Below are 57,671 nucleotides of genomic sequence, written 5' to 3'. Positions count from 1 at the left end.
CTACCCCATGGCCCAGAACGGCCAGGCCGGAAAAGCACTTGCTATTTCTGCCATTTCGTCCTTTGCCGGCGGTACGGTGAGTGTCGTACTGCTGATGCTCTTCGCTCCGCTTCTGGCAAGCGTTGCAATTGTGTTCGGTCCGCCCGAATACTTTGCACTGATGCTGCTTGGGTTAACCGCGATAGCCAGTCTGTCCGACGGCTCGACGATTAAGGCACTTATTTCGGCAGTACTCGGTCTCATGTTTGTTACCATCGGCATGGACAGCCAGACTGGAACGACACGGTTCACCTTCAATAATCCGAACCTGCTCGAAGGCATTGATTTTCTCGTAATCGCTCTCGGCCTGTTTGCCATTGCTGAAATCTGCAATCTGATTGTAAACCGCAAAAAGAAAATTAAAAACCAGGGCAATATTGGAAGCCTGAAGCTTTCCAAACAGGACTTCAAGGATATGAGCGGCCCAATGACCCGCCAGTCCTTCCTGGGCTTTATTCTCGGGGTGCTCCCGGGTGCCGGCGCCACGATCGCTTCATTTATCGGCTATATTACGGAAAAAAAGATTGCCAAACATCCGGAAGAATTCGGAAAAGGCGCGGTAAAAGGAATTTCTGCCCCGGAAACGGCCAACAACGCCGCTACGAGTGGCGCCTTTGTACCTCTGCTCAGCCTCGGTATTCCCGGTTCCGGAACGACGGCCGTGCTGCTCGGTGCCCTGCTCGTGCTGAACGTACCTCCGGGGCCGCTTTTAATCGAAGAGCAGCCTGACCTGTTCTGGGGTGTTATCATCAGTATGTATATCGGCAACGTGTTTTTGTTAATTTTGAACCTGCCGCTTATTCCCTACATTGCTAAAGTGCTGCTGATTCCGCGCCCACTGCTGATTTCGCTTGTGATTATGTTCAGTATGATCGGGGTGTACTCTATCAGCTTCAGCACGTTTGATCTTTATTTACTGCTAGCTTTTGGCGTAATCGGCTATTTGATGAAGCTGTACAATTTCCCGGCAGCTCCACTGATCCTGGCATTTATTCTCGGCGGAATGATGGAGGAATCCTTCCGTCAGGCCATGACCATCGCCAATGACGATTTAACGGTCTTTTTCACCCGACCAATTGCTCTCAGTATGCTGATTGTTGCTCTTCTTTCCTTCCTCGTGCCCATCATCCGCCAAAAAAAAACAACTTCAGCATAAAAAACCCGGGCTTTCCGGGTTTTTTCTTTTTTATACCGTTTTAACAAATTGCCTCTTCTTTCGTAAACCATTTTAAAAATAAAGTTGACAAAAAGCTGATTTCTTTCTATCCTTAGAAATCAGTGAGGTGAACATAGATGCGTATACAAAAAATTATTTATACCGCTTTATTTGCAGCAATTATCGCAGCTTTAGGCATTGTGCCGCCCATTCCGCTTCCTTTCAGTCCCGTCCCAATTACCCTGCAGACCCTCGGTGTCATGCTGGCGGGCTCTCTGCTCGGAGCGAGGTACGGGGGACTCAGCATGCTTTTGTTTGTTGTACTTGTGATGATAGGACTGCCGCTGCTCTCCGGTGGACGCGGCGGCGCCGGGGTATTGTTTGGTGCGAGTGGCGGCTACATTCTGAGCTGGCCGGTCGGAGCATTTATCATTGGCTGGATCGCCCATTCTTTTAAGAAACCATCGTTTCCAAAGTATTTGTTTGCAAATATTACCGGCGGCATTCTCGTCATTTATGCCGGCGGGGTTACCTATTTATCATTTTTAATAAACATACCGTGGACCACTGCCGCCATTCAGGCACTTGCTTTTCTACCGGGGGATATTTTTAAAGCAGTCGTTGCCGGCTTTGTAGCAGTCCGGCTGAATAAGCAGCACAAAATCAGGCTTTAACACCGGAAGGGGGGATTTGCATGATCAGCCAGGCCATCGCCCGGTACGCTGCTTCTGATCCTGCCCGGATAGCGGTCGAATACTCGGAACGTTCGATCTGCTGGCGGGAATTGCATGAGACAATTAACCGCCGCCGGCATCAGCTGCACGCAGCTATCGGCCCTTTTTTTCAAAAACAGATTGCCTTTGCGCTCCGAAACCCTCTGGAGCAGCTGTATATGTTTTATGCAGTCGTGTCCGGAGGCGGCATTGCTGTCCCAGTGGATGAAACGCTGGACCGCGACGCGAAAGCTTCTTTTCTTTCTTCTTCCAAACCCAGCCTTTTTATCACAGATGCTGAAAGGGACGGATTTCCGGTGCCTTCCCTGGCACTTGCAGACGTTACCGGCGCGGAGCCCCGTCTGTCTGCACCCACTGCGTTCTGCAAAGATACCGATTTGTTTTACGGCGCCTGCACGTCAGGTTCCTCCGGAACACCAAAGGTATGTCTGCGGAGTCACCGTTCCTGGCTGAAAAGCTTCGAGGCGGATGAGCAGCTTTTTCCGTTTCAGAAGGATGAACGCGTCCTGATCACCGGAAAGCTCTCCCACTCCCTCTTTTTATACGGGGCCGTCCGTATGCTCGAATACGGCCACACTGTCGTTCTGCCTGTAACTCACTCGCCACGGGGGATTGCCCGGATAGTGGATAAACTGCAGATCACCGTATTGTACGCGGTGCCTACAATGCTCCGCTGGCTTCTCAGCTACTCCTTTCCTCCCTCTCCGTCGGTCAGACTGATCATTACGGGTGGAGAAAAATGGTCCCCCGCTGATAACCAAAAAATATTCGCCCGCTTTCCCTCGGCTGAGCTGTATGAATTCTACGGCAGTGCAGAAACCAGCTTTATCAGCGCTCTGAACCACCGCGCAGAACAGGCCAGCTCCTCCTGCACCGGCCGCCTGTTTCCCATGGTCGAAGCCGGACCTGCCCGGGAAGCCGGGGAATTAATCATATCAAGTCCATTTTTATTCAGCGGCTATGCTGGAGAGGAGTTCTTACCCTATCCAGGTTCGGTTGCTACCGGAGATATTGGCTTTGTCGATGAGGAAGGCTTCCTTTATATTACAGGCCGCCGGAGCGGAAAAATTGTCAGCCGGGGCCGCAATATTTATGCCGAGGAAATTGAACAGGTACTCTTAAGCCATCCGGATGTTGCCCGGGCAGTTGTTTTCGGTGTACCGGATGCTTTCGAAGGGGAAAAAATCGCTGCGCTTTATACTGGAAGCGTTACTGCTCACAATTTGCATGTACACTGCCGCGGGCGGCTGCCCGCTTATAAACTGCCGGCATGCCTGCAGACAGACTGCCTGCCGCTGCTTGGCAGCGGAAAAATTGACCGGCTGCGAGCCCGGAAGTATTACGAAGCCCCGGTAAAGGAGTACATTAATGATGACTGAGCCTGTATATATTATTGATGCCAAACGAAGTCCCGTCCATCATGTGAACGGGGCGTTTTCAAAGCTGGAGCCGGAGCAGCTGACAGCGCCGCTGTACAATCATTTTCAGCTCCATCACGGGATCAACGACCGGGTGCCGACTGACGAAGTATTTATGGGAAATGCAGTTGGGCCGGGCGGTAATCTTGCCCGCCTCAGCCTGCTTGAAGCCGGATATGACAGGTCAGTGCCCGGTGTGACGGTGGATCGCCAGTGCGGTTCCGGCCTTGAAGCTGTACACCAGGGATTCCGGCACCTGCAGGCCGGCGCTGCGGGTACCGTTCTTGCCGGCGGCGTCGAAAGCACAAGCCGGGCCCCGCAACGCTCCTTTTTCGCCTCGGAAGCCTATCCGGTTTCCTCCACGCAGGAAAGAGCCCGCTTTTCTCCCAGGTCTATTGGCGATCCCGATATGGGAGAAGCTGCGGAAACGGTGGCGAAAGCCTACAGCATATCCCGCGCAGAGCAGGACACCTTTGCCGAACGCAGCTACAGGCTTTCGTGGGAGGAAGCAGCAAAGACGGATATTTCCCGGGAAATTATTCCGGTGGGCACCGTCCAGGCAGACGCTGAAATTCGTTCTCCAGATAAAATGAATAAAATTATCCGCCGGGCGCCCGCTGTTTTCCAGGAACACGGCACAGTCACCGCCGCCAACTCCTCCCGGATCAGTGACGGGGCGGCGCTCACGCTGATAGCCAGCCGCTCCTCCTGCCGGCGGCACGGGTTCAAGCCCGTTCTTGAAATCGTCGATGCCACTGCAGTTGGCGTTGATCCGACAATGCCGGGCATTGGGCCGGTGCCTGCTGCACGCCGGCTGCTTGCACGGAACCGCTTGTCTGTCCGGGACATTTCCGTATGGGAATGCAATGAAGCATTTGCCTCGCAGGTGCTCGCCTCCGCCCTTCAGCTCGGCGTTCCGCCTGAGCGGCTGAATACAGCCGGAGGCGCCATCGCCCAGGGCCATCCGTACGGGGCTTCGGGAGCGATTCTCGTGGCAAGGCTCATGCGGCTGATGCAAAACGACGATCTTCCGCTCGGCGTAGCCATGATTGGCATCGGGGGCGGGCTTGGGCTCGCCAGTCTGTACCGGCTCCTGTAATACAAACAGCCTGCACTCATGAAGGAATGAATGCAGGCTGTTCTTTACTGCAGCAAAGAACGAAGCAGCGTATAAAGATTGTTTTTCGCTTCAAAGCCGATACCAGGCACCTCCGGCAGCTGTACATAACCATTTTCCACCGGATAGTCATCGGCAAAACCGCCGAATGGCTCAAAGACGCCGGGATAGGATTCATTGCCGCCAAGGCCGAGTCCGGCTGCAATATTGAGTGACATCTGGTGGCCGCCGTGCGGAATGCACCTTCTCGACGACCAGCCGCTTACTTCCAGCATATCGAGCGTGCGCATATATTCCACCAGGCCGTAGCTGAGGGCACAGTCAAACTGCAAATAGTCCCGATCCGGCCGCATGCCGCCGTAGCTGATTAAATTTCGTGCATCCTGCATGGAAAACAGGTTCTCGCCAGTAGCCATTGGATGGGAATAGTAGCGGCTCAATGTATTTTGCAGAGCGTAATCAAGCGGGTCGCCCGCTTCCTCGTACCAGAACAGTCCGTAAGGTTCGAGCGCTTTCGCATAGGCAATCGCTTGATCCAAATCAAATCGTCCGTTCGCATCCACCGCAAGCTTCCCCGGATCACCGGTCACCTCCACCACTGCTTCGATGCGCTCAATATCCTCTTCAAGCGATGAGCCTCCTATTTTCATCTTCACCACCGAATAGCCGGACTCCAAATACGTACGCATCTCCTGCTGAAGTGCATCGAGTCCTTTTCCGGGCTGGTAATAGCCGCCGGCAGCATATACAAATACACTGCTGTCTGCACTTCCCTCTCTGTACCTCTCGGCAAGCAGCTGATACAGCGGCTTTTCCTCAATTTTTGCCACCGCGTCCCATACCGCCATATCAATGACCCCGACAGCCACAGAACGCTCTCCGTGGCCGCCTGGCTTCTCGCCGGTCATCAATATGTCCCAAATTTTAAAGGGATCCAGATTTGCCCCCTCATCACTTGTAATCTCCTGTTCAGAGGCTTCCAGCAGGCGCGGAATAAACCGCTCGTGCAAAAGTCCGCTCGGAGCATACCGGCCGTTGGAGTTAAACCCGTAGCCCACCACCGGTTTGCCGTTTTTTATGACATCGGTTTTGATCGCGACGACTGAGACGTTCATTTTACTAAAATCAATAAACGCGTTACGGATATCCGATTTGATCGGCACCGCCTGTTCTTCTATCTGCACAATTTTCATGACGGCGCCTCCTTAGTTATTACGGAACGAATCAGGTACGGTCGTCAAGTCGATGCCCCAAAGCGCTGGAAGAACCAGATAGACGAGAACCGTAATTAATAAAATCGCAAATATATTCAGGAAGAAGCCGTTTTTTACCATGTCGATGATCCGTATTTTCCCACTCCCGAAGATGATAGCGTTTGGCGGTGTACCAACCGGCAGCATAAACGCACAGTTTGCAGCCATCGCACAAGGCACCATCAGTGCAAACGGGTGAACCTGAATCGCAATCGCGAGGGAAGCAACCAGTGGAATAATCATGGTGCCTGTCGCTGTGTTGGATGTGATCTCTGTCAGGAATAACACGAGCGTGGCGGATACAAGGATAACGAGAATAATGTTTACCCCTTCAAGAAGAGTTAAGCTGTTACCGATCCACTCGGCAAGGTCGGTATTACTAAAGCCGGCAGCAATCGCCAGTCCGCCCCCGAACAATAGCAGGATGCCCCATGGAATCTCTCTGGAATCCTTCCAGACGAGCACCCGCGGATCCTCCTGTTGCTTGGTGGCAGGCACCAGAAACAACAGCACCGTCGCAACCATGGCAATACCGCCGTCACTGAGGCCGGTTACTCCGACGATTTCCTGCCAGAAAAAGGAACGTGTAATCCACATGACAGCGGCAAATACGAATACTGCCATGACAATCTTTTCTTCGTATTTCATTCCGCCGAGTTTTGTTCTTTCCGCCTGAATCATGTCACGGCCGCCCGGAATGGTCGAAAAGCCGATATTATAGACAAAGCGTGTCAGGTAGAACCAGACGATCAATAAGAAGACAGCTACAATCGGCGCACCAAACATAATCCATTGCGCGAAGGAAATCTGCTGTCCGAACAGCTCCTCCGACTGGGCAGCCAGAATGCTGAGCGGCGGCGTCCCGATTAGTGTACCGAGTCCGCCGACCGTGCCCGCGTAACCAACACCGAAAATAAGCGCTTTTTCGAATTTTTTCACTTCTTTTTCGGAATCCTTCTCTTCCTTAAGGGCTTCCGACACCTGGTACGTAATCGCAAGCGCAATTGGGAGCATCATCATCGTTGATGCTGTGTTGGACACCCACATGGATAAAAAGCCTGTGGCAACCATAAAACCAAGAATAATCCGATTGGTGCTTGTACCAATCACCGCGATGATGAACAGCGCGATTCTCTTATGTAGGTTCCATTTTTCCATTGCATAGGCAATAAAGAAACCACCTAAGAACAAGAAGATAATGTCGTTACCGTAAGCAGAAACGACAGTATCTCCGTCGAGCGCTCCGGTAATCGGCAGAAGGACAATCGGCAAAAGCGAGGTCGCCGGAATCGGGATCGCTTCTGTAATCCACCAGGTGGCGATCCAAAGCGTAGTGGCAAGTACTGCTTTTCCTTCATAGCTGAGCCCCGAGGGATCCAGAAACAACATGGTAATGAGAAATAATAATGGTCCTAAAATAAGTCCAACGAGCTGCGGACGTTTGTAGGAAGGGCCCTGCCCTCCACTGTCTCCTCCGTCGTTTCCTCCCCCGCCATCGCCGTCGCGGTTTTTGTTACGGCCAGCGGTAGAAGGATCCTGTATTTCTTCTTCCTTGTGACGTGTTGGTGACCGGTCCGTCTGAAAAACATTCAGAAGTTTTTTCGTCTGCCGGTGGGAATGCCATAATGATTTCCAGCCGGAAGCAACCGTATTCTTCATCCTTCTCACCTCTTATTTTTCAGATTATTGAAAGCGCTTGCTGACTAATATAATAAAGTTTTGATTCTTTGTATACATTTTGTAAGTAAGCACATACTTTTGTAAACAAAATAACCAAAACTGCCAGCCTTTTTCCTTACTTTTCCATCCAGTCTTTAAGTATTTCCACCTGTTCCGGAGGCATCGTGTACTGCTGCAGCGGCCTGCCGCTTCCCGCATAGTTCATCGTGATTTTAAGCACTCCTTCTCCCTCCAGAAAAGCGAGGTACTTCCTTACGGACACTCTCGATATGCCCGTACTTTCTGCGAGCCCCTGCGTCGTAAAGGTACTGCCGGCATGCTGCAGAATCTCGTCGCCGACAATCCGGAAGGTTTCTGTCGTCAGGCCCTTGGGCAGCTCGTGCTCCTCCTGCGTGCCCTTATTGGCTAAAAACAGCTGGTCCACATCCTCCTGTCCCCATTCCTTTGTCGTTCCCGACGCTTTCTGCCATTCCTTTACATTGATTAATGCTTCCCGGAAGCGTTCAAAATGAAACGGTTTAATCAGGTAATCCGTACAGCCAAGCCGTTTAGCCCGCTGCAGGGACGAGGTATCATTGGCCGATGTAATGGCAATCACGTCCACCGGGATTTGTTCTTTTCGCAGCTCCTCCAAAAGATCAAGACCGTTTTCTTTATTTAAATACACGTCCAAAAGCACAATATCAATCGCTTCTGAATGAAGCATTTCTTTTGCCTTCGCCAGGTTTTCCGCATGCCCCGCTACGTCAAACCCGGGAACCCGTTCGACATACATGCGGTTAAATTTAGCTACCATCGGGTCATCTTCAACCATTAATACTCTCATTTCAGTTCTCCCTCTCTATTGGTATCTGTACATCAAAGGCTGTCCCTTCTCCCGGGTGGGAATCGATAAACACTTCTGCTTCCAGCGTATCAAGGGAACGCTTCGTATTGTACATGCCAAAGCCCCGGCCTTCACCTTTCGTTGAGTACCCCCGTTCAAACAGCTCTGCCTGGGTCTTTTCATCCATTCCCCGTCCGTTATCCTCGATCTGAAAGCCGAGACAGCTGTTCTCTTCGTAAATATGCATAAACAAATGTGGGGACGGCGTATGCTTCATCGCGTCACGGGCATTGTCGATCAGATTGCCGATAATCGTGATCATATGGTCGGTCCATTCAGGATCAGCCATGGCCGGCCACATACCGCTTCCTGACAGCTCCACTTCGATACCGTTTTCCTGCAGATTGGATATTTTATTCATTAAATATCCGGCAAGCACCGGGTCCTTTACATACGCGGTTACCCATCCGACCTCCTGGCGGTAGTTGCTCGAAATACTCATTACATAGTCGTCGAGCTCTTCATACGATTCCGTCTGGATCATGGCCGAAATGACGTGAAGCTTGTTCATAAACTCATGGGACTGGGCCCTGAGCGTCTCTGCATAGGTTCTGGCCCCGGACAGCTGCTCGACGAGCCGTGTCAGTTCATCTTTGTTGCGAAAAGTTGCCACCGCTCCAAGCAGGGTGGCATCCGAAACCACCGGCATGCAGCTCACAATAATTTCTACGTCTTTCAGCTGCTGGACCTGGTCAAGCTCCTGCTCTTTAGTCTGCAGGACCCTTTTCAGCAGGGAATCCGCAAAGAAACGGGATATATCTTTTCCGATCGGGTCTTCTTCGGCGCCAGCTTCCGCGAACAGCTCCCTGGCCGCATCGTTGGCCAGAATCACCGTGCCGCTGCTGTTGACAGCAAGTACGCCTTCCCGCACCGAGGACATAATTGCCTCGCGCTGTTCAAGCACCTGCGATATTTCAAGCGGCTCGAGGCCGTGCATCGTTTTTTTGATCCGGCGTGCCAGCCAGAAGGCGCCAATGACACCGGCGGCAAGACCAATACCGCTTCCCAGAACGAGCGTCTGCTGGTCTGCCCAGATGTCTTCCTGAATACTGTCAGTCAGAATGCCCACGGAGGTGACACCAATCTGTTCGCCCCCGTCCATCACCGGTACAAATGCCCGCATGGAAACGCCGAGCGTCCCCTCGGCCGTCGACACGTACGTTCTCCCGTTTAAAGCATCTGTCTCATCTCCCCCGGCAAATTCCTCACCGATCCGGTCCTCGCGCCGATGCGTATAACGCACACTGTTCATATCCATGACGACAATATATTCCATGTTTGTTGCTTCCTGAACTTCTTTTGTATATTCCTGGAGACTTCCGCCCCGTTCACCGGCCTGCAGTGCTTCAGCTGCTTCCGGCGAACGGCTGACGGCCTCGGCAATGTTCAATGCTTTTTCTGCCTGCTGATCCCGGACGTCGTCAGCAGTATCGACGGCAACGATGATACCGGTAATGCAAAGCGCAATCAGCATCACTGCAGAAATCAACAACGTAATCCATGTCACGAGCTTTAACGGCTTAGTTCGCTTATCCCCCACCATATCCCCCATCGCTGCTGTAAATACTTATGTTTAGTAACATGTTTATTATGCAGGGAGCAGTTCGTTTTTTCAAATGAAGGTGATGGAGCTCCCGTCGTTTATTTTTGCTGGCAGGTCGGACAGTAATAGCAGCGTCTCGAACCGGCAGTGAAACGGATGATTTCTGTGCCGTCCACCCGGCACGGCCGCCCGCCGCGGTTGAACACCCAGTGCCGGTACTCGCTGTATGTTTTTCCTTCTGCCTTTGCCCGTGCAACGACTGACTCATCCGTTGTTATTCCTTTATGTTTATAGGAACGCTCTATTAATACCAGCAGCTCTTCAGCCAGATTCCGGACCTGCCTATCACTTAAATCGGCGGGCCGCTGGTCCGGATAAACGCCGGCTGCAAACAGTATTTCGCTGCGCAAATAATTACCGATGCCCCCGACAAAATGCTGATCAAGCAAAAGGGAGGTCAGACGCCGGTTCCGAAACTTTTTATCCAGGGTACGCTCCACAATCATATCCGCTGTTACTTTCTCACTGAGCGGGTCCGGTCCGACCTTTGAGACAAACGGATGGTCCCAGATTTCTTCTGTCAGCATAATTTCCACATCCGATGCGCTGTACAATAGGGCAGACTGCTTTTCATTGTGCAGGGCGAGCCGGAGCTGCCGGTTTGTTTTCGGGTACGTATAACTGTTTTTAACATACCATCTTCCGTACAGCTGATTGTGCGAATAGATGGTATAGCCGCTGCTCAGGTGAATGAGCATCGCTTTTCCTTTTGTCGCCACCTCGTTGACCTCTGATCCTGAAAGCAGATCTTCGTAAGTTTTTAATCGTTCAAACGCCGTGTACATCTCGATGATCGGTCCCTTTTGCAGGGCTTTTTCCACTTTATCGGCTTCCCGCCGTATCTCTGGTCCTTCAGGCATGTGGTTGTCCGCTCCTTATTCTTTTTTATCTTTTCGGCCCATTCGTGACATCGTCTGTCCCCGGGAGACCGCTTCGGCTTCCAGCTCTTCTTCGACGGCCTGCTCCGGCTTTTTTGCATTTGAATGCAAAGCCGCAATCTGCCGAAGACCAGCCTGAATCATCGTCAAAATCAAATACCAGGCCACTGCAATCAAAATCAGCTGTACAAAACGGCTGTCAGGGAACAAGGCAATAGGCATATCCCATACTGCATGCAGAAGCACCGGAATAATAAAAATTTTCAAAAACTGCCGGTCCGCCACGTGCTTTCTCTGGAGCGGCTCGTCCCGCTTCACGAGCAGCAGGGCAGCACCGATAATGGCACCCCATACGACATGCCCGCCAATCGACAGCCAGCCGCGTTCGAAAATAACATCGATCATGACACCGGTCCCGTACTGCAGGCCGAAATTAAGCGCATAGCCGGCGGATTCAAAGGCAGCGAAGCCTGCCCCGACAGCAGCTCCGATTAAGAGCCCATTCAGAATATACTTTACCTGCGTTTTCCTTATTAAGTATGCGATAATAATCAGCTTTCCCACTTCTTCGACCACACCGATAACGATAGCGCTGAAGAACCCAATTTCACCGATGGGGATAAAGGAATACAAAATCAGCGTGACAAAAATCGACGCCACCCCGCCGACGAAAAACATCTGCAGCAGCCGGAGCATACTGATATTTCTCGGCGCATTCAGTTCATAAAAAAACACAACGAGCGCAAACGGTGCAGCAAATGAACCGATGGCGATCATGCCGGGAATTGTCAAAACGTTGCCGAAAAACAGCGTGCATCCATATAAAATCAAATATGTGATCACAAGCACCAGAAGTACACGCGAAAACAGCCACGGCTTTGGCCACGAAAGTGGAATCTCCTGCTCGTTGGGCGTTGTCAGAGAAGTGCCGGAAATAAACACCAGCTCTGCTTCTTCCCTTGAGTGCCGCTTAAACACGTTGGAGAACAGATTTTTCAGATGAAAATCTGCAGAGCCTTCTTCTCCGACATATTGATTAATTCGGGTCGAAGCCCGGATAAAAGCGCTTCTCGCCTGATCTCCCGGATGCTCTTCATCCTCCACCAGTGCTTCAACGAGAACCGTACGGCTGAGCGGAAGCCACCGCCCACCGGTGGCTTCTGACCACACCAGGGTTTTGGCACCGATTTGTTTTTCATCAATTAACGCCCGCATCTGCACACTCGACAGCGGCCCGTGCTCTTCGTCATGCTGTGTGTAGTACCAGTAATCCATAGACCTTCCCTCCTGCCTGACTTTCTTCAATTACTCTCATTTTACCCGAATGCCATGAATCATAAGCTATCCATAAAGAACATAACACCAGGGTCCTGCAGATTGGAACAAAAAAACCAGCCTGTTTTTATGCAGACTGACTTCTTTCTAAACATCTCCCTCTGAGAGCGACTCAGGCAGCGCGTACCGGTACATATACACCGGGTCCCCATGACGATCCAGAACGTCCAGGAGCTCTGCCGGCGGAGCCGCGTATATTCCTGGGTAGTCCCGCTCGTCCTTGGTCTCCTCCACGTTAAAGGCCAGCTGCTCTTTATCGGTAAAAAATTGTGCATCAATACCGGGTTTATTGCCCCTTGCATCCAGCCGCACCCATCTTTCTTCCTCGTTAAGATAGACGGCATTTAACGCATGAATACAGTAGCCGTCTGCCGGTTCATCAAAGAGTCTTAGCCGCTGATAGCAGAAGCCGCAGGGTATCCCTTCCGAGCGGAGAAGTGCCGCCAGCAGATGCGACTTGGACCAGCAGATCCCCTCCCCATATTTCAGAACCTCCGAGGCTCTCCGGGTAACTGTTTCACCCTGAATGTCCCACGAATGGCTGACTTCATCACGCACAAATAAGTAGGCAGCTTCTATTTTTTCCTTTTCATTCATTTCCGGAAAAAACAATTCCGCCGCTTTCTGCTGGATATCTTCCGCCGCATAATCGATGTCATAGGTTTCCTGTAAAAGTTCTATAAGATGTACCATCGCCCTGCCTCCCTTTTTGTATAATTATACTAAAAAAAGAATTTAAATACAAAAAGAACAGGCAGCGGCCTGTTCTTCTTATTATTGTTTTATCCATTGCGGAGCCGGTTTTTCGTTCACTGACTCTTCTTCACTGAAGCTTTGATTCATACCCTCCTGAACATACGGTTCATGCCCTGCAATCCAGTATTTCATCAATATAGTGTAGAGAAGCAGCGCCGGCAGTCCGCCGATAAACCAGGATCCATCGATATTGATAAAGGAAACGGCAGTACCAACAACAATAGATATAATAGCTGCAGGATTCCACCCTTTAAAAGTCTGAAACAGCTTGCTCTGTTCGTACAGCGCTGCTACATTATAATTCCTTTTATGCACGAAAAAGAAGTCTGCAAGCATCACACCGAATACCGGCCCCAAAAAGGCGGAGACGATAGCAATGAATGTTGTAAAATATGCAGCATTCATCAGCCACCACGGGCATGTGAACGTAGCAAGTATACCAATAATGATGCATGACTTCGCCCAGGAAATTTTAAAAAGGTCCATCGCCACGAGCGCCGGCGGCATAATGTTGGCCATTAAGTTTGTCGTCACCTGGGCTATCGCAATAAAAACCAGTACGATAATGCTTGCGACGGTGGAAGGAATATATTCGGAAATAACATCAATCGGGTTCCAAATTCCAACCGCAGCCGCTCCGAGCATTCCGATAAATGGAAGCAGAATGCTCGGCGGCACCATGCCAACCAGATGAGCGTTAATATAGGTGGATGTTTTTGTCTTTTTCGGCACGTATCTTGTGTAGTCCGACACGTTGATCAAAAGAGCTGCAAACTGTCCCACCAATACGGTCATCGCCAGCCAGAGCGGAATGCCCCAGGAGCCGTCCACGTTCGCAGCTGCCTGCACCTCAAATCCAAACGTCGTTAAAAACAGGAAAATTAAGTAGATGATACCGCCCATAATGATGACAGAACCTATGATTTCCACCCATTTGATGGATTCAATGCCTTTAGCGGAAAGAAAAATCTGCAGGGCCTGAAAGCCGAAAAACCACACCCATACATTTTCAAAGCCTATAAAGCTCGAGGCAATCTGGTTCAACGCCTGCGCCCCGAGCCAAGTCTGTATGCCGAACCAGAACAAAGCCGGAATACTCCGTAAGAGGGCGGGAATTCTGGAGCCAACCGGCCCAAAGGACGAACGAAGCTGAACAACCATCGGAATACCGTGCTTCCATCCTACATATCCATTTAATGAAAACAACAGAGCGGCCATAATATTTGCCAAAAGCAGTGCAGCCCCTGCCTGATAAAGGTTCAGGTCGCCAAACGGCGGAATCAGACTCGAACCGAGCATGAATGTGCCGATCATAATGGTATCTCCCCACCACATTGCCACATAAGCTTTCGGCCCAAGGATTCTTTCTTTCTCGCTAGTAATTGGTCTCAGATCCTGCCGTACCTGCATGATATTTACCTCCTAAATAAAAAACGAACAATTCATGTTTAATTGGTTCATCCATTCGTTTAATGATTAATTTTATTTTATCGGAGAAATATGCAACGGATCATTGTTTATCATCACACAAATTTATTATTTTCTCTGTGCATTATTTCTAAAAACAGCTGATATTTTCCATTTGAAATGTACATTTTCTTACATTGTAAAAATCTAATTGTTTAATTTGATTTTTGGAAACGTTTTCAATATAATATAGGTATATCTTCTTACTTTATTACCGAACGTATTTTAATACTATTAGGAGGGTTTCGATGCTGGATGGGAAAACAGCTTTAATTACAGGCGGCGCCGGCGGGATTGGCAAAGAAACAGCCCAGCTGTTTCTCGATAATGGAGCGGACGTTGTTCTTGTAGATGTTAATGAAGAAGCCTTAACAAACGCTAAAAACAATTTAACGGGCGGAGAACAGACAGTCACTGTTATCCAGGCCGATGTAACAAAGGAAGAGGACGTCGAAAACTATGTCAGGCAGCAGAAGCCTTCGGGAAAATAGACATTTTCTTTAATAATGCAGGCATTAATGGTCCGGTCGCACCAATTAAAGATCTGGAGAAGAACCAGTTTGACTTGATCATGAATATAAACACGACCGGTATTTTCCTTGGGCTGAAGCATATGATACGACAAATGGAAAAACAGAAATATGGCGTAATCATCAACACCGCTTCCAACGCCGCCTATATTGGTTCAGCAGGCATGGCCGGGTACATTGCCTCCAAGCATGCCGTAGCCGGTTTGACGAAAACCGCCGCTCTGGAAGCAGCTCCGGCGAACATCCGGGTGAATGCTGTGGCACCAGCGGCTATCGACACACAGATGCTCACCAGTATTCAACAAAATCTAACGCCGGATGATCCGGAGCAGGCAGCGGCTGCGATTCGTCAAGGAATACCCGCCGAACGCTTCGGCACGCCAAAGGAAGTAGCAGAAGTCGTACTTTTTCTTGCTTCCGACCGGGCGTCCTTCGTTACCGGATCTTTGTATAACGTCGACGGGGGATGCAGGCCGATTAATATGTCCAGCCTCTCCCAGGCGCCTCTTTCATGCGCGTTCGCTCTCACTCATGATACAATCAAACGAGCGAACAAGGTCTTCCTACGGCCTTCATGAAGGAGGTTCTTTTTTTGAAAATTATTATTGGCATTACCGGCGCAACGGGCGCCATTTTCGGCATCCGTCTGCTCGAAATACTAAAATCCACCGACATTGAAACCCATCTGATTTTATCCTCCTGGGCAAAGGCTACTATTCCGCTTGAAACAGCGTACACAGCGTCCCAGGTAGAAGCGCTGGCAGACGTTTCGTATTCCTCGAAGGATCAGGCCGCCCGCATATCGAGCGGCTCCTTTCGAACCGAAGGCATGATTATCGCTCCGTGCAGCATGAAAACGACTGCCTCCATCCGTCACGGCTTTGCGGATAACCTTATCGCCCGCGCAGCCGACGTGGTTTTAAAAGAACGCAAGCACCTGCTGTTGATGACGCGGGAAACGCCGCTTAACACTATTCATCTGGAAAACATGCTCGCCCTTTCCAAACTCGGCGTAACCATCGCTCCGCCGATGCCTGCCTTTTATAATCAGCCGGCAGATATCAATGAACTGGTCGACCATATTGCCTACCGCACGCTCGACCAGTTCGGCATTCATATGGAGGAAGCTGATCGCTGGGAAGGCATGCCTTCGTCAAAACATAAATAGAAGCGGGCGCCTGTTAATGCCGGGCGCCCACTTCTATTTTACAGATAAGATTCCTTTCACGCTTTATCAGGCGAGCCACTCGCCCTTCATGACGGTCACTGCCCGCCCGCCGATGTGACAGCGGCTGCGGTGCATTTCCACCTCTACAATGCCTTCCCGCTTACTGAGCTGTTTGGCCGTGAAGCTCTGCTTTGCCATACGCTTTGCCCAGTACGGACCGAGGGCACAATGCGCCGAACCCGTTACCGGATCCTCCTCTACACCAATAGCCGGAAAGAAGCAGCGTGACGCAAAATCGATCCCCTCTTCTTCCGACAGGGAAGTAACTAAACACCCCCGCGTCGTATGCTGGGCCAATGCTTTCATATCCGGCACGAGGTCCCGGAGCGTCTGTTCGGAATCGACTTCTACAATAACGTCCATCCGGTTCTGCTCCACCACAGGCGCCTCCACCCCAAGAGCCTGGAGCAGTTCCTCATTTAAAGGCGCAGGCTCCGGCGGCTCCGACGGAAAATCAAGCCAGATGGCTCCTTCCTTTTGAAAAGCAGCCAAGGGCCCGCTCGCGCTTTGAAACGTAATCGCCTGCGTTTCCGGAACCTTTTCTTCTTCCCACAGTACGTGCGCGGAGGCAAGTGTCGCATGACCGCACAAATCCACTTCAGCGGACGGGGTAAACCAGCGTATTCCGTATTCGCCCTCTCCCTTTTTAACCAAAAACGCGGTCTCCGAAAGGTTCATTTCTGCAGCTGTCTGCTGCATCCATGTCTCAGACTTCTGGTCCGTTTCCTCCAGCAGGCATACGCCTGCCGGATTCCCGTAAAAAGCCTCGTTCGTAAAAGCATCCACCGTACATATTTTCATTCTTTTTCTCCTTATCACTATCATTCTGCCTGCATTGTAGCACAGGTTGAAAAAAAGGGCATCGAACTCTTCTGAGTCCTTGCCCTTTAAATGAATTATGCCTGCTTTGCTTTATTATTTTTTACTGCGGTCAAAATGAAAGGAACGCTGATCGATAAAATGATCATAATAATCAGCACGATACTGATTGGCGAAGAAAAGAACACCGAAGGACTGCCGTCGGACACAATTAAACTCTTGCGGAAATTCTGCTCCATATCATGTCCCACAATCAACGCCAGAATTAAAGGAGCGATCGGGAAACGCAGCAGTTTAAATGCTAAACCGAGCACGCCAAAAGCTAATAAAATATAGAAGTCTATGGTACTATAGCTGAGCGTGTATGCACCGATAAACCCAAGCATCAGTATTAATGGATAAAGAATATGCGATGGCGTATCAAGTACTTTAATTAAAAGTCCAACCAATAGAATGTTAATTACTACTAAAAACAGGTTTCCAATAAACATGCTGTTAATCAATGTCCAAATGGTTGTTGGTTCACTTTCGAACAACAATGGACCGGGCTGTATACCAATCATCACCAAAGCACCTAATAAGACAGCTGTTGTTCCCGAACCCGGTATTCCCATACTTAACAATGGAATCAAGGCACCTACAGAAGCACTATTATTTGCTGACTCTGGAGCTGCCACCCCCTCAGCCGTTCCCTGGCCGAATCTTTCTGGAGTCTTTGATAACTGCCGCTCAGTAGTATAGCCAAGCATCGAAGCGATAGATCCGCCTGCGCCAGGCAGCACCCCGATTAAAAAACCAAGCGGAGCACTTCGAACGATTGGCATTCTTGAAGCCTTCCATTGTTCCTTGGTAAACCACAGGCTTTCCACCTTGTTTTTCTTTTCCGGTGGCCGATTAATGGCGATAAAATTATACAATACTTCACCGACAGCATAAATGCCGATGATAACTATAAGAAAATCAATGCCCTCGGTCAGCTGTGGCAGTCCCATTGTGAAACGATAAACACTGCTTTGAGCATCTACCCCAATAGTACTCAGCACTAATCCAAATAACATAGAAATAAACCCCTTCAGCATATCTCCGCGGGAGAGGGATACAATAGCTGAAAGTGTAAAAAGCATCAACAGAAAATATTCGGCCGGTCCAAAGCGTATGGCAAAATCAGCCAACGGCCCTGCAAGAAAAGTAAAGCCTACGACCGCTACTGTTCCTCCGATCAGGGAAGCTATCGTAGCTATAGCCAACGCCTGCCCGGCCTGACCTTTTTTTGCCATTGGGTAACCGTCAAACGACGCTGCAATCGCTGATGCATCCCCAGGTGTATTTAAAAGAATAGAGCTTCTCGAGCCTCCATACATAGCTCCGTAGTAAATGGCAATTAATAAAATCATCGCACTGATCGGTTCCATGCCGAAGGTAACCGGTATCAATACCGCTACGCCTGTAGCCGGGCCCAGCCCGGGGAGCATCCCCACAATCGTACCCAAAAGCCCTCCTAAAAAAACAAAAAGTAAATTAAGGGGGGTGATTGCATTCATTAGACCGTCTATAAAATATCCGTAATCCATTTTTTGTTCCCCCTATTCGTTATGGCAGACTGATATTCAGCATTTCCGCAAAAATGTACCAGGACATAAAAGTGAAAATAAGTGTTGTAAGTATATTGATGAGCCATTTGGATTTACCGTTGATAATGAACATAAGCACTCCTAAATACAGCAGAGTAGCAATAATATAGCCGGTAAAATCAAATATAAGCGCATACACTACACCGAAAACAAGCGTTCCTACAATAATATACGGGGTCCGGCCCTGAGCAATTGCCTGTATATCTTCGTCTTCCTTGTGTTCCAGGTGACGTTCTTTGTAGGAACGAATGAGATAAAAGATGCTTAAAATGAGAAGCAGTACGGAAGCCCCCATTGGAAAGTAATGCGGGCCAAAAGCATTTCCAAGCTGGGCCTGAGTTAAATTTAAGGTCGCGATGATAAAAACTACTGCCGTTAGTACAAACACCGCGGGCAGCGATAATTTAACCACTGTCATGCAAATCACCTCTTTCTATTCTGTCAAACCAGCGTTTGTCAGTAGTTCTTCGTACGTTTTCTCCTGTTCGTCCATGAATTGTTCTGTTTCTTCTGCATCCATGTAGTAATCATCCCACTGATTGTTTTCAAGAATCGTCTGCCATTCCTCCGTTTCAACCATCTGCTGCAGGCGTTCATCCCAATAAGCAATCTCTTCCTCTGTCATATCAGGAGGACCCATAACCCCGCGCCAATGAGGAAATTCCAGATCCACACCTTGTTCTTTGAATGTAGGTACTTCTGGCAGTTCATCCAAGCGCTCTCCTGAGGAGACACCTACAATATCCAGCCGGTCGGCTTTATACTGTTCACTTGCTTCCGAGACTGACATCGTCGCAACATCAATATGGCCGCCAAGTAAGGCAGTAACTACTTCTCCGCCACTTTCATAAACTAAAAAGTCCAGCTTTGACGGATCTATACCATACTCCTGGGCAGCTTGTATAAATGAAAGGTGATCATCATTACCAAGCCCCGGAGCGACACCTATTTTTAAAGACTCCGGCTCTTCTTTCAGCTGTTCCATGACAGATTCCAGATTTTGATACTCAGAGTCTGGTCCAACTGCGATTGACTGCCATTCCGTAGCTAAAATCGCCAGCGGTGTGAAATCTTCATGGGATAATTCACTTAACCCTAACGCATTATTGGTGAACAAAAGGCTCGAATTCACAGCCAGCGTATTGCTGTCTCTGTTTTTTAAATACTGAAAGCCTACTTCACCCCCGCCGCCGGGTTTATTCACTACATTAATATCAGATTCTACCAATTCATTATTATTCAGAGCTCTCTGCATTGACCGTGCAGTCAGGTCCCAGCCGCCTCCAGGAGTAGCTGGAGCCACAAATTCAATTAAGTCCGGCGGATAATCGCTTTCTTCACCCTGAGACTGCTCTGCGGAACAGCCGCCGATAAACGTAATAGATAATAACAAGAGCATTATTTTTTTCAATGTTTCCCCTCCTCACGCATTTCTTTATAGTATCAACAATCTTAAAGATTTTTCAGTCAATTGTAACCGTTTTCAAAATTACTCATTTTTAATTTTTTTAATGCTTTTTGTTCATTTTGTTCACAAAAAAAGAGCTCTTAAACGAATTCTTCTTAAATTTCATAATAATGCCGTTCCGGCCGCCCTACAATGCCGTACTCCAGACGGGCTTCTGCTTCTCCTTCAGAAATCATAAATTCTAAATACCTTCTCGCCGTGGTTCTCGAAGCACCTATTTTGTTTGCCGCCTGCTCTGCGGTGAGTCCGCCGTGGGCTTCGCGTAAAGCCTTTTCTACACTTTCAAGCGTCAAGTAGTCAATACCGGTCGGAAGCTCTCGTTTATCTGCAGCAGGCTTCGATTCCACCGGTTGGGACAGGTAATCATCAATGAATTGCTGATTCACATTTTGCACAGCATCCATGGAGTCTCTTTTTGATAAATAACCCTTTATTGTCTGTTCAAATTTTTCAATGGTCACCGGCTTAATCAAATAGTTAACAATACCGCCGCGCAGCGACTTCTCCAGGTATTCCCGGTCTGTGGCTGCCGTAATAATAATAATGTCTGTGCCAGGATAAAAGTGACGAAGATCCTCAAGTAAATGTATTCCCATACTGTCCGGAAGATATATATCAAGCAGCAGCACGTCAGCTTGTCTTTCCTCGAGCAGTTCCCACATTTCCTTCGCATTCAGAGCGTGACCCGCAGATTCTATACCATTAATATTTTCTAAGTATTTCTCGTGCAGCATGCCTATACGATAATCGTCCTCCACAATTAATGCCTTACGCATCACTTAACCCCTCCTCGTTTCTTTCTTTGGGAATAAACACACTTACCGCTGTGCCCTCCTCCGGATTTGAGTCTACCTCAATCATTCCGCCCAGATCGTCGACTTCATTTTTAACATTTGTCATACCATAGCCACGGCCTTCTCCCTTCGAAGAAGTGCCCTGCCGAAAAAGCTCAGTTTGAAAATGCTCCGGCATCCCAGGTCCGTTGTCTCTTATCTCCATGACAATATCTTTGCCAATATCAGTTACGAAAAAACTTACCTCCCGTTCCTTTTGTCCACTCACCGCCTCAATTGCATTATCAATTAAATTCCCGGCAATAATAATTAATGAAGTCAAAGTTACATGCCTTGGCATAATGGATAAAAAGGATTCCGAATCTATAACAAAGTTAGTCTTTTTCTCAGAAGCCGCTGCTGCCTTCCCGAGAAGCACAGCCTGAAGCTTTTCATCCTGAATTTGATCTACCACCATCTTCGTGTGTCTTTGCTGAGTGCTGGATTCATCCATAAGCATCTGTTCTGCTTCTTTGTAATAACCGAGCTGCAGCAGACCCATTAACGCGTAAAGCTTATTTGTGAACTCATGGGACTGGGCTCTCAGATCATCAGAATATTTTTTCACATCAGAGAATGCTTCTATCATTTGCTTCATATCTGTCTTATCCCGGAATGTGAACACTCTTCCCACCTTCTGCCCATATTGAGCTATTGGACTTTCATTTACAATTAAGGTTTTCGAAGCTGTTATTATTTCTTCGTTTCGAATCACTGAGCTGTCCTTTGAAATTTTTCCTTTCCGTGAAGAGGGAAACACTTCTTCAATCAGCAGTCCCTCGTGGTTTTGGGGAAGCTGAAGAAGTTCCTCCGCAGCCTTATTAACCATCGTAACCCGGTCATTATTATCTACCGCAATAATCCCTTCATGCACAGAGCCAATAATAGCCGCCCGGTCCCGGTACAGATCAGCAATCTGATAAGGCTCCAGTCCCAGCGTATCCGAGCGGATACTTCTGGATAGCCATACGGTACAAACAGCTCCGATCAGCAGAACAATCAGTGAAATGGCAGCTGTCCGGCCCGTCTGTTTCCACACATCTGCCCTGATGGCAGCTTTGGAATATTCAACAACAGCCGCTCCTTCCACAGAGGTATAATCGCCATAGTCTATTGAAACAGGCGCATGACTCCGGATGACTTCTTCATTATCTGTGTTTCCCTCTCTCACGTAGCTTCCGCCGAATACTAAAGCTGTATACGCATCCCCCGAATCAGGATCAAGCTCTTTGCCATCCCCTGCAATTACCTCGCTGTTTCGATCAATTATGTATACCTGGTCTGCGTTCACCTGCATGCGTATCTGTTCACTAATCACATCTGCTTCCTGCTTTTCCCCATTCTCAAAAGCATCTTCCACTGCCGGGAACCCTGCCACGGATCGACTGGTCTGCAGGGCAAGCTGCCTGGCATCGTTGGTTTCCTGACGGAATTCATTCCAGGCATAAACACTGTTTGCAAGAACAATCACCAGCAGCAAAAGCAGAAATACCAGGAATCCAATTTTTGTCTGCAATTTGTATTTTTTGCGGTTCAACTTGGCCCTCCTTTCCGTCTTCAATTATTTTTTCCAAATGTGAAATATCTTTTATCCTATCATAGAAAAACATGTATTCAGGAAACAAGGATTAATTATCCATTTGATAGGGAATGGGGTATGACACATACTTCCTGCCCCGGTAGTTGTGACTATAAGCAGAAAGGAGAGAAACTAATAGATGAAATGGAACTGGAAAAAAAATACTTCTCTGCCTTTTCAGGATGTTTTCGGCCCAATTGAATCGACAATCACTCACGTCACTTATGATTCCCGGAAAATCCAGGAAAATGGCTGCTTTGTCTCGATACCGGGCAAAAATATCGATGGGCATACGTTTATTCCGGATGCTGTCCGTAACGGAGCGTCCACCATCGTAGGAAGCGACCGTGATACACTGCTCCACTTTGCTGCCTCATTTCCGGCCGTCACATTCGTTCTCGTGGAGGACAGCAAAACGGCGATGGCTGACTACGCAGCACATCTGCACCACCACATTCACAAAAAAATGAACCTCTTCGGCGTAACGGGCACCAACGGAAAAACTACCGTTACGGCTTATATACGGTCAATGCTGAACAATTTAGGAGAGCCTGCGGGCATTATAGGAACAGCTGGAGTATGGTCTAAAAACAACAAGCACCCGTTTAAGCCCACCACCCCTACTACGCCGGAAGCGGCAGACCTGCATGATATTTTCGCCTCCTTTTATGAAGAAGGTACACGTACAGTAGCGATGGAAGCAACTTCTATTGCCATCGATTTAAAACGGCTGCACGGCCTCGAATTCGAGGTGGGCGTGCACACCAATCTCGTGTCCGAGCATATGGAGTTTCACGGCACGATGGAGAACTATAAACGGGCAAAATTAAAATTATTTGAGCAATCGCGCCAGGCCGTGGTGAACCTTGATGATGACGGCATGGCCCAGGACATTTTAAACATGTTCGACGGCCCGGTCTGGACATACGGTATCCGGCGCCCTGCAGACATTATGGCGAGCAACATCCGCACGGATGCAGGCGGCTCAAGCTTTCTGCTCACTGTGCAGGGACGCTCCTACTTAGCCAGAGCTCCGGTATTTGGTGAATATAATATCTCCAACACGCTGGCAGCGGTGGGATCGTGTCTTGCTGTCGGCTACACGGTATCCGAAATTTTGTCCTCTCTTCCAGGTATTCAGGGCGCGGAAGGACGTTTTCAGATTGTCTCCGATTATCCGGGTAAGCAGATTATCCTTGATTACGCCCATACGCCTGACGCGCTGGAGTTGGTCGTGGAGACGGTCAAAAGCCTGCCCCATAATAGGCTTATCCTCATGATTACCGGGATCGGTCTCCGGGACCCGGCCAAACGTCCGAAAATGGCAGCAGCGGTGGACGGAAAAGCAGATCATATCATTGTTTCCGTCGACCACCCCGGCCCGTATAACCGGCAGCGGATCGTCGATGACGTTGCCTCGGGCTTCCAGGATCCCGAAGCGGAAAATGTATACAAAAGAAAGCACCGCGAGGACGGCATCCATACGGCGCTCTCGCTGGCTGAAACTGGTGACCTGGTCGTGATTACCGGCCTTGGGTTCGGCGGCTATCAGGTGATCAACGATCAGCATGTGCCCTACGATGAACTTAAAGTGATTGATGCTTATTTTCAGGAAGACCGGCAATTATCATAAATATTTTTAAAAGGACCAGGAGAGTTTGTAGCTCTCCTGGTCCTTCTTTCATTAGTAAATAAAATTCTGAGGCAGAAACCCCCGGATTAAAAATTTATATTTCGGGAAACACGCATAATATACGAATAATATAAGGAGGCTTTTCATGGATTATCAAATTACTGCCATTCATATAGGCGGCAGCCGGGAAAAGGAAGAGCACATTACGCATATACAGCTGGTGGACGGTACCGAGGAAACAATCGAAAAAGCGATCGCAAGCATTGATGAAGGCAAGGATTACTATTACCGTGTAGACGGCGGGGATAAAGTACGCGTGGACACCGTCCATCCGGAAGATCCAAACACCCCGGCCTATCTTCGGACCCATCCGGATCAGTCAACGACAGACAATTTGTTAAAGCTTCCGACGTTTGACCCAACGTACACCCCGTAACCGCATTAAAGCAGCGTCCTCCTTTGGGAGAACGCTGCTTTTTACATTTATAGCTCCTGTTCAAACGGATACAGTCCCTCTGCTTCAGCTTCATCGGCATAGTTGTTTAAAATTTCTTCAAGTATATCCTCTGCATCTTTTCCTTCTGCATCAATACCGAGCGCCTGAGCGGCCTGGGTAATTTCTACTTCCCTTACGTCCGCCATCATCTGCGACACATCTTCAGTAACATCCACGCCATAAACGGCTGCTTTTTCCTTCCATTCCGACAGCAGCACTTCATCAATTACGGCCTGTTCATCCTTATCCTTAATAGCTATGCCGTAACGCTCTGCTTTTTCCATTAAATTATTCTCCCGGATATCTGTGCCCATCCGTTCTATTTCGGCTTCACTTTTTTGCGCCGATACATTGGCCGGCAGGGCCACACTCGATAGTATACAGGCGGTAATGATGGCATACATCCATTTTTTCATCAGTTCAACCTCTTTTTTATCCATAGAGTGAATTCTCACTTCATCTTATAAGTGAAACATGTCAGGAAGAAGTCAGGCAGAGGGTTTTACATTACATCTGTTTGTTTTTCATGATTCGTTTCCTCGTCCGGGAAGTCCTGCGGCAGTTCAAATACAAACACTGTTTTTTCCGGCCGGCTCGACTGCAGATACAGATCACCGCCAAGCCCCTGGGCGATGAGTTTACTGAACGGCAGGCCGAGACCGAGGCCGTGCACGCTGTACTTTTTATTTTCTCCCCGGTAGAAGCGCTCAAACACCAGCAGCTGTTCCTCCTCGTCAATTCCCATACCGCTGTCTATTACTTCAATTGCCACCGTTTGATCGTCTTTTTCTCTACACTGAATAGTTAAAGTTCCTTCTTTATTCATTGCCTGGTTTGCGTTATTTAAAAGATTGACCATAATCTGCTGAAAGCGCATGGGATCAGTATAAACCGCATGTGTCTGTTCGCCGTACAGCTTTTGGATATCCAGCCGGTCCGTGTCATTTGAAATCGACCACTGGTGAATAACTTCGTTCAACAGCGACTCCAGCGTCAACGGCTGCATGTCTGTGGGCACACCCTGAGAGGAAAAGGTATTAAATTCCAGCAGATCAGCGATCATATTACGCATTCTGCCCGTTTCAGCCAGCGTCACGCTCAGGAATTCCTTTGCCTCATCTCCCGTCACTACATCGTCTTTGACTGCCTGGACCATCCCGCTGATGGAAGTGACCGGCGTTTTTAACTCATGCGTAACACCGGCAAGCAGCTCCGTCCGCATGCTCTCGAGCTGACCCAGCCTCGTAGTCATATCATTAAAGCCGGTAACCAGTTCATCAACCTCCCGTTCCTTCGCTTCAGTATTGATGCGTATCGCGTACTTTTCCTCTTTCACACGCTGAAAGGCTTCAGCAATCTGCTTGATCGGGCGCAGCATCCGCTTGGAAAGGATGTAAATCGTAAGCCATCCCAATATGGCCAGGCTCACCAGCAGAATGCCGACCAATTGGTACTGGCCGCCAACTTTAATTAATGAATCAGCCGGCTGGACAATGACCACCCATCCTTCAAAGGAACCGTTGTCGTTCTGGATACGTGATTTTACCAGGTACTGCTCCAGACTCCCCTGCTGCACCTTCACCGTCTGCGGGCCGGACTCGAGAAATGAATCCGGAAATACAACGGGATCCTGATAGAGGGAATTTCCGAACAACGAGTTGGACACGATGTTTCCGTTATTATCCACGACATAAACAAGCGGCTCTGTTTCAATATCGAATGCCTGCTGGCGCTCGCGCACGTAGGCGGCAAGGTCGGCATTTAAGCCAATCGAATTATCTTCTGCACCTGCTAAATCCTCTGAAATTTCATCCGCCAGAAACGAGGTAACATTCAGTCCCCGTTCAAGATTGTAGGAGCGGAGCCAGAAAAATGAAATCAGGCCGATAATAATTAAACCGATGCACAGCGTAATAAAATAGCGTGTCGTCCAGTAGCGGAGCAGCGAAACTTTTTTATCTTTATTCCTCTTTAACACTGAGCTGATACCCCACTCCCCGGAGCGTTCTGATTTCTCCTTCTTCCACCGGCCAGTTTTTCAGCGACCGGCGGATCCGCTTGATGGCCAGGTCCACTGCGCGGTCGCTCCCTTCGTAATCGATGCCCCATACATGGGAAATCAGCTGCTCCCGGTCAAAGAACTGATTTGGATGATTGCCCAGAAAAATAAGCAATGAGAGGTCCCGCGGTGTCAGGTCCAGCTGCAGGCCGTTCAGTGTCACGGCGTACGCCTTTTCATCAATGACCAGGCTGCCGAATCGTTTAAGGTACTGCTCCTCTTCCGCTGAAGAAGCTGTTTTACCGCTGCGCCGAAGTACAGCCTGGACGCGGGCCACCACTTCATCTCCTTCAAACGGCTTCGGAATGTAGTCGTCCGCCCCGCCGTCGAATCCTTTTAAACGATAGTCCACATCTCCGAGAGCAGTCAGCATTATACACGGGCAGTCGCTCGTGTTCCGGATATGTTCAAGCACCGCCCAGCCGTCCCGGCCCGGAAGCATGACATCAATTAAGGCCAAATCAAATGCTCCGCGGTCGAACGTCTCCACGGCTTCGTTTCCTTCATATATTTGAGTCACTTCAAATCCCGCCTTCTGAAGATAGGCCCGAAGCACCTGACTGATTGATGTTTCGTCTTCAATTACAAGAATCGAGCTCATAGATGCTCTCTCCTTTCTCTATGTACTTTCATTATAAATCAACGAAGCGCAGGAACAAACGGGTTTTCCCTGCGGTCCGGTACAAAAAAAAGACCCTCGCGGGGGAACGAGGGCGTACAGCTATATGAATCTAGGGGGTAATTCCATGAAGAGTGCACTACCCGAGTGAGTGCAGCTCTTAAGCCGAGCAATAATAACCCAGCTAAAACACAATTGGATTGTTTGCATAGGGCCATCGTATCCACATGGCTTTTCGGCTTCTTCTGCAGTTACAGGACGATCAATCGTTGTTCTAGGGGGGTCAACATATTTAAGGTCCTGGTAACCAGTAAGCTGCATATCCTCACCTTTTCTTCAAGTGTGCCAGCCATTTGTTGCACTTTCCCTTTCGACAATGCAGCAAATATAGGGCGGAAGAAAATGATGATTCGATGCCGTTTACGTGGCAACTGTATCAGAAGCCGGCTTTCACTCCGCTTTCTAAGAAGTTAATCATGGTGCGGCGCGGAAGTGTTATAAGCCGTGGCGGCCTCTACATTTATTACTATAAGTGGTTTGTGTGTCAGCAAAATGTCAAAAGAAATTTTTTTATAAAAAAAGTGGAGACATGCTGCCCAGACGCTTCAACCGGCTGGCGTAAGCCTTAGAGGAATCGTCGCAGACGATGACCTCAGGATGAAGCCAACGGCTTGAACGGCTGCATGTCGAAACTGGATTCGAAAAACGCCCATCTATTTACAGGAGTCTCTAATCACAACGCGGAACGGACCGCAGCCGGTAACATTCGGAGCTGGACAATTAAAAAAAGTGTAGGCATGCTTTATAGAAGTTCGATAGGCAGCAATGCCTCCCTTTTCCCGTTTTCTATACCTTTACTATATCCTATAATAGGGTGGTCCGCCGGTCGTATTTCCGCTGAAGCCGGAAAAAATTTACGTACGGATTTTCATAAACATTCACACAGGAATTGCAAAGCATTCTGCTCTTTGTCATATTAAATAAGAGAGACACAACTATAAACGGAGGCTGAACATGGATCAATTTATCTTTTTTCAACCAATCTTTCAGGAACGCATCTGGGGAGGCGATAAACTACATACTCATTTTCATTACGATATCCCGTCGGCCTCGACTGGGGAGGCCTGGGTCTTTGCCGCCCACCAGAACGGTTCAAGCGTCGTAGCAAATGGCTCTTATGCGGGCAAAACGCTCATGGACCTCTGGCAGGATAAACGGGAGTGGTTCGGTTCGTTAAAAGGCGACCGTTTCCCACTGCTGACCAAAATTCTTGATGCGGCCAGGGATCTTTCCGTACAGGTGCATCCAGACAACCAGTACGCCGCTGCTAACGAAAACGGCGAATACGGCAAGACCGAATGCTGGTACGTGATTGACTGCGATGAAGACGCGGAGCTAGTAACCGGGCACAACGCCGACAGCCGGTCGGAGGCTACAGAGCTTATTGCTGCCGGCGAATGGGACGCCTTTTTACGGAAAGTACCGGTAAAACCCGGTGATTTTGTTTACGTACCGAGCGGCACGATGCACGCCATTGGCGAGAGCGTGCTCATTCTGGAAACCCAGCAGAACTCGGACGTCACCTACCGCGTCTATGACTACGACCGGACCGATAATGAAGGGAACAAGCGGGAGCTTCATCTGCAGCAGGCCCTCGACGTGACTCATTTCCCTCATGAAGATGCGAAAGTGGAACCCTCCGTCGAATCCGACGGCGAGGCAGAAGTCACCACCTTTGTGGAGGAAGACTACTTTTCCGTCTACAAATGGGAGGTGCACGGCACAGCTTCGTTTACGTGCGAAGCACCGTTTCTGCTCTGCAGCGTTATTGAAGGCAGCGGAACGGTCGATAATCTGACCGACAGCGCCCCAATTCAAAAAGGGGACCATTTCCTCGTCCCGAATCACGTAACCGATTTTACGATCGATGGCCATGTGACCTGCATTGTGTCCCATCCGAATGCTTCCCTTCACTCCTCCTAAATACAGAAAACCACCTTCTGCACGGCAGAGGGTGGTTTTGTTATACTATAAAAAAACAAAGATTGGCGGCGGTACGATGAACATCTTTCCTCTATTGTATACTCCGATCATGCAGCCAGTGGAAAATCAGTTTCTTTATGCCCTCCGGCAGAAGCATATTCCCTCTCTCTCCGGCCATGTTCTCGAGATCGGCTCCGGCCCCGGCGCAAATTTTCCTTACTACAGGGCAGCCACCAAAGTAACTGCCATCGAACCAAATGACCGAATGCGCCTGCTGTCTCTGCCGGCGCAGCTGCACGCACAGGTTCCTATCCGTACGCTCGGCTCTTCGGCTGAACGGCTGCCCTTCGAGGACAACACCTTTGACAGTCTTGCCTGTACACTCGTGCTCTGTTCTGTAGGCGATCCTCTCCGGGTGCTGCAGGAGTTAAAACGAGTATGTAAACCAGGCGCCGAAGCCTATTTTCTCGAGCACGTCCAGATGCCGCAACCCGCCGCAGCCAAGCTGCAGCACAATATAACCCCGGTGTGGAAGCATTTTTGCGATGGCTGCCACCTCGACCGGCCCACCCATTCATACATTGAACAGGCCGGATGGAGCATCACTGGAACCGACAGTTATTTTCAGGGATTTTTACTATCCATGCAGGCGGTTCTTCCTTCAGAACCGTCATCCTAAAAACAAAATGCCGTAGATGATCGCAAGCACAATGACCAGCGCGGGATGCAGCTTCGTCTTTTCAAGCAGCAGGTAGCTTGCCACAAGCATGCCGGCTGTCTGCCAGCCGCCCGCACCCTCCCAGGCACTGGTGAAAAACTGCAGCGTTAAAATGCCGAGCAGCACCCCGATGACCGGACGTACGTAAGCCGTAAGTCGTTTTACCTTCGGAGAGTTCCGGTATTTGTATAAAAAGCCCATAAGGACAATCATTAAAATTAACGACGGGGCAACGGTCGCAAACAGACCGGCAGCAAGCCCCGGCCAGCCGGCGACTTCGTACCCGATGTAGCCGGCCATTTTTGTGGCAATCGGCCCCGGCAGGGCGTTGCTGATGGCCAGCACTTCACTGAATTCACTCACGCTCATCCATTCGTACCGGTTCACAACTTCGTGCTGAATAAGCGGAATAGACGCCGGCCCGCCTCCATAACCGAGAATCCCCGGGATAAAAAACGCCATAAAAACCTCTAAGTAAATCACGTGGAGGTGTCCTCCTCTCGTTTAGCCGAATCCTTCTGCACCAGTGCTGCAATCAGAAGCACGGCAATGACGATTGCGGGATGCACTCCGAGCATACCAAGCACCACAGCGGCTCCAATGATAAATGCGATCGTCTTTACCCATCCCAGGTCGACGCCGGATTTTTTAATAAACCCCCAGGTCAGCACTCCCATCAGCACCGTCACTACAGGCAGCACCCCGTTTGCCAGGCCGCTCACCCATGAAGCGTCCCGGTACTGGGACAGGATGCTGAAAAACAAAATCATTAACATTGCCGTTGGGGCGACGATCGCTGTCACCCCGTTCAGTGCCCCAAGAATGCCGCCGCGGCTGTAGCCGATATAACCGGCAAGCTTGGTGACGATCGGTCCCGGCAGCGTATTGGCAATCGCGAGTGTATCGCCAAACTCCTCGTCGGTCATCCAGTTATAGTGCTCCACCACTTCTTTTTGCACAAGTGGAATCGACGCCGGGCCTCCCCCATAGCCAAAAATGCCAACCCGGAAGAAGGCCAGAAAAATTTTCCACTGCATCACTTCCACCTCTTCTTTTTTTTATTACCAGGCAGCTACATTGCCGTCTGTGCGGGATTCACTGCCCCCGCAGAGCACTCCGGTTTCCGGATCTCTCCATATAATCTGTCCGCGGCCAAAGCTCGAGGACTCTGTTTCTATTTTTACCGTGTGGCCCTTCCGGCTCAGCGCCTGAGCGGCTGCCCTGGAGAAGTCGGGCTCCACCGTAATCAGGGTATCCCGCTTCCACTGCCACCGCGGTGCATCCAGGGCTGCCTGCGGATGAAGGCCGAAATCAATCGTATTCATGATCATCTGCATGTGGCCCTGGGGCTGCATGAACTCCCCCATCACCCCGAACGGGCCGACGGGTTCGTCTCCCTTTGTCAAAAAGCCGGGAATGATCGTATGGTACGGACGCTTGCCGGGCATCAGGCCATTGGCGTGCTTTTCATCCATGGAAAAGTTGTGCGCCCGGTTATGCAGGGCAATTCCGGTCTCCGGAACGACCATTCCTGAGCCGAATCCCATGTAATTGCTCTGGATAAACGACACCATATTGCCTTCCCCGTCCGCAGTCGCAAGATATACCGTGCCGCCGCCGTATGGGTCCCCTGCTTCGGGGACCTTCGCTTCGTTTCCAATTTCACCGCGCCGGGCCTCTCCGTAAGCATCAGAGAGCAGTTCTTCTGTGCTCCGGGTCATGGCATCCGACTGGGCCACATATTTCTCTCCGTCCACAAACGCAAGCTTCATCGCCTCCATTTGATGATGAAGGGTGTTAACGCTGTCGCGCTCCTGAAAATCATGCTCTTTTAATATGTTCAGTGCCATTAACGCCACAATCCCCTGACCGTTCGGCGGAATCTCCCAAACGTCATAGCCTTTATAATGCACCGAAATCGGCTTCACCCACTCCGGCTTGTACAGCGCCAGGTCCTTGGAGCGCAGATAGCCGCCCTGCTCCCGCATATAAATGTCTATTTTTTTCGCCAGGTCTCCGCGGTAAAACGATTCTGCATTTGTTTCCGCAATTTCCTTTAACGTCTCTGCATGCTCTTTAGAGCTCCACAGCTCTCCCGCTGCCGGTGTACGGCCCTCCGGCGCGAACACCCGGCTCCAGTCGGCAAATACTGTCGGATCGAGCTCCTGTTCCAGTGTTTCAAAGGCAGACTCCCACAGCGCTGCAAGCGTGGACGCTACCGGATAGCCTTCCTCAGCGTAAGCCACAGCCGGGGCGATCAATTCGGAAAATGGCAGTTTCCCAAAAGCACGGGAAAGCTCGGCCCATGCGGCCGGCGCCCCGGGAACAGTGATCGGTACCGGCCCCCGTTTTGGCATCTCGTCATAGCCGTCTTTGTACAGCCCGTCGATGGAAAGCTCTTCCGGCGCATAGCCGCTGGCATTCAGGCCGTGGAGCTCGCCGTCCATCCAGACGAGCGCAAAGGCGTCCCCGCCAATGCCGTTGGAGGTCGGCTCGAGCACAGTCAGGCTTGCTGCCACAGCGACGGCTGCATCCACAGCGTTGCCTCCTTTTTTTAAAATGTCGAGCCCTACCTGGGAAGCAAGCGGCTGTGACGTGGCCACCATGCCTTTTTTACCGTACGTCGGCGTGCGGTAGGATGCATATGGATGATGGTGCGGATCAAATGAGATCATGATAATCGCTCCCTTTTATAAATCAGTATGCTGAAGATACCGGACGACATGCTGGACAAATGACAGCAGCCGGCGGTCATCGTTCCGATTGGCAATAATTGAAATCGAGACCGGGGCTTTTCCCGGCATTTCCATTGGAATGGTCACCTGCGGCAGCCCGCCGATACCCGCAATACAGGTCAGCTGCATCGTGCGCTTCCGCACCGCCTGAATCTCGTCTTCCCCGGCCTGAATTTTCGGTGCCGGCCCGGGCACGGTCGGAATAACCATCACCGTGTCCTGTCCGAGCCTTTGCTGCACTTCATCCTGCAGCTGCTTTCGTTTTTCAAATATGTGGGAGTAATCCTCCCGCCGGGTGTCTGCGGCAAATGCAAACCGGTCCCGGACCCCGGGCCCAAACGACGGTTTATGCTCCCTGAGCCACTCCTGATGCATTTCTCCAATTTCCACGGCCTGCTGCAGCCGGAAAACTTCGGCCCATTCTGCGAGTGAGTCCTCCGCCAGCCTGTTTTCATTCAGCGTTTCTGCCTGCGCCTGCACGGCGGAAAACACTTTTCCAAGTGCCTGCTTATATTCATCGGCATATTCTGCCCAAGCCTCTTCCTCCCACCAGATGGCCCGGTACGGGGTTTCTTCCTCCCCCGCCGGAAGCAGCGCCTCTCCTACCTTCTGTAAGACCCCGGGCTCTCTGCTCATCCAGCCGACAGTGTCAAAGCTCGGAGCAAGAGGCACGACGCCTTCAAGTGATACGGCCCCGTGTGTTGGACGTATGCCGTAAAGACCGCAATAGGATGATGGCACGCGCACCGAGCCGCCTGTATCAGTGCCAAGGGCAAAACCGGCGCTGCCAGCCGCTGCCACTGAGGCCGATCCGCTCGAGGACCCTCCTGGTATTGCCTCCGGGTCGGCCGGATTGACCGGCATGCCGTAATGCACATTGTCGCCGTGCAGGCTGTACATTAATTCATCACTGATGGTCGTTCCGTTCAGCGCGGCACCGCTTCGGAGCAGGCGTTCAATCGCCGGCGCAGTGAATGTGTTTTCCGGATGGGTTCGAAGCCAATCCGGATGGCCCGCAGACGTTTTTTCGCCGTGGATCGCGAACACGTCTTTCACTGCAAACGTATAGCCGGAAAGATTCCCGCTCATCGTAGGTTCGAGACGCAGATTCTTATTCATAAATGCTTCCTGTTTACTCATTTGTCGAATCCTCCTCGGAAATGGCCTGGATAATGGCTTCTGCTGTTTTTTCCGCGTGCTTTCCATTCAGCCGAAGCAGTTCTTCACGCTTGTTTTCCTTCAGCAGCACAAGCATCTGCTTGTGTTCCTCCTGCGACATGTGGATCGAGTGTACGTCCGAATCAATATTTGTATAGATATTCATATATGCTTCAATCCGGCTCCATACGTATTCGAGCGATTTTATGAGCGGTTCGGAGCGGGAAGCCTCGTACCAGATCTGGTGAAACAACCGATTCTGCTTTCTCCACTCCACCGGATCCGAAGCGTACTGGTCCATTTCGGCGATTCGCTCCTGAAGCCTGCGCAGGTTTTCTTCATTCATCTGTTCAAAGGCCCATGCGACCGCCAGTTCTTCGAGTTTATTACGGATGGCAAACAGCTCGCGGACTTCACTGACAGACAGACGGCTCACGTAGACACTCCGCTTTTCTTCAAATAAAAAGCCTTCTGTTTTAAGCGTAGTAATCGCTTCTCGGACCGGCATTGTGCTTACTCCGAAATCCCCGGCAATCTGCCGGATGGTCACCTTCTCGCCGGGTCGCCGCTCTCCCTGAATGATCTGCTGCTTCAGCAGTTTGTATACTTCTGTGCGTAACGTTGAGACATGCAAAAACGGTTGATTCACAGCACTCGCTCCTTTGTGATCTGTGATCACAAACATTTTTTATTATTCTAGCAGAAAAATCCTCTTCTGCAAACTAGTTTTTAGTTTACTTTATCGGCGCCTTTCCTTCATATTTAAAAGAAGAGAAGCTCAAGGAGGACGATACAATGACAACACTAGTAACTGGAGTGAGCCATGATCAGGGAATCGGCGCTGCTGTCTGCCGTCTGCTTGCCGAGCGCGGGGAAAATATTATTTTCACCACCTGGGGCTCAGATATCGACTGGGCTGCAGAATTTAAACTGCATCTCGAAAACCGTGGCATCGAAATTTATTATATCGAAGCTGATTTCTCGAACCCGGGCGCGCCGAATGAACTCATCGAGCAGCTGAACGAGCTGCCGCTGTTTCCAACCGCACTCGTCAACAACGCTGCCTATTCAGCTAACGACAGCTACGAGCGCCTAAACGGAGAATCGCTTGATGAGCATTATTACGTTAATATGCGTACGCCCTTTCTTCTCACGACGAAAATCGCCCAGCGGTGGATTGATTTTGGCATCACTGGAAAGATCGTAAACCTCACCTCCGGACAGGATCTCGGACCGATGGTAAACGAGATTGCCTACGTATCTACGAAAGCAGCAGTTCGGGCATTTACCGAATCCCTCGCTGCCGAGCTCGCCCCGTATGATATCAACGTTAACGCCGTCAACCCAGGACCGACCAACACCGGATGGATGGACCCGGCCATGGAAAAAGAGCTTTCGAAAAAATTCAGTAAAGGCCGGATCGGCCAGCCGGAAGACGCAGCCAAAGCAATCGCCTTTCTGCTGTCTGACGAGTCGGACTGGATCGTCGGCCAGGTCATTCACTCCGAGGGTGGATTTTTACGCAGCTAGTGCCCGCTTAGGTTAGTTCGACACCGCTGCAGGACGCAGCGGTTTTAGTCGAATATCCTCAAAAAACCTAAGCTTTTCTATTCACCCTGCACAACATTTCTTTTGTTAACTTTGTTCAGGTTGTCTATATTAATCTGTAAGCGTTTTCTTTAATATAAACAACAGATAACATAAACCTTCTTCAAAAGGAGCGAACTTATTATGGCTGGTATCCGCATGAATCACATTACAAAAACATACGATGGTGACGTTACTGCAGTAGATGATTTTAATCTTGATGTTGAGGACAAGGAATTTATCGTATTCGTTGGTCCGTCCGGTTGCGGGAAATCCACTACCCTCCGCATGATTGCCGGGCTCGAGGATATTACGGACGGTGATTTATACATCGGAGATGAGCGCGTCAACGACGTATCCCCAAAAGACCGCGATATCGCGATGGTGTTCCAGAACTACGCCCTGTACCCGCACATGAACGTATACAACAATATGGCTTTTGGCCTGAAGCTCCGTAAGTTCAAAAAAGAGGACATTGATCAGCGTGTGAAAAACGCAGCCGACATCCTCGGACTGACGGACTATCTCGATCGTAAACCAAAAGCGCTTTCCGGTGGTCAGCGCCAGCGTGTGGCTCTTGGGCGTGCCATCGTCCGCGACCCTAAAGTATTTCTGATGGATGAGCCGCTTTCCAACCTGGATGCGAAGCTGCGTGTACAGATGCGTACAGAAATCATTAAGCTTCACCGCCGCTTAAACACTACGACGGTTTATGTAACGCACGACCAAACAGAGGCTATGACCATGGCGACCCGTATCGTTATTATGAAAGACGGCGTTGTGCAGCAGGTCGGCTCCCCTAAAGAAGTATACGATCATCCTGCGAACGTTTTTGTAGGCGGTTTCATCGGATCTCCGGCGATGAACTTCCTGGAAGGGCAAATCAACGGCAATATTCTCGAACTCGGCGAACACAAGCTTGAGATTCCGGAAAACAAAATGCAGACACTGCGTGACCGTGGATTCGCAGATGAAAAAGTAACCTTCGGCATTCGTCCGGAAGACATCCACCACGTAATGGGCGGAACAACTTCCTCGAAAAATAAACTGAGTCTTGATATTGAAGTAGCTGAAATGAATGGGGCAGAGTCTATGCTCTACACCAGTGTTAATGGCAAGCAGGTTATTGCCCGGGTCGATGCCAACAGCAGTATCCATGCCGGCGATAAGCTTGACCTTTTCTTCAACATGGACCGCTGCCACTTCTTCAGCCCGGAAACGGAAGAAGTCCTGACTCCGGAATTAAAAGAACTTTCCGCCACTTCCGCCACTCAGTAAAGCAGAACCCGGCACCTGTTCCCTTTCGGAACAGGTGCTTTTTTATGCTTTTTTTGAAATTTTTTGCTGCCATTAAGTACAGTTTTATGTTTCCGCCTGTATAATGAAGGGAATGTGTACAAACATCTTGATTTTCGTTTATCCCTTATTAAGAAAAGAGTGGTGATTGCAAAACATGTACCAATATAAATGGTTTCGTGTATCGTTAGGTATACTGGTCTTTTTAGCCATTGCCTTTATGGCCCGGCAGGTAGACTATATTTTTCAGCCATTATTCGTATTAGTAGGAACGCTTGCTGCTCCCATTATCATTTCCGGCATTTTAAGCTACCTGTTCCGACCGTTTGTGACTATGCTCTCCAAGTACATACCCCGCTCGCTGTCTATTCTGCTTTTGTACGGTGTGCTTGTCGGCGTCATTGTTTTGATTGTGAATTTAATCGGCCCGATTATATCCAGCCAGTTTAATCAGCTGATCAACCAGATTCCAACGTACTTTGAACAGGTGCAGTCCTTTATCATGAACAATCAGAACCACCCGGCTGTGCAGTCAGTCATGCAGGGAAATAATGTTTCCATGGATTCTATAGGCTCTCAGCTGCAGGACCAGGCCAGCACAATTACGGATTCTCTCGTTTCTACCATTGTTACCATTGGAAGTGCGATCGTCAGCTTCTTTATTGTATTATTCGTTATCCCGTTTGTGCTTTTCTATATTCTGCGCGAAGGCCACAAGCTTCCAGGCTTTATGCTGAAATTTGTAGACCGTGAGCACCGTCCGGAGGTACACAAAATTTTACAGGACATGGACCGCGCCCTTGCGAACTATATCCAGGGACAGATTACCGTCAGCTTTATCGTTGGTATTCTCTCCATGATCCTTTTCTGGATTATTGGTCTCGATTACGTGCTCATTCTTGGTATTGTTTGTATGCTGACGAACCTCGTTCCGTTTGTCGGACCGTTTATCGGCACTATACCAGCTGTGATCGTCGGGTTATTCCAATCCCCGATCACCGCGCTGCTCGTTATTCTCGGCGTCGTTGTTATCCAGCAGTTTGAATCCAACCTGATCTCGCCGCAGGTCATGGGACGTGTGCTGAAGGTACACCCCGTCACCGTCATTTTCGTCCTGCTGTTTGCAAGCAGTATGTTCGGCCTGCTCGGGCTGATTCTCGCGATACCAGCGTACGCCCTCCTAAAAGTGGTTGTTACCAACCTGTACCGGATTTGGCAGATCAACCGGCGCGGGAACAAGCACCGCCGCGAAGAGATGATTTAATTACAGAAAAAGCCGGCAGCCGCATGATTTTGCGTGCTGCCGGCTTTTTTGCGCCGTCATCAATATTAAAACCAGCCGAGTCCGAGCTGTATCGATCCGCCAATGGCAATACCGTAAATCAGAATACTCATACCCGTGGAGAGAAACAATGTCCGCTTTGACATGCCGATGGCCCTGGCAATCACGGCAATGGCCCAGACGCCTGCAATCGGAGCCAGCAGCAGAACAACCCAGCCTCCGTACTGCTCTATTTTGCCCCGGAACCGGTTCGCAGCTAATTTTTCCATCCAATTGGAGAAAAAGCTGACTCTCTCCAGCTGGCGGTAAAAAAGTGTCACGGTCGGCACCGCCATAAAGTTTCCCACGGCCGCCCACAAAACAGCCGATACAGGATCAAACCCTGCCCCCATCGCTACGGGCACTGCAATATAAATTTCAAACAGTGGAAAAAACCCCATAAACCATGCCAATGAAGCCATCGAGATGTATTCCATTATTTCTCCCCCTTTCCTGCCGAAAATTTCACGCAAAAATTATTTTAGCACGCGTTATTTCGGTTGGGAAGCGAAAAAACCTGTTCAGATGAAATTAACTCTTCATACATATTAATATATGCCAATTACAAAGTATAACTGTATATATCAGTCATATGAATCCTTTTTTTGAAAAGCTCTGCGTCTGAACCCGACTTTTTACAGCACTCCAAAGCGCTAATACTTGTAAATTTTTTACACGTTTTAACCAAAGCAGCCATTTTTCAATTAAAAACGTGAAAAAAACTCCCCATTTATCGATTTTTCGATAAAGAAGAAGGTAAAAACAGGTAAATAGTCCTTTAAAATGCATATTTAATACTTTCCTCGTGCTTTTTGATTTCTTTATCTCAAAATTACTTATATACCAGTATTTTCACATTTCATTATGCATCAGCATGCTTTCCAGACATTCTAAAAAAAGATAGGGCTTTATTCTTGAAAGCAGGACCTAGTTCCCGCCTGCATTTTTTGATGATTACTGTATTCCATTTTCACCCAAAACAGTGAAGTGTTGATACTAAAGCATTTAACACATGTATTTTATTACAATATTATAAATGCGGGCTGCAATTGCTGTCTTTCTTATCAGACCGGACTCCTCTCAATCACGCTATCTGTAATTAGAATTGTTACTTATTTAGCATTTCTTCCAAATTTATATCGTGGTACGGTAGTTGTAACGAACTTTTCCTTTCGACAATGGTGTAAAAAGTGTTAAGGGGGCGAATGGCAGTGTCGGAGAAAAATGAGACGCTTTATGTGGAATTGCTTGAATCTTCTGATGATCCGCATCAGAGCTTCATGGATTTATCCCGTACGATTCTGGATCAGGGCGTCGACTCGGAGAAGAAAGTGGAAGTGATGCGAAGGCTTTTGCAGGCGTATGACACCGTGTCACGCAGATACAAGACCGTCATACCACTCCGGAAGGTAACGTAAATAAAAATATAACAGGGGGAAGCCGGCAAGCTTGGGCATGCCGGCTTTTTGTATGGGTTTTTAATCTATGCAGGCACGCAAAAGGCCCGGGCTTCGCGCCCCGGCCTGATTTATTACCCGAGATTGGCGGCGGCTGCTTTCACCGCCCGGATGATGCCGCTGTAGCCGGTACATCTGCATATGTTCCCGGACAGCCCTTCCCGGATCTCTTCATCGTCCGGGTCCGGCGTTTGCCGGAGCAGCGACTCTGCGGCCATAATCATGCCCGGCGTGCAGTAGCCGCACTGAAAGCCTCCTTCGTTCATAAATGCTTCCTGTACTATACTGCAGCGCTCCTCTGTACCCATCCCCTCGATAGTCGTCACTTCTTTTCCTTCCACCTGGTAGGCAAGCAGCAGACACGAGCTTGTGAGCCGGCCGTCCACCCAGATCGAACACGCACCGCACCGGCCGATGCCGCAGGAAATTTTCGTGCCTGTTTCATGCAGCCGGTCTCTTAAAAGATCGACGACCCGGTCCATCGGGGAAGCATCGACACTCACCTCTTCTCCGTTGACGCGGAAGGTGCACGCATATGTGCCCTGCCGGCGCTCTATCCCCCGGGAATTTTTTCTGGTTTGTTCCAAGGCAGAAGCCCCCTTTGCTGAATCTGTTGCAGTACCCATTCTCTTGAAACAGGAAGCTTTTCCGGACGGGCTCCAATGGCCTGGTAAACAGCTTCCGCAATGGCCGGCGCCACTGCAATGGTCCCTATTTCCCCGACACCCCTTGGCCCGTGGGCGTCCCCTTCCATCACTTCTTCACGCGGCTTTACCGTCACATTATCCGGCAGGTCCTTGATCCCCGGCATCAAATACGTATCGAAATTTTCCGTCTGATAGCGGCCTCCGTCCATCACGGCGTCCTCCATCAACGTGTACCCGAGCGCCATAATGCCGCCGCCTTCAATCTGTCCCCTGTACCCCTGCGGATACATGACCGGACCCGCGGACACAGACTGTTTCAAATCAAGCACCCGAACGGTACCGGTTAAAAGATTCACCTCCACCTCTGCGCTCACGCCGCCGAAGGAATACAAATAATGACCGGAGTCAATTTCGTCCGGGGTCACCGGAAAATCAAACGACGTGTGTGTCTCAATGTCCCCGTCCTGTACATATTCCGCCAGTGCCCTGTAGCTTAAAAAGAGCGAGGGCTCTGCGCCTCTTTTATGAATGCCTCCTGCCCCCAGGTACAAATCTGCTGGAGCCGTGCCGGTTACTCTCGACGCTTCGCTCAGCAGCTGTCTGCGAAAAGAGGCCTTCATGTTTTCCACTGCCGTCCAGACCATACTCGTGCCCCGTGAAGCGGTCGTTGAACCCGAAACCGGCACTTTATTTGTATCGCCGATTGTTATTTCAATATCCTCTTCATTACAGGAAAATGTGTCCTTCATCACCGTTTCAATTACGGCTACAATGCCCTGGCCGCATTCTTCAAATCCAAAAGCAGCTTCAAGCTTTCCATCCTTCGTAAGGGCAAGCCGCCCGCCGGAAGGGTCCAGCCGTCCGTAGCCAAGACCGCCCCCGTGCATGGAGACAGCGCCGCCCCGGCCGTTTTTTACCCAGGGGGTCTTCTCTCCTGTATTACTCAGCGGCAGCTGCTGCCAGGCGGTGACGTCTTCAAGTATTATTCGTCCACCGTCCGTCGGAGCGATTCCCTGACCGAGCGGGCCGGCGTCTGTAGGCTGTCTCATATTCCTGGCCCGCAGCTTTGTTCCTTCCATTCCAAGCTTTTCTGCCAGCCGGTCCATCTGTCCCTCAAGCGCAAACGTCACCTGATTGCCGCCAAAGCCGCGAAATTCCCCGGCTACACCGTTATTTGTAAACACGGAAACACCGGTGGTCGTAATGTTTGGGATGGGATACAGTCCGCTGGCATGCTCGACAGCAAAGTCCAGAATCGCCGGGCCGAGTGTGGCATAAGCCCCGGTATCCGCATAAATGGTTGTTTCATGCGCGAGTACGCGTCCGTTTTCATCAGCGCCTGTCCGCATCGTAATCGCCATTGGGTGGCGCTTCAACCCTGCCCGTATCGACTCCTCCCGGGTGTTATGCACACGTACCGGACGGCCTGTTTTCAGTGCCAGCAGCGCTCCGTACGGCTGCAGGTTCAGCTCATCCTTGCCGCCAAACGACCCTCCGATTGGACTTGAAATGATGCGTATCCTCTCTTCCGGAGCGTCCAGAATTCTCGACAGCTGAAAACGATCCTTAAAGCCGTGCTGAGTAGCCATGTATACAGAAATGCCCCCATCGCTTTCCGGGACTACCACTCCGCCCTCCGTTTCCATATAGCCGTGCATCTGGCGGGGCAGCTGATACGTTTCTTCGACAATACAGGCGCAGCCCGCAAACCCCTCCTGCAGATCCCCGCGTGTATAGGAGGCTTCATGCAGGATGTTCCCATTTTCGTGCAGCTGTTCCGCTTCGGGAGCCAGCGCTTTCCCGATCGAATCAAGCACAGCCAGCGGCTCGTATTCCACTACTACAGCTGCCAGGGCCTGATCTGCCGTTTCTTTTGAATCTGCTGCCACCGCGGCTATTGCATCCCCCGTGTAGCGTACTCTGTCTTCACAAAATACGGGCTGGTCCGGCATAACGATGCCAAAGCGGTTGAGCCCCGGCACGTCGTGATGGGTCAGCACCGCATGAACACCCGGCAGCGCTTCGGCCGCTGACGTATCGATTCTTTTAATACAGGCATGCGGGTATTCGCTTCGCAGCACTTTGCCGATCAGCATATTTTCTTCAAAGCGGTCGGTTAAATACTTCAAGGATCCGGTTGTTTTCGGCACAGCGTCCGGCCGGCGCTGATGTTCTGGCTGTTTCATGCTTTATGCACGCCTCCCTTTTCTGCATTATCTTCGAGCCACAGGTGGGACAAAAATAAGTGGGCGGCCGCCTGCAGGCGGTAGTTTCCTGAAGAAAATGGTTCATCCTCCGGCTGATAATCAGCTGCAACAGCCTCGAAGAACGCTTCCGGGGTCCACTTGGGATCGGCCACACATGCTTCTGCATAACGAAGCCGCACCGGGGCGTCTTTTCCGCCTACTAACGCAAGCCTCGCCCTCATGCTTCCGTCACCCTGCCTGCGGGCGCAGCCGCTTACAGCAAGAAGTGATGCAGTGAATGCTTCCCGGCGTCCGATTTTTTCAAAAAAGTGTATGTTGTCCGGATCTTTTTCCAGCGTTTTTGGCAGTAGCACAGCTGTTAATAGAAACACACCGTTATAGGAAGCTGCTTCTTCCACCGGAATACGGGCATACGATTCCCCGTTCCAGATTTCCAGCTCAGCCTGCAGCGCAATCAGAGCCGGCAGGGCGTCTCCGTGTCCATACATAATGTTGCCGCCGATGGTTCCTCGCGTTCGTACAGCCGGAGCAGCAATCCGCCGCAGCGTTTCCCCCAGTATTTCCCGGGAAATGACCGGCTCCTCTATTAACTGTTCGAGTGTCATACAGGCTCCGATCCGTACGTACTTTTCTTCCTCCTGCAGAGAAGCGAGCCCGAATATACGCTCAAGCACGATCACATTGCCGGTAAACATCCTCCCTTTTTCCCGCTCGACCTGCCGCCATGTGCCTCCGGCGATCCATTCGGCATCAGGGTAGTATTCCTGATACAGAGCAAAAGCCTCCTGTACCGTTTGCGGCATCCATACCACCGGCGTTATTGGTGTGTGTGCAGCATCCATCTGTATTCCTCCTCGGTGTCAACATCAAGCTGTTCGAATTGCTCAAAGCCTACGTACGGGCTTCCTGTCCACGTATGCGTCCTCCGCAGAATAGAAGCAGCCCCGCGGTCACCCTCCACACTCTGCAGGGCAGCAAACATCTGTTTTTTAAACAGCATTGGCGGCTGGTAATGCCTGCCGGTCCACATTCCGGTGAAATCGCACGTCTGCGTTTCCGCCTGCGCTATTAACCGGTCAATCGTCTCCGCTGTCAGGCCGGGCTGATCGGCAAGTACGACGAGAACCGCCTCCGCTCCGATACGCACCGCTTCGTTCACTCCAGCCCGGAGGGAATATGCCTGCCCTTTCACTGCCTGCGGACTGGCTGCAAGACGTACCGGACGTTTATTTTGTTCGAATATTCTGTTATCTATCCATACAGACTGGTTCGTCACGACGATAACCTCCTCTGCGCTGCTCTTTAGCACCTGCTGCAGCGCACTGCTTCCGAGCGTCGTATTTCTCCACGGTTTTTCGAGTTTATTATGGCCCATGCGGGAACTTTTTCCTGCTGCTAAATAAATTACCGCCGTTTTCATGACATCACCTCTCCAGTTTTCGCGGCGTTTTGAAGAGCAATCAGCTCGCCGAGCACGCTTACCGCAATTTCTTCAGGGCCTTCTGCTCCGATCGACAAACCGATCGGGGTTGTAACAATCTCCGGCAGGCCCTCTGTCTGCAGCAGGCGTTTCGTTCTCGTCTTTGAACCGAGTACACCAATATATCCCATTGGCTGCTGTAAAAGATGCGCCAGCGCCTCCCTGTCCCTCTCAAAATGATGAGTCATAATCACAGCCATATCTCCTCGGCGAAACGCTGTTTCTTCCCACCATTCATGCGGGAACCCGAGCACCCTTCCGGCCTCCGGCACCTCATTTCTGACTGTTTCCAGAGCGGCCGGGCGCCAGTCGAGAACCGTTACCGCGTATCGGCACCGTGTCGCCATTTGTACAAGCGGCAGCGCATCCGGGCCGGCGCCGAAAATAAACAGCCTCGGTTTTGGGAGGATTTTCTGAACGAATATATTTTCGCCCTGGCTGTCTAAAATAGAAGAACGGCCGCTCCCGCGCTTCATCAAGGCCGCCTGCCCGGCTAACTGTTCTGCCTTTTTGTACGGTTCCCCGCCGCAGACGAACCATCCGCTCTCTGTAGTCGTGGCCCACCTCAGCACTGCTTCTCCCTGATTCACGAAAGCGTGCATCCTGCGCATAGAGGCTTCCAGCTCTTCCGTGACCGGCTCAAGCAGCACTTCAATCACCCCGTTGCATCCCGTTCCTTCTCCCCAGGAAAGCTCTTCGTAGCCAAGCATGTCATACGAAACCACTTGTGCTCCCTGTGCATGCACGTCTTCAATCCGGTAATGCAGATCCCCTTCAAGGCAGCCCGAACTCAGCATGCCCACGGAGCTTCCGTCTGCCTTTAAGAGCATGGACGTACCCTCCTTCCGGTACGCTGACCCTTCCACATTCGTAATCGTCGCCAGTATTTGTTTTTCGCCTGCAGAAAGCTGCGGAATAATATCATGCAGATGATCCATGCATCTCGCTCCTTTTATAAAAAAAGCCGGAGAAAGGCACAGGTGTCTGCTCCTGCGTTTCTCCGGCCTCTTCATTCCCGTCTAACAGGAATCAAGCTTCCGTCTGGATGGAAAGAGAAGAACTGCCGGTCTACAGCAGGTCTTCTTCTTAACTATTTGTATTTATTTTACTTCTATCCAGGCTGCTTGTAAGGAAAGGTGTCATATAATCTAACGCGATTTTTCTTCCAGGTAAATAACGGTCGCCGCTGCCCCTGATACAGGGTCAAAATCCTTCAGCACCGTACGTACCGGCAGATCCATCTCCTGGACCAGCAGATGATGCAGCCGCTTCTTGAATTCATCCACCAGCGCCGCATCCACCTGACCGGTCAGAGCTTCATTGCGCTGTTCGAGCGCCCTCAGCGCGGGCACTCTTTTATGCTCCCCAAAAATAATACACTTGTGCTGTAACAGCTCCACCTTTAACGTTTTCACCCCAACATCGTACATCTCCTGGTTCACTCTGTTGTACAACTGAGCAATTTGCTGCTTGATCCATTTTTCACTTTCAAACTGTTTTTCCCACACCATTACCCCGTCCTTTCGTTCATGACTTATTATAACGAATAACGCGGTCCTGGCCTATTTTCATGAAAGATTTTTTGTCGTTGGAATTATTAACTAGTAGTTTCGAACTAATTTATGTTTCCAACCTACTGTTATGCAACAATTTTGGATTTTTTCTGACATTTTCGATTGACGGAAGCGCTTTCATATTATAAGTTTAATTTGTCTCCTTCCTTTCTGCTGCATGTCGTTTCTTTCGATACTCTTACTCTACGCTAACTGAATTTTATTTGAAAAAGGAGGAAAAAATATGCCTGTCGAAAAAGAGTCTGATGCAACCAACGAAACCTTTACCTCTGGCGGCGGAGTGAAATATTCCGAAGCTGTGGAAAACCCTAAGTTTAAAAATCTCATGTCGAAAAAAAGAAAATTTATTGCGCCCTTAGCGGTGTTCTTCCTGCTATTTTACCTGGCTCTTCCGGTTTTAATTCTTACCTCGGACGTGCTGAACAATTCGGCAATCGGACCAATCACTTGGGCATGGATCCTGGCGTTCGCACAGTTTGCCATGACCTGGACGCTCTGTATTCTTTATGTACGTAAATCCGCCAAATTCGATAAAGACGCCGAAGCTATCATCGAAGAAGAAGAACGCAAAGCGAAGGGGGATCATTCATGAATGCAACGGTCATTACACTATTTCTACTAATTGTCAGCCTCACCCTCGTTATTACGTACTTTTCAGCGAAGAAGACCAGCTCGGCCAGTGACTTTTATACAGCCGGCGGCGGGCTGACCGGCTGGCAGAACGGCCTCGCGATTTCCGGGGACTACTTATCGGCCGCTTCCTTTCTCGGGATTGCCGGCGCCATTGCCTTATACGGCTTTGATGGTTTTCTTTTCAGTATCGGTTACTTAGTTGCTTACCTTGTTGTTATGTTTGTGGTCGCTGAACCGCTTCGTAACCTCGGGCAGTACACGCTTGCCGACATGCTGAACGCCCGTTTTGACGCGAAAAAAATCCGCGGGGCAGCAGCCTTCAGTACTATTACCATCGTTATTTTTTATATGATTGCCCAGCTCGTCGGGGCAGGAGCCCTGATTCAACTGCTGTTTGGCATTCCTTACATTTGGGCCGTTATTCTCGTAGGTGTCATGATGACCACATATGTACTGTTCGGCGGTATGACCGCCACCAGCTGGGTACAGATCACAAAAGCTGTACTACTTATGATTGGTACACTGATTATTTCCATCATGGTACTGTGGCAGTTTAACTTTAACGTCATTGCCATGTTCCGGGAAGCAGGCCAGGCGACGCCGGCAGGAACCAATTTCCTGAATCCGGGACAGCAGGATAAGCTGCCGCTTGACTCCTTATCCCTCATGATTGCACTTGTACTTGGTACAGCCGGGCTTCCACATATTCTGATGCGCTTCTTTACTGTAAAGGACGCGAAAACAGCCCGGAGCTCCGTTGTTACGGCTACATGGATCGTAGGTATCTTTTATATTCTAACCGTCTGCTTAGGCTTTGGCGCAGCGATTTTTGTCGGCAGAACAGAAATCATTGATGCCAACCCGGCCGGTAACATGGCCGCACCGCTTCTTGCCCAGGCGCTCGGCGGTGACCTGCTGTTCTCCTTCGTCTGTGCCGTAGCATTTGCGACTATTCTCGCCGTGGTGGCAGGCCTTGTGCTTTCCGGAGCCAGCGCCTTCGCCCACGACCTGTACGGACAAATCATTAAAAAAGGGAAAGTCTCCGAACGTGAGCAGGTGGTTGCAGCCCGTACTGCTTCACTGACAGTGGCCGTACTTTCCATTGCACTTGCGATTTTCGCCCAGAACTTAAACGTAGCCTTTCTCGTGGCACTCGCGTTCTGTGTGGCCGCCAGTGCGAACCTGCCTGTTATTGTGTATACGATTTACTGGAGACGCTTTAATACAAACGGAGCTATTACCGCAATTGCGGTCGGCCTGATCAGCTCCGTCGGCCTGGTAATTATCAGTCCGAACGTCATGAACCCGGACGGCAGCGCGTTTATTGCCGCCCAGGCGATTTTCCCGCTCACCAACCCGGCGATCGTATCCGTACCGCTCGGCTTTCTCGGCGGCTGGATCGGTACACTGGTTTCCAAAGAAGCACAATCCGGACGTTACGACAAGGTGCTTTTCAAAGCCAATACCGGCTACCGCGAATACGACCTGCAGGGGCGTGAAATTAAAAAAGGAGAAGATTAATCATACAAAAAGCACCGGAGCAGCCGCTCCGGTGCTTTTTTACGCTTTTCTTTACTGCAGGGCCGGCATCCAGTGGCCGTGGCGCTCGAGCAGTTCGTCACACATATCGGTAATATCATCCGGCGAAAGCTCGGCGGCCGTGTGAGGATCAAGCATCGCAGCCTGATAAACGTGCTCCTTTTTGCCGGAGACTGCTGCTTCCACGCTCATGATCTGCGTGTTGATCACGTTGCGGTTCAGCGCTGCGAGCTGTTCCGGCAGTTTACCCACATATGTTGGAGTAACGCCGTTTGCATCCACGACACACGGCACCTCCACACACGCCTCCTCCGGCAGGTTGGAAATCAGCCCGCCCGTGTTCATGACGTTGCCGCCGATCACAATTGGTTCATTGTATTCCATCGCTTCGATCATGTACGAGGCGTATTCCTTCGAGCGTTCGTGCGTCAGCTGTTCGTTTTCGACAAACTGATCACGCTGCTGCTTCCATTCTTCGATTTGATGCACGCAGCGGCGCGGATATTCATCAAGCGGTATGTTAAATCTATCGATCAGCTCCGGGTAGTTCCGCTTAATATAGTACGGATAGTACTCTGCATTATGCTCCGAGGACTCCGTAATATAGTAGCCGAATTTTTCCATCATATCGAGGCGGACCATGTCACCATGTGTTTCTTTTTGCTTTTCTCTGGCACGCCGCTTGATTTCAGGATACAGATCGACGCCGTCCTTTTTCACTTCGAGCAGCCAGGCCATATGATTAATGCCGGCGATTTTGGCGCTCACGCCTTCGTCATTCATGCCAAGCAGTTCAAACAGCTCCGGTACGCATACCTGCACACTGTGACACAGACCGACAGTGCGGATGCCTCCGTGCTCTGTCATAGCCTTTGTCAGTGCTGACATCGGATTTGTATAATTCATAAACAGCGCATCGGGACACACGTCCCGCATATCTTCGGCAATTCCAAGCATCACCGGAATGGTTCTCAGATTCCTGAACACTCCCCCAATTCCGTTAGTATCGCCAATCGTCTGCTCCAGCCCATATTTTTTCGGCACATCGAAATCGATGACGGTAGACGGCTCATACCCTCCCACCTGAATAGCATTGACGACATAGGAGGCTCCGCGCAGGGCTTCTCTTCTGTCATCATACGCCGTAACCCTGATGGTGCTTTCATACGTATTAATTAAATGGTTCAGCATCTGTTCGGAATCATTCAGCCGCTCCATATCAATATCGTAAAGCGCGATCTCGAGGTGCTGCAGCTTCGGCGAGACAATACAGTCCCCAAGGATATTTTTGGCAAAAACAGTACTTCCGGCTCCGATAAACGTTAACTTTGTCATTTGTATTCCCCCTCAAATTATGTGTAAGCGTATTCAAAAAAGTAAGCAGAAAAAGGATTTTCCCTTTTTCTATGACTCCAGCAGCTTGTTCATCCGGCTGCCGCAGCTCTCCCTGACAATGAGCTTGGACGGCAGTACCCATTTCATCGGCAAATCCGAATCCCCGGTCATTAACAGCTTGCGTACACCCATCCGGCCCATTTCCTTGGTCGGAATGTTCACTGTGGTAAGCGGCGTGCTCGCATACTGGGCAAGCTCGGTGCCATCAAAGCTACCTATCGCCACATCCTCCGGGACGCGTATCCCTTGCTCCTGAAACGCACGAAGCGCCCCCATCGCCATCCGGTCGCTGGCAATAAAAAACGCTTCCGGCAGACTGCCTTGCCCGATCGCTTTTTTTCCCAGCCGATAACCATCATCCATCGTGAATTCGCCAATGTGTATATTATTTTTGTAGGAATAGCCCGAAGCATCCATCAGCTGCTTGAACACAGTCTCCCGTTTATCTTCAATTTCTACTCTGCGACGGAAGCCGTTTTCAGCCTCAAGGCCTCCGATATAGCCGATTTTTTTATAGCCCTGGTCAAGCAGATGACGCATCACCTTACCGGCTGCCTGTTCAAAATCAATGCTCACCGAGGAAAACTGTTCATCATTTGGCGAATGGCTGATAAATACAAGCTGCTTATTGTTTCGCTGCAGAAATTCTGCTACTTCCTTATGGATGCGCCCGATTAAAATGAAGGCATCCACCTCCTGCACGGCCGGGTCGTTTTGGATGGTCGGCAGATAAAAGATCCGTGCCTGCTCAACGTCCTGGCGCATGCACTCGTCTTCACTTTCCTGACGGATCGGGTAAAAGTACGGATCGTCTTTTTCAAGGTCACTCGGCTGATTCAGCACGATCCCGATTCTTTTTTTCCGTTTCACACCGTTCTTCTTCCGGGCTTTCACCGGCACGTAGGCTAGCTCTTCGGCAATCTGGCGGATTCTTTCCTTCGTATCCGGCGAAACCGAAAGTGTCTCATCGTGGTTTAGCACCCGTGACACCGTTGCAGCAGACACATGCGCCCTGGCGGCTATATCTTTAATGGTAGCCATTGCAACCCTTTCCTTTCAGTAAAAATTTACTTTATATTTTCATTATTTTACTTTACTCTATCAAAATTATTAACCGCTTACAATCATTATTTCCCGTTCTTTAAAAATAAATCGGCTTCTTATTTACAAGTATAAAAATATGTTAACTAAAAATTTAACTAGTTCTCCTCTATAAAAAACCGAAGCACTCAGGGCGCTTCGGTTCATCCGGCGATATGCTGCGCGATAAACACGGTGATCGGCAAAAGAAGCAGGCTGATGACCGTTGTTGCAATCAGTGCCACGATACCAAGCTGCTTGGACCCGCCGTGAATGTAGCGTTCAAATAATACAGTCGCAAGTGTAAAGGTGGGCATCGACGCCTGCACGATGATGATTTTACCGAGAAGCTCCGGAATCGGCAGCAGCCAAACCAGAAGACAGGCCGCCGCCGGCACGGTGAACACCTTTACGAGTACGGCGGTGCCCATAAACTGCTTGTACCCGGTCTTCACCATTTTCCAGTTCGCAGACGTAATCGTCGGAATCAAAAGTCCGATCAGAATCATCGCAAGCGGCGCGGCCAGCCCTGAAATGGTGTTTACCGTTTCGAGAAAAATCATCGGAAGCATAATACCGGCGGAGGCAAGCAGCACCGAACTGACAAGCGTCAAAAACGGCGTATTTAAAATGGCTGTCAGCTGCCGGAACGAAAAGCGCCCCGGCTTCAGCAGCAAAATACCAATCGTGAACACACTCGTCATAGTCCCGGCATCATACACCGCCGCATACGACCCTGCTTCTGCTCCAAACAAAATTGTAATAAGCGGGATGCCGATAAAGCCGGTATTGCCGCACCCTGACACAATCGCAAGCTGGCGGGCTTCCATGTCAGTATACTGAAACGAGCGCCCGATCGAATAGCCAAGAGCCATCCCGGTCCACGTCAGCCCGAGCGCACATGCATAAACCATCGCAAAAGACGCCCACGTGGAGCTGTTGAATTCAAGCTGAAAAATGCTGTATACGACTACGGCCGGAAGCGCGAAATTAATAGCCACAAAGGAGATAAAACGGCGCGTTTCCACCGATACATCGATCATTTTGGAGGTGACGAGGCCGATCACAACCATCACGGCCATCATAAACACCGGCGTAATTATATCAATAATAGACATCCGTCTCGCCTCGGTTCTTTCATTATTTTCCTGAAGCTGCACGTGTTCTATCTTAATACAAATCAGCAGGAATGAAAACGAATGAAAGCTTGCTGTATCAATAAATTATATGCAAGCGCTTCCCATAGATTAAAAAAAGCTGCCCTCCATTGGAAGGCAGCGGTCCATTACGGGGACGTCTTAGGTTCAGGGTGCTTCTTGCGGTTGAGCAGGCGCCGCAGATCGTCCTTTTGCTGTCTGGAAACGAGAATGTACAGAAAATCTCCTTCCTGGATCTCGGTATTGCCGCCCGGGGTGACGAGTTCATTGTTTCGCACCATGGCGCTCACGGTCGCATCATTTGGAAAGTTGATTTCATACAGCTGTTTCCCAACAATCGCCGATTCCTCACTCGCTTCAAACTGCACCATTTCCGCATTCGCCGAGCCCATGCTGACAAGCTCGATGGAATGATACGGTATTTCCTTTTTCGGCCCAACCAGATGGAGAAGTCTCGCCACGTAGGAGATACTTGAGCCCTGAATGAGCGCGGACGTCAGTACGGTAAAAAATACAAGGTTAAAAATCAGCTGGGCGTTGTCGAGGCCGGCGACCACCGGAAACGTTGCGAGTACGATCGGCACCGCCCCGCGCAGGCCCGCCCAGGAGAGAAACGTTCGCTCCTTAATCGTATAGCCGAGAAATGCCGTAGATATAAAAACGGCAAGCGGACGGGCGATAAACATCAGAACAAAGGAGAGCGCAATACCGGCAAGCATCACGTCTGCCGTAAATACCTGACCCGGAAAAGCGAGCAGACCAAGAATAATAAACATCAGAATCTGGCTCATCCAGGCGAATCCTTCATTAAACTGAAAGATCGAGTAACGGAACGTAAGCTCGGAGTTGCCGATGACAAGCGCAGCTATGTATACTGCCAGAAACCCGCTCGCCCCAACAGCCGCCGTCACGCTGTAGGCCAGAAGCGCAAAGGCCACCGAAAAAATCGGGTAAAGGCCACTGGATTCAAGGCCAATGTGATTGATCGAAAACGAAGCGAAACGGCCAAACAGCAGCCCAAGTATAATGCCTGCGCCAATCTGCCAGAAAAATGACGGAATGAGCATCCAGATGTTGGCGTCCATATTTGTCAGCAGTTCAATAAAAGAAATAGTTAAAAAAACAGCCATCGGGTCATTCGTTCCCGACTCGGCTTCAAGCGTGGCCCCGAGCTTGGCTTTAATATTTCGTTCCTTCAGAGCGGCGAAAACGGCGGCCGCGTCGGTCGACCCGACAATGGACCCAAGCAGCAGAGCTTCGTACCAGGTAAAGTCGAGCAGCAGGTAAGCCGTGCCTCCCACACATAAGGACGTGATCACCACGCCCGCGGTCGCGAGCGAAATAGACGGCACCGCCACCCGGCGCACCGTTGCCCATTTCGTCTGCAGACCACCCTCAAACAGAATAATCACAAGGGCAAATATACCGACCAGCTGGGCTACTTCGGCATTGTCAAAATAAATAATTTCGAGGCCGTCGCTTCCAATCAGCATGCCGATCAGAATAAACAGCACCAGGGCCGGCAGCCCGAGCCGGTTCGAAAACTTAGCCACAATTATGCCGGCCACCAGCAGTAAACCGACAAGCAGAACGACTCCATCGTTTGCTTCCAAAAAATCCAATATGTTTCGTTCCTTTCATGACACATGCCTCTGCATGCGTTATGTTTTATAGTTTTACGGTGTTTTATCAGGAAAGAATACGCGCCGGCGGCGGAAAAGAATGACGCTGGATCAAACGGGGAAAATGGTACATAATAATATACTCTTTTATCTTAACATTGTTTTTTTATTCTCCATAGCAATCAGTCCTTTCACGTCTGTATGCGTAATGAAACCTTTTCCAGGGAAAAGACGTATAGTGGTGTACGCACATTAAAAGGAGGCAACCATTCATGGAAACGTCCCGGATACTCAAATGGGTCACCGGCGGGATTGAACTGTTTCTTGGTATCCCGATTATCGGCGGGCTCATTATTATCGGCACAGGCTACCTGCCGCTGAATATTATGCTTGTTGTCCATATTATCGCTCTTATCGCGTCCATTTATGATAAGCAAAAGAAAACAGGCAACATTCTCGGCATCATTACGTCCGTTGTTGCCTATATCCCCGTCGTTGGTATGTTCATGCACATTCTCACCGGCATCTGGCTGCTCGTTGAAGCCTTTGGACCTCAGCGCGAAAAAGAAATTTAAAGCTAGACACGCCTCACGCAGGCGTGTCCTGTTTATTTCTGCCTGAAAACAGGAATATGATTGTTAATACTTTTCAGGAAAGGAAGCAGTTACTTATGACGAAATGGAAAACGTCTACGCAGGCAGCCATGCTGCGCTCTTTTCAAAAACGCGTCAGTCAGCAGTCCCAGTCGTATATTACCCCGCCGGCGGCTGATTCGGCCAGCACCTCCTCGTATCTGGTCGAAACGACACCTGGAGCCACACCGGTACATATTTATTATCCGATCGCGGACGTTTCCAAAAAACTTCCAGTATATATCAACCTGCACGGAGGCGGCTTTGTGATGGGCAGCGCCAGCGAAGATGCGGGCTGGTGCAAATATATTGCTGCTGCAGTGCCGTGTGTGGTTGTAAACATCGACTACCATTTAGCGCCGAAAACCCGCTTTCCTGCCCCGGTGCTTGAGGTGTTTGAAATTGTCGAATGGCTGACCGCACACGCCGGGCGCCTGTCACTGCAGATGGATAACTACGTGCTAGGCGGCCACAGCGCCGGAGGCAATCTTGCCGCCACGGGAAGCATGATGCTGCGCGATACCGGCCACAGGCTCCCGAAGCTGCAGATTCTTGACTATCCCGTCCTCGACCTGCAGACGGACCCTTACGAGAAGCCGGCTTATTCGACAGCCATTCCGCCGTACATTGCGCAGATTTTCAATGACAGCTACCTGCAGACACCGCAGGATGCACGTCATCCCTACGCTTCACCATTATATGCTGAACAACTCGAAGGCCTGCCTCCAGCGCTCGTCATCACTGCTGAATATGATTCGCTCGCCCGGGAGGCAACGCAATACGTGAGTCGTCTGGAAAAAGCCGGCGTCACTGTGCAGCATTATCCTTTTTCTACGACCAGCCACGGATTTACCCATATGGGAAATGAAGAAACCGCGCTTGAGGCGTGGGCCACAATCATTCATGCGCTAAAACGTGCCTTCAAATAAAATAAACCGCCCGTTCGGTAACGGCCGGTTCATGCGCCGCCCTCCAAAGGGGCGGCTTTTTTAGTTACAGATCGTGTCTTCGCAGATGTCGCGGTTTTCCATGTCGATCTGGATGGTCGTATGGTGGATGCCGTGCTCCCTGTGCAGCAGCTCATTGGCATTTTTCAATGCCTTCTGCTGGCTCGTGCCTTCTTCAACGACCAGGTGGCAGCTGAGCGCCGGAAAGTCTGACGTAATCGACCAGACGTGCAGATCATGAATATCTTTAACGTGCTCCACAGTGAGCAGCTGTTCCTTTATCTGCTTCGTATCGACTCCCTCCGGCGCGCCCTCCATGAGTACGTGCACCGAGTCCCGCAGCACCCGGAGACCGCTGATAAAGACAAGCACCGCAACGACCATGCTTGCGATCGGGTCCGCAAGACTCCAGCCAAACAGCATGATTAAAATCGCAGCTGTAATGGCACCGACCGAGCCGAGCAGATCTCCCATGACGTGCAGAAATGCACTCCGGACATTTAGATTTTCATGGTTGTCCCCGCTGTGAAGAATGCGGGCTACAACAATGTTAACGATCAGGCCGATGGTGGCCACAATCAGCATTCCTGTACTGACTACGGACGGCGGATCCATCAAACGCTGAATGCCTTCATACGTAATATATACAGCAATCACCATCAGCGCAAGGCCGTTAATAAACGCAGCCAGCACCTCAAACCGGCGGTATCCGTAAGTTTTCGACGAGGTCGCGCTGCGGCTGCCGTACCATATGGCTGCAAAGCTGAGGCCGAGCGCCGCTGAATCACTCAGCATATGCCCTGCGTCAGAAAGCAGTGCCAGACTGTTCGTCCACAGACCGCCGATCACTTCGATGACCATGAAAACAGTAATTAAAATAAATGACCATTTCAGGGCCGTCTGGTTTGTCGTTCCGTGATCATGGCTGTGCCCTTCATGCGACATAATGTTTCCTCCCTGCTTCTATACCTTTTATATTCAAACCATCTTTTGATTATATTATACCACTTTCATCCTTTTATTCAAATGTTCTTTTGAATAATACAATGTCTAAATTTTTCTTAAGAAGGGAATACAGTAACGTATGCAGAAGTTAACGTTTACAAAACCTACACAAGGAGAAGATGTTTATGCACAAACTAGTCAAACAGGCAGGCCTTGGCGCCTGCGGGCTGATCGCTGCAGCTGCTGCCTATGCGTTCTTTTCACCGCGACCGGCCGCCTGGTACGTTAGACAGGCCTTTAAGGGCGGGCTTGAAACGGAGGCTCCCGACTTTGCCGAAGCAGCTGAACAAACGGTCCAGTACCAGGATATTGACTATGAATCCCAATACCGTAACGGACGGCTCGATATTATTTTAACGACGAAAAAAGAGGAAAAAACGCCGGTCATTTTTTGGATGCACGGCGGTGCTTACGTTGGAGGAGATAAGCAGGATGCTTCCAAATACGCCACCTATCTGGCTGCCTCCGGCTACAATGTGATTAACATCAATTACGCACTCGCCCCGTCCGCCGCTTATCCGGCACCGTTAATCCAGCTCGATGAAGCGTACCGCTATATTAAACGGCACGCCGGTGACTACGGCATCGATCTGACGAATATATTTTTCGCCGGTGACTCTGCCGGTGCACAAATTGTCTCTCAGTATGCGGCCATCCAGCTGAATGAGGGGTACTCCCCGTGGGTGCCGGTGAGACGGCATATTGATCCGCTTTATATCAAAGGGGTGCTGCTGTTCTGCGGGCCGTATGATCTCCGCCAGATTGCCGGCGCACCGCTCGGGTGGTTCAACCACTTCCTGTTTAAGCGTATCGGCTGGGCGTACATTGGCACGTACAATTGGGAGGAGGCTCCGGCAATCACGGAAATATCGATGCTGCAGCGCCCGCCGGAAAAATTCGCGCCAACGTTTATTACAGACGGCAATAAAAACTCCTTTGACACCCAGGGCCGGCGGCTCGCTGCCCTATTAAGCCGACGCGTACCTGTCTGTGATATTTTTTACGATAAGGATGAAATACCGGTGGAACACGAATACCAATTTCAAATGGATAAGCCTGCCGCCCGGCAGACGTTCCGCTCCCTGACTGCCTTTATCGATACGTACAGCCGTACGTAAATAACGAAAAGGGCCTGTGGCGCAATTACGCGCCCAGGCCCTTCTTGTACGTTGGCTGTTACATGTCCAAAAGCGTTTCCAGGCGGTTCATGATTTCCCCGCCCTGCTCACTGACCACCACATCATCCTCCAGGCGGATGCCGCCCCAGCCTTCAATATAAATGCCCGGCTCAATGGTGAGCACCATCCCGGCTTCGAGCAGGTCGTTGTTGCCACCGTGAACCGACGGCGCTTCGTGCACATCCATACCGAGACCGTGACCGACACGGGTAATAAAATGATCGCCGAAGCCGGCTTCTGTCAGCACGTCCCGGGCGGCTTTGTCCACGTCCCCAATTCTTCGGCCGGCCCGGCATGCCTTTATCGCTGCTGCCTTCGCTTCTGATACTAGCTCGAAGCGCTCCTGTGCCATTTCATCAGCTCCGCCAAACACCCAGGTACGCGTCATATCCGAGCAGAAGCGACCATACCGCGCGCCGAGATCCACCAGAATCAGGTCCCCCTTTTGCAGCCGGACTTCTGACGGAACACCGTGCGGGTAGGCGCTTTTTTCTCCGAAAAGGACGATCGTGTCAAACGCCGGGCCGTCCGCTCCCTGCTTTTTCATCACCTCTTCAAGCTGATGAACAACCTCCCGTTCAGTTACTCCTTCCCAAAGCCCTTTCGCAACGGCTTCAAGCGCTCTTTCAGCAATGTCCACTGCGTGCTGAATCTGCTTCAGCTCCTCCGGCGATTTCACCTGGCGGCTCTGCTCAATTACGTGCTCAAAGTCTGTATAGTTTACGCCCGGATAAATCTGTTGCAGCTGTTCGAACCGTGCCACGGGTAAATGGTTTTTTTGCACTGCAATCCGGAAGGGATTCGGCATCTGCCTATAAAGTGCTTTTTTCACAATTACCCAGGGATCCTCGCTGTCCGTGTAAGTAACAATGCTTCCATGCCACCCGTTTTTTTCCACCAGCGCCCTTTCCATTTCCGGACACACAAGCACCGGCTCACCCTCCTGAAAAAGAATAAGCATCAGCAGCCGTTCATGCGGCTCCGAATAAAAGCCGCTCGCATAGTAAATATCAGCCGGATTCGTGAGAACAGCTGCGTCCTCCTCCCGTTCTGCTAACTCCCTGGTCCATGCTTTGACTGCCGCTTTCATTTTTTCAGCCTCC

The 57,671-nt window shown here is 50.3% G+C and carries 53 protein-coding genes and 1 pseudogene (1 of these 54 only partly in view); 19 read left to right on the top strand and 35 right to left on the bottom strand.

The features are described 5' to 3' along the window. From ACTTK7_RS04440 to ACTTK7_RS04425, 4 genes are all read left to right on the top strand, one after another. On the top strand, positions 1-1,195 hold the 3' portion of the coding sequence (locus tag ACTTK7_RS04440) for a tripartite tricarboxylate transporter permease (protein WP_462866142.1). 290 nt of this gene lie to the left of the window's left edge; the window shows 1,195 of its 1,485 coding nt (coding positions 291-1,485); its start codon lies off the left edge, out of view; its stop codon occupies positions 1,193-1,195. Between the two features lie 137 nt (positions 1,196-1,332). Beyond that, the gene (locus tag ACTTK7_RS04435; RefSeq protein WP_462866140.1) at positions 1,333-1,869 is read left to right on the top strand and encodes a biotin transporter BioY; all 537 of its coding nucleotides are present in this window, start codon (positions 1,333-1,335) and stop codon (positions 1,867-1,869) included. A gap of 20 nt (positions 1,870-1,889) precedes the next feature. Next, positions 1,890-3,308, top strand: coding sequence for an AMP-binding protein (locus ACTTK7_RS04430; RefSeq protein ID WP_462866139.1), 1,419 nt, complete (start codon positions 1,890-1,892; stop codon positions 3,306-3,308). Then, the gene (locus ACTTK7_RS04425) at positions 3,301-4,446 is read left to right on the top strand and encodes an acetyl-CoA C-acyltransferase (RefSeq protein WP_462866137.1); all 1,146 of its coding nucleotides are present in this window, start codon (positions 3,301-3,303) and stop codon (positions 4,444-4,446) included. Before ACTTK7_RS04430 ends, ACTTK7_RS04425 begins: the two co-directional genes overlap by 8 nt. Before the next feature lie 44 nt (positions 4,447-4,490). Here ACTTK7_RS04425 and ACTTK7_RS04420 read toward each other — a convergent pair whose 3' ends face one another. From ACTTK7_RS04420 to ACTTK7_RS04385, 8 genes are all read right to left on the bottom strand, one after another. Next, positions 4,491-5,657, bottom strand: coding sequence for a mandelate racemase/muconate lactonizing enzyme family protein (locus ACTTK7_RS04420; RefSeq protein WP_462866136.1), 1,167 nt, complete (start codon positions 5,655-5,657; stop codon positions 4,491-4,493). 12 nt (positions 5,658-5,669) lie between these two features. Then, on the bottom strand, positions 5,670-7,376 hold the full coding sequence (locus ACTTK7_RS04415; RefSeq protein ID WP_462866134.1) for an SLC13 family permease: 1,707 nt from the start codon (positions 7,374-7,376) through the stop codon (positions 5,670-5,672). 136 nt (positions 7,377-7,512) lie between these two features. After that, entirely contained in the window at positions 7,513-8,223 is a 711-nt protein-coding gene (locus tag ACTTK7_RS04410; RefSeq protein WP_462866132.1) for a response regulator, read from the bottom strand. 1 nt (position 8,224) lies between these two features. Beyond that, on the bottom strand, positions 8,225-9,823 hold the full coding sequence (gene dcuS, locus ACTTK7_RS04405; RefSeq protein WP_462866130.1) for a DcuS/MalK family sensor histidine kinase: 1,599 nt from the start codon (positions 9,821-9,823) through the stop codon (positions 8,225-8,227). A 101-nt stretch (positions 9,824-9,924) separates the two neighbouring features. Next, a complete protein-coding gene (nei, locus tag ACTTK7_RS04400; protein WP_462866128.1) occupies positions 9,925-10,746 on the bottom strand; it encodes an endonuclease VIII in 822 nt (273 codons plus the stop codon). Between the two features lie 15 nt (positions 10,747-10,761). After that, entirely contained in the window at positions 10,762-12,039 is a 1,278-nt protein-coding gene (locus tag ACTTK7_RS04395) for a PrsW family glutamic-type intramembrane protease (protein WP_462866126.1), read from the bottom strand. A 147-nt stretch (positions 12,040-12,186) separates the two neighbouring features. Continuing rightward, a complete protein-coding gene (locus ACTTK7_RS04390; protein WP_462866125.1) occupies positions 12,187-12,792 on the bottom strand; it encodes a transglutaminase-like domain-containing protein in 606 nt (201 codons plus the stop codon). Positions 12,793-12,873: 81 nt separating this feature from the next. After that, positions 12,874-14,265, bottom strand: coding sequence for an NCS1 family transporter (locus ACTTK7_RS04385; protein WP_462866123.1), 1,392 nt, complete (start codon positions 14,263-14,265; stop codon positions 12,874-12,876). 305 nt (positions 14,266-14,570) lie between these two features. Here ACTTK7_RS04385 and ACTTK7_RS04380 point away from each other — a divergent pair. Together ACTTK7_RS04380 and ACTTK7_RS04375 are read left to right on the top strand one after the other, a co-directional pair. Then, positions 14,571-15,430: pseudogene (locus tag ACTTK7_RS04380) on the top strand (SDR family NAD(P)-dependent oxidoreductase). 14 nt (positions 15,431-15,444) lie between these two features. After that, entirely contained in the window at positions 15,445-16,020 is a 576-nt protein-coding gene (locus ACTTK7_RS04375; protein WP_462866121.1) for a UbiX family flavin prenyltransferase, read from the top strand. Positions 16,021-16,086: 66 nt separating this feature from the next. Here the strand turns inward: ACTTK7_RS04375 and ACTTK7_RS04370 are convergent, their stop codons facing one another. The 6 genes from ACTTK7_RS04370 to ACTTK7_RS04345 form a co-directional block, all read right to left on the bottom strand. Further along, complete coding sequence (locus tag ACTTK7_RS04370) at positions 16,087-16,881, bottom strand: PhzF family phenazine biosynthesis protein (RefSeq protein ID WP_462866119.1); 795 nt, start codon at positions 16,879-16,881, stop codon at positions 16,087-16,089. Positions 16,882-16,976: 95 nt separating this feature from the next. Then, positions 16,977-18,440 carry a tripartite tricarboxylate transporter permease gene (locus ACTTK7_RS04365; RefSeq protein WP_462866209.1) on the bottom strand — a complete coding sequence of 488 codons (1,464 nt, stop codon included), beginning with the start codon at positions 18,438-18,440 and terminating at the stop codon, positions 16,977-16,979. Between the two features lie 49 nt (positions 18,441-18,489). Beyond that, positions 18,490-18,948: a tripartite tricarboxylate transporter TctB family protein gene (locus ACTTK7_RS04360; protein WP_462866117.1), complete on the bottom strand. Its 459-nt coding sequence runs from the start codon at positions 18,946-18,948 to the stop codon at positions 18,490-18,492. 15 nt (positions 18,949-18,963) lie between these two features. Next, a complete protein-coding gene (locus ACTTK7_RS04355) occupies positions 18,964-19,941 on the bottom strand; it encodes a tripartite tricarboxylate transporter substrate binding protein (protein WP_462866116.1) in 978 nt (325 codons plus the stop codon). Positions 19,942-20,093: 152 nt separating this feature from the next. Continuing rightward, positions 20,094-20,774, bottom strand: coding sequence for a response regulator (locus ACTTK7_RS04350; RefSeq protein ID WP_462866114.1), 681 nt, complete (start codon positions 20,772-20,774; stop codon positions 20,094-20,096). Then, positions 20,767-22,368, bottom strand: a complete 1,602-nt coding sequence (locus ACTTK7_RS04345; protein ID WP_462866112.1) for a sensor histidine kinase — start codon at positions 22,366-22,368, stop codon at positions 20,767-20,769. The genes ACTTK7_RS04350 and ACTTK7_RS04345 overlap by 8 nt, the downstream gene beginning before the upstream one ends. A 181-nt stretch (positions 22,369-22,549) precedes the next feature. On the opposite strand from ACTTK7_RS04345, the gene ACTTK7_RS04340 reads away from it, so the two are divergent. Continuing rightward, on the top strand, positions 22,550-24,043 hold the full coding sequence (locus ACTTK7_RS04340) for a UDP-N-acetylmuramoyl-L-alanyl-D-glutamate--2,6-diaminopimelate ligase (RefSeq protein ID WP_462866110.1): 1,494 nt from the start codon (positions 22,550-22,552) through the stop codon (positions 24,041-24,043). Positions 24,044-24,188: 145 nt separating this feature from the next. After that, entirely contained in the window at positions 24,189-24,479 is a 291-nt protein-coding gene (locus ACTTK7_RS04335) for a DUF3892 domain-containing protein (protein ID WP_298787378.1), read from the top strand. A gap of 47 nt (positions 24,480-24,526) precedes the next feature. Here the strand turns inward: ACTTK7_RS04335 and ACTTK7_RS04330 are convergent, their stop codons facing one another. The 3 genes from ACTTK7_RS04330 to ACTTK7_RS04320 form a co-directional block, all read right to left on the bottom strand. After that, positions 24,527-24,955: a hypothetical protein gene (locus ACTTK7_RS04330; RefSeq protein ID WP_462866108.1), complete on the bottom strand. Its 429-nt coding sequence runs from the start codon at positions 24,953-24,955 to the stop codon at positions 24,527-24,529. An 86-nt stretch (positions 24,956-25,041) separates the two neighbouring features. Further along, a complete protein-coding gene (locus ACTTK7_RS04325) occupies positions 25,042-26,517 on the bottom strand; it encodes a HAMP domain-containing sensor histidine kinase (protein WP_462866107.1) in 1,476 nt (491 codons plus the stop codon). Next, positions 26,501-27,199, bottom strand: a complete 699-nt coding sequence (locus ACTTK7_RS04320; RefSeq protein ID WP_298787383.1) for a response regulator transcription factor — start codon at positions 27,197-27,199, stop codon at positions 26,501-26,503. Before ACTTK7_RS04320 ends, ACTTK7_RS04325 begins: the two co-directional genes overlap by 17 nt. A 1,032-nt stretch (positions 27,200-28,231) precedes the next feature. On the opposite strand from ACTTK7_RS04320, the gene manA reads away from it, so the two are divergent. Then, positions 28,232-29,200, top strand: a complete 969-nt coding sequence (manA, locus tag ACTTK7_RS04315) for a mannose-6-phosphate isomerase, class I (protein ID WP_462866104.1) — start codon at positions 28,232-28,234, stop codon at positions 29,198-29,200. Between the two features lie 37 nt (positions 29,201-29,237). Continuing rightward, entirely contained in the window at positions 29,238-29,879 is a 642-nt protein-coding gene (locus ACTTK7_RS04310) for a class I SAM-dependent methyltransferase (protein ID WP_462866102.1), read from the top strand. Here ACTTK7_RS04310 and ACTTK7_RS04305 read toward each other — a convergent pair. The 5 genes from ACTTK7_RS04305 to ACTTK7_RS04285 are packed head-to-tail and all read right to left on the bottom strand — an operon-like array spanning position 29,871 to position 34,460. After that, positions 29,871-30,401, bottom strand: a complete 531-nt coding sequence (locus ACTTK7_RS04305; RefSeq protein ID WP_298787389.1) for a chromate transporter — start codon at positions 30,399-30,401, stop codon at positions 29,871-29,873. The genes ACTTK7_RS04310 and ACTTK7_RS04305 overlap by 9 nt on opposite strands. Next, positions 30,398-30,955: a chromate transporter gene (locus ACTTK7_RS04300; RefSeq protein ID WP_462866100.1), complete on the bottom strand. Its 558-nt coding sequence runs from the start codon at positions 30,953-30,955 to the stop codon at positions 30,398-30,400. The genes ACTTK7_RS04305 and ACTTK7_RS04300 overlap by 4 nt, the downstream gene beginning before the upstream one ends. A 24-nt stretch (positions 30,956-30,979) precedes the next feature. Then, positions 30,980-32,593, bottom strand: a complete 1,614-nt coding sequence (gene ggt / locus ACTTK7_RS04295) for a gamma-glutamyltransferase (protein WP_462866098.1) — start codon at positions 32,591-32,593, stop codon at positions 30,980-30,982. Positions 32,594-32,608: 15 nt separating this feature from the next. Then, a complete protein-coding gene (locus ACTTK7_RS04290; RefSeq protein ID WP_462866096.1) occupies positions 32,609-33,793 on the bottom strand; it encodes an amidase in 1,185 nt (394 codons plus the stop codon). Then, positions 33,786-34,460: a GntR family transcriptional regulator gene (locus ACTTK7_RS04285; protein ID WP_462866094.1), complete on the bottom strand. Its 675-nt coding sequence runs from the start codon at positions 34,458-34,460 to the stop codon at positions 33,786-33,788. Before ACTTK7_RS04285 ends, ACTTK7_RS04290 begins: the two co-directional genes overlap by 8 nt. Positions 34,461-34,606: 146 nt before the next feature. Here ACTTK7_RS04285 and ACTTK7_RS04280 point away from each other — a divergent pair, with 146 nt between their 5' ends. The 3 genes from ACTTK7_RS04280 (at position 34,607) to ACTTK7_RS04270 (ending at position 37,958) form a co-directional block, all read left to right on the top strand. Next, on the top strand, positions 34,607-35,341 hold the full coding sequence (locus tag ACTTK7_RS04280) for an SDR family oxidoreductase (protein WP_462866092.1): 735 nt from the start codon (positions 34,607-34,609) through the stop codon (positions 35,339-35,341). 201 nt (positions 35,342-35,542) lie between these two features. Further along, positions 35,543-36,676 (top strand): ABC transporter ATP-binding protein, encoded by a 1,134-nt coding sequence (locus tag ACTTK7_RS04275; RefSeq protein WP_462866090.1) that lies wholly within the window; start codon positions 35,543-35,545, stop codon positions 36,674-36,676. 175 nt (positions 36,677-36,851) lie between these two features. Further along, positions 36,852-37,958, top strand: a complete 1,107-nt coding sequence (locus ACTTK7_RS04270) for an AI-2E family transporter (RefSeq protein ID WP_462866089.1) — start codon at positions 36,852-36,854, stop codon at positions 37,956-37,958. A gap of 65 nt (positions 37,959-38,023) precedes the next feature. Here the strand turns inward: ACTTK7_RS04270 and ACTTK7_RS04265 are convergent, their stop codons facing one another. Then, positions 38,024-38,452, bottom strand: coding sequence for a small multi-drug export protein (locus ACTTK7_RS04265; protein WP_462866087.1), 429 nt, complete (start codon positions 38,450-38,452; stop codon positions 38,024-38,026). Positions 38,453-39,226: 774 nt separating this feature from the next. Between ACTTK7_RS04265 and ACTTK7_RS04260 the strand changes: the two genes are divergently transcribed. Further along, positions 39,227-39,433 (top strand): hypothetical protein, encoded by a 207-nt coding sequence (locus tag ACTTK7_RS04260; protein ID WP_091612753.1) that lies wholly within the window; start codon positions 39,227-39,229, stop codon positions 39,431-39,433. Between the two features lie 113 nt (positions 39,434-39,546). Here the strand turns inward: ACTTK7_RS04260 and ACTTK7_RS04255 are convergent, their stop codons facing one another. From ACTTK7_RS04255 to ACTTK7_RS04230, 6 genes are all read right to left on the bottom strand, one after another. Further along, positions 39,547-40,029, bottom strand: coding sequence for a (2Fe-2S)-binding protein (locus tag ACTTK7_RS04255; protein ID WP_462866208.1), 483 nt, complete (start codon positions 40,027-40,029; stop codon positions 39,547-39,549). Further along, positions 40,026-42,305, bottom strand: coding sequence for a xanthine dehydrogenase subunit D (gene pucD / locus ACTTK7_RS04250; protein ID WP_462866085.1), 2,280 nt, complete (start codon positions 42,303-42,305; stop codon positions 40,026-40,028). The genes ACTTK7_RS04255 and pucD overlap by 4 nt, the downstream gene beginning before the upstream one ends. Beyond that, a complete protein-coding gene (locus ACTTK7_RS04245) occupies positions 42,302-43,168 on the bottom strand; it encodes an FAD binding domain-containing protein (protein ID WP_462866084.1) in 867 nt (288 codons plus the stop codon). The genes pucD and ACTTK7_RS04245 overlap by 4 nt, the downstream gene beginning before the upstream one ends. Beyond that, positions 43,144-43,746 (bottom strand): nucleotidyltransferase family protein, encoded by a 603-nt coding sequence (locus ACTTK7_RS04240; protein ID WP_462866082.1) that lies wholly within the window; start codon positions 43,744-43,746, stop codon positions 43,144-43,146. The genes ACTTK7_RS04245 and ACTTK7_RS04240 overlap by 25 nt, the downstream gene beginning before the upstream one ends. Continuing rightward, a complete protein-coding gene (locus tag ACTTK7_RS04235) occupies positions 43,743-44,744 on the bottom strand; it encodes an XdhC family protein (protein WP_462866080.1) in 1,002 nt (333 codons plus the stop codon). Before ACTTK7_RS04235 ends, ACTTK7_RS04240 begins: the two co-directional genes overlap by 4 nt. Positions 44,745-44,954: 210 nt before the next feature. After that, a complete protein-coding gene (locus ACTTK7_RS04230) occupies positions 44,955-45,317 on the bottom strand; it encodes a Na-translocating system protein MpsC family protein (protein WP_462866078.1) in 363 nt (120 codons plus the stop codon). A 286-nt stretch (positions 45,318-45,603) separates the two neighbouring features. Here ACTTK7_RS04230 and ACTTK7_RS04225 point away from each other — a divergent pair, with 286 nt between their 5' ends. Then, positions 45,604-45,972, top strand: coding sequence for a DUF485 domain-containing protein (locus ACTTK7_RS04225; protein ID WP_462866076.1), 369 nt, complete (start codon positions 45,604-45,606; stop codon positions 45,970-45,972). Beyond that, the gene (locus ACTTK7_RS04220) at positions 45,969-47,534 is read left to right on the top strand and encodes a solute symporter family protein (RefSeq protein WP_462866074.1); all 1,566 of its coding nucleotides are present in this window, start codon (positions 45,969-45,971) and stop codon (positions 47,532-47,534) included. Before ACTTK7_RS04225 ends, ACTTK7_RS04220 begins: the two co-directional genes overlap by 4 nt. Positions 47,535-47,585: 51 nt before the next feature. Here ACTTK7_RS04220 and melA read toward each other — a convergent pair whose 3' ends face one another. The 4 genes from melA to ACTTK7_RS04200 all read right to left on the bottom strand — a co-directional run bounded on the left by melA (position 47,586) and on the right by ACTTK7_RS04200 (position 52,806). Next, positions 47,586-48,887 carry an alpha-galactosidase gene (gene melA, locus ACTTK7_RS04215; protein WP_462866072.1) on the bottom strand — a complete coding sequence of 434 codons (1,302 nt, stop codon included), beginning with the start codon at positions 48,885-48,887 and terminating at the stop codon, positions 47,586-47,588. A 69-nt stretch (positions 48,888-48,956) separates the two neighbouring features. Further along, positions 48,957-49,988, bottom strand: a complete 1,032-nt coding sequence (locus tag ACTTK7_RS04210) for a LacI family DNA-binding transcriptional regulator (protein ID WP_462866070.1) — start codon at positions 49,986-49,988, stop codon at positions 48,957-48,959. Between the two features lie 203 nt (positions 49,989-50,191). Continuing rightward, a complete protein-coding gene (locus ACTTK7_RS04205) occupies positions 50,192-51,187 on the bottom strand; it encodes an AEC family transporter (protein ID WP_462866068.1) in 996 nt (331 codons plus the stop codon). Between the two features lie 125 nt (positions 51,188-51,312). Continuing rightward, positions 51,313-52,806, bottom strand: a complete 1,494-nt coding sequence (locus ACTTK7_RS04200) for a potassium/proton antiporter (RefSeq protein ID WP_462866066.1) — start codon at positions 52,804-52,806, stop codon at positions 51,313-51,315. Positions 52,807-53,078: 272 nt separating this feature from the next. Between ACTTK7_RS04200 and ACTTK7_RS04195 the strand changes: the two genes are divergently transcribed. Both ACTTK7_RS04195 and ACTTK7_RS04190 read left to right on the top strand, forming a co-directional pair. Further along, a complete protein-coding gene (locus ACTTK7_RS04195) occupies positions 53,079-53,381 on the top strand; it encodes a hypothetical protein (protein ID WP_462866065.1) in 303 nt (100 codons plus the stop codon). Positions 53,382-53,476: 95 nt separating this feature from the next. After that, positions 53,477-54,367: an alpha/beta hydrolase gene (locus ACTTK7_RS04190; protein ID WP_462866063.1), complete on the top strand. Its 891-nt coding sequence runs from the start codon at positions 53,477-53,479 to the stop codon at positions 54,365-54,367. A 60-nt stretch (positions 54,368-54,427) separates the two neighbouring features. Here the strand turns inward: ACTTK7_RS04190 and ACTTK7_RS04185 are convergent, their stop codons facing one another. Further along, positions 54,428-55,330, bottom strand: a complete 903-nt coding sequence (locus ACTTK7_RS04185) for a cation diffusion facilitator family transporter (RefSeq protein WP_462866061.1) — start codon at positions 55,328-55,330, stop codon at positions 54,428-54,430. Positions 55,331-55,515: 185 nt separating this feature from the next. On the opposite strand from ACTTK7_RS04185, the gene ACTTK7_RS04180 reads away from it, so the two are divergent. Further along, positions 55,516-56,508, top strand: a complete 993-nt coding sequence (locus tag ACTTK7_RS04180; protein ID WP_462866059.1) for an alpha/beta hydrolase — start codon at positions 55,516-55,518, stop codon at positions 56,506-56,508. Positions 56,509-56,566: 58 nt separating this feature from the next. Here the strand turns inward: ACTTK7_RS04180 and ACTTK7_RS04175 are convergent, their stop codons facing one another. Further along, a complete protein-coding gene (locus tag ACTTK7_RS04175) occupies positions 56,567-57,658 on the bottom strand; it encodes a M24 family metallopeptidase (RefSeq protein ID WP_462866057.1) in 1,092 nt (363 codons plus the stop codon). Between the last annotated feature and the right edge of the window lie 13 nt (positions 57,659-57,671).

Source organism: Marinococcus tarijensis, assembly GCF_054971385.1.
This window is presented reverse-complemented; position numbering and strand designations above follow the sequence as displayed.

Excerpts from the sequence above, each read along its gene's own strand:
- ggt (WP_462866098.1), bottom strand. The coding sequence starts at position 32,593 with ATGATCTCATTTGATCCGCACCATCATCCATATGCATCCTACCGCACG.
- ACTTK7_RS04240 (WP_462866082.1), bottom strand. The coding sequence starts at position 43,746 with ATGAAAACGGCGGTAATTTATTTAGCAGCAGGAAAAAGTTCCCGCATG.
- melA (WP_462866072.1), bottom strand. The coding sequence starts at position 48,887 with ATGACAAAGTTAACGTTTATCGGAGCCGGAAGTACTGTTTTTGCCAAA.
- ACTTK7_RS04350 (WP_462866114.1), bottom strand. The coding sequence starts at position 20,774 with ATGCGTAAGGCATTAATTGTGGAGGACGATTATCGTATAGGCATGCTG.
- ACTTK7_RS04175 (WP_462866057.1), bottom strand. The coding sequence starts at position 57,658 with ATGAAAGCGGCAGTCAAAGCATGGACCAGGGAGTTAGCAGAACGGGAG.
- ACTTK7_RS04415 (WP_462866134.1), bottom strand. The coding sequence starts at position 7,376 with ATGAAGAATACGGTTGCTTCCGGCTGGAAATCATTATGGCATTCCCAC.
- ACTTK7_RS04410 (WP_462866132.1), bottom strand. The coding sequence starts at position 8,223 with ATGAGAGTATTAATGGTTGAAGATGACCCGATGGTAGCTAAATTTAAC.
- ACTTK7_RS04430 (WP_462866139.1), top strand. The coding sequence starts at position 1,890 with ATGATCAGCCAGGCCATCGCCCGGTACGCTGCTTCTGATCCTGCCCGG.
- ACTTK7_RS04235 (WP_462866080.1), bottom strand. The coding sequence starts at position 44,744 with ATGGATCATCTGCATGATATTATTCCGCAGCTTTCTGCAGGCGAAAAA.
- ACTTK7_RS04370 (WP_462866119.1), bottom strand. The coding sequence starts at position 16,881 with ATGAAAATATGTACGGTGGATGCTTTTACGAACGAGGCTTTTTACGGG.
- manA (WP_462866104.1), top strand. The coding sequence starts at position 28,232 with ATGGATCAATTTATCTTTTTTCAACCAATCTTTCAGGAACGCATCTGG.
- ACTTK7_RS04290 (WP_462866096.1), bottom strand. The coding sequence starts at position 33,793 with ATGAGTAAACAGGAAGCATTTATGAATAAGAATCTGCGTCTCGAACCT.
- ACTTK7_RS04185 (WP_462866061.1), bottom strand. The coding sequence starts at position 55,330 with ATGTCGCATGAAGGGCACAGCCATGATCACGGAACGACAAACCAGACG.
- ACTTK7_RS04320 (WP_298787383.1), bottom strand. The coding sequence starts at position 27,199 with ATGAGCTCGATTCTTGTAATTGAAGACGAAACATCAATCAGTCAGGTG.
- ACTTK7_RS04390 (WP_462866125.1), bottom strand. The coding sequence starts at position 12,792 with ATGGTACATCTTATAGAACTTTTACAGGAAACCTATGACATCGATTAT.
- ACTTK7_RS04435 (WP_462866140.1), top strand. The coding sequence starts at position 1,333 with ATGCGTATACAAAAAATTATTTATACCGCTTTATTTGCAGCAATTATC.
- ACTTK7_RS04330 (WP_462866108.1), bottom strand. The coding sequence starts at position 24,955 with ATGAAAAAATGGATGTATGCCATCATTACCGCCTGTATACTATCGAGT.
- ACTTK7_RS04265 (WP_462866087.1), bottom strand. The coding sequence starts at position 38,452 with ATGGAATACATCTCGATGGCTTCATTGGCATGGTTTATGGGGTTTTTT.
- ACTTK7_RS04230 (WP_462866078.1), bottom strand. The coding sequence starts at position 45,317 with ATGGTGTGGGAAAAACAGTTTGAAAGTGAAAAATGGATCAAGCAGCAA.
- ACTTK7_RS04190 (WP_462866063.1), top strand. The coding sequence starts at position 53,477 with ATGACGAAATGGAAAACGTCTACGCAGGCAGCCATGCTGCGCTCTTTT.
- ACTTK7_RS04365 (WP_462866209.1), bottom strand. The coding sequence starts at position 18,440 with ATGAATGCAATCACCCCCCTTAATTTACTTTTTGTTTTTTTAGGAGGG.
- ACTTK7_RS04360 (WP_462866117.1), bottom strand. The coding sequence starts at position 18,948 with ATGACAGTGGTTAAATTATCGCTGCCCGCGGTGTTTGTACTAACGGCA.
- ACTTK7_RS04425 (WP_462866137.1), top strand. The coding sequence starts at position 3,301 with ATGACTGAGCCTGTATATATTATTGATGCCAAACGAAGTCCCGTCCAT.
- ACTTK7_RS04280 (WP_462866092.1), top strand. The coding sequence starts at position 34,607 with ATGACAACACTAGTAACTGGAGTGAGCCATGATCAGGGAATCGGCGCT.
- ACTTK7_RS04245 (WP_462866084.1), bottom strand. The coding sequence starts at position 43,168 with ATGGATGCTGCACACACACCAATAACGCCGGTGGTATGGATGCCGCAA.
- ACTTK7_RS04385 (WP_462866123.1), bottom strand. The coding sequence starts at position 14,265 with ATGCAGGTACGGCAGGATCTGAGACCAATTACTAGCGAGAAAGAAAGA.
- ACTTK7_RS04300 (WP_462866100.1), bottom strand. The coding sequence starts at position 30,955 with ATGCAGTGGAAAATTTTTCTGGCCTTCTTCCGGGTTGGCATTTTTGGC.
- ACTTK7_RS04270 (WP_462866089.1), top strand. The coding sequence starts at position 36,852 with ATGTACCAATATAAATGGTTTCGTGTATCGTTAGGTATACTGGTCTTT.
- ACTTK7_RS04335 (WP_298787378.1), top strand. The coding sequence starts at position 24,189 with ATGGATTATCAAATTACTGCCATTCATATAGGCGGCAGCCGGGAAAAG.
- nei (WP_462866128.1), bottom strand. The coding sequence starts at position 10,746 with ATGCCTGAAGGACCAGAGATACGGCGGGAAGCCGATAAAGTGGAAAAA.
- pucD (WP_462866085.1), bottom strand. The coding sequence starts at position 42,305 with ATGAAACAGCCAGAACATCAGCGCCGGCCGGACGCTGTGCCGAAAACA.
- ACTTK7_RS04275 (WP_462866090.1), top strand. The coding sequence starts at position 35,543 with ATGGCTGGTATCCGCATGAATCACATTACAAAAACATACGATGGTGAC.
- ACTTK7_RS04220 (WP_462866074.1), top strand. The coding sequence starts at position 45,969 with ATGAATGCAACGGTCATTACACTATTTCTACTAATTGTCAGCCTCACC.
- ACTTK7_RS04340 (WP_462866110.1), top strand. The coding sequence starts at position 22,550 with ATGAAATGGAACTGGAAAAAAAATACTTCTCTGCCTTTTCAGGATGTT.
- ACTTK7_RS04195 (WP_462866065.1), top strand. The coding sequence starts at position 53,079 with ATGGAAACGTCCCGGATACTCAAATGGGTCACCGGCGGGATTGAACTG.
- ACTTK7_RS04395 (WP_462866126.1), bottom strand. The coding sequence starts at position 12,039 with ATGGATTACTGGTACTACACACAGCATGACGAAGAGCACGGGCCGCTG.
- ACTTK7_RS04210 (WP_462866070.1), bottom strand. The coding sequence starts at position 49,988 with ATGGCTACCATTAAAGATATAGCCGCCAGGGCGCATGTGTCTGCTGCA.
- ACTTK7_RS04180 (WP_462866059.1), top strand. The coding sequence starts at position 55,516 with ATGCACAAACTAGTCAAACAGGCAGGCCTTGGCGCCTGCGGGCTGATC.
- ACTTK7_RS04420 (WP_462866136.1), bottom strand. The coding sequence starts at position 5,657 with ATGAAAATTGTGCAGATAGAAGAACAGGCGGTGCCGATCAAATCGGAT.
- ACTTK7_RS04225 (WP_462866076.1), top strand. The coding sequence starts at position 45,604 with ATGCCTGTCGAAAAAGAGTCTGATGCAACCAACGAAACCTTTACCTCT.